The organism is Microbacterium capsulatum (genome assembly GCF_030865425.1).
GTDB lineage: Bacteria > Actinomycetota > Actinomycetes > Actinomycetales > Microbacteriaceae > Microbacterium > Microbacterium capsulatum.
Genome location: NZ_JAVFCB010000003.1, coordinates 412452 through 467185, shown reverse-complemented (window position 1 = coordinate 467185; position 54734 = coordinate 412452). Strand labels below are relative to the sequence as shown.

Sequence of the window (54734 nt, the reverse complement as noted above, 5' to 3'; positions counted from 1 at the left end):
AACTCCCAGCCGGACCCGGCCTGCGAGTCGATCGTGCCGTAGCGGGCGGCGTAGAACACGCCTGCGAGACCGGCGAGGGCGCCGGAGAGGAGGAAGGCGGTGAGCACCCGACGGGTGACCCGCAAGCCGTAGAGCTGGGCGGCGGCGGGATCGGATCCGATCGCGTAGTACTCGCGGCCTCCGCGGGTGTTGCGGAGGTACCAGGCGGCGGCGGCGAGCACGAGCAGCGCGACGATCGACAGGATTGGGATCGTGAGGAGCTGTCCTGTGCCGAGGGCGAGGAACGCCTTCGGCAGATCCGACGCGTTGACGCGGCTGCTGCCGGCCCACACGACGTCGATGCCGCGGTAGGCGTACAGCGTGCCGAGCGTGATCACCATCGCCGGGACGCGGGCGAACGCGACGAGCGCGCCGTTGATGAGCCCGAGGGCTCCGCCGAGGAGCACCGCCGCGAGGGCGACGGCGGCGATCGGAATCCCGGGGACGTCGCTGAACAGCCGTCCGGTGAGGAAGGCGCTCAGTCCGATGATGGAGCCGACCGACAGGTCGACGTTGCGAGTCACGATGACGATCGCCTGGCCGACCGCGACCAGGACCAGGATCGACGGGGTGAGCAGAAGGTCGCGCCATCCGTCCGGGCTGAAGAGGAAGGCGGGGTTCTTGACGGTGGCGGCGGCTACCACGAGCGCGAGAGCGATGAGGATCCCGAACTCGCGGGCACGGCCGATCGCGCTGACGGTCTTCGTCAGCGACGACGTGCGGATGGCGATGGTGGTCATGAGTGCTGCTCCGAAGAATGTGTGGCGGCGAACATGACGCTCTCCGAGGTGGCGTCGGCCCGGTCGATCTCGGCGGTGATCCGCCCCTCTCGCATGACGAGCACGCGGTCCGCCATCCCGAGCACCTCCGGCAGCTCGGAGGAGATCATCAGGATCCCCATCCCCTGCCCTGCGAGTTCGGAGAGCAGGCGATGCACCTCGGCCTTGGTGCCGACGTCGATGCCGCGCGTGGGCTCATCGATGATCAGGACGGAGGGCTCCGTCGCCAGCCATTTGGCGAGGACGACCTTCTGCTGATTGCCGCCGGAGAGCGTCGCCGCAGCGGTGTCGAGCGCATGCGCTTTGACCTCGAGTCGGGTCGCCCAGACCTGGGCCGCTCTGTTCTCCATGGCCGACGTGAGCAGACCGAACCGGGCGAGACGCTGCCGGATCGCCAGGGTGATGTTGTGGCCGACGCCGGACTCGACCACGAGCCCCTGCTTGCGGCGGTCCTCGGGGACCAGCGCGAGCCCGGAGCGCATCGCCGCCGTCGGGCTGCCACCCGGCACGGGCTTGCCGTGCATCGTGACGGTTCCCGTGCGGTAGGGGTCCACGCCGAACACGGCGCGAGCGACCTCGCTGCGCCCCGCCCCCACGAGTCCGGCGAGGCCGACGATCTCTCCGGCGCGCACGCGGAAGGTGATGTCGTGGAACACGCCGGGGCTGCTGAGCCCCTCGACGGAGAGCACCGTCTCACCGATGGTCGCGTCCTGCTTCGGGAAGAGGTCGGTGACTTCCCGCCCCACCATCTGCCGGACGATAAGGTCGACGTTCGTCTCGGCGATAGGCGTGGTCGCGATGTAGGCGCCGTCGCGCATGACGGTGACGGTGTCGCAGAGGTCGAAGACCTCGTCGAAGCGGTGGGAGATGAAGATGAGAGCACGGCCCTCGTCGCGCAGGCTCCGCGCGATCGCGAAGAGCCGCTCCACCTCGATGCCGGAGAGCGCCGCGGTGGGCTCGTCCATGATGAGGAGGGAAGCATCGAGGGAGACCGCCTTGGCGATCTCGATGACCTGCTGGTCGGCGATCGAGAGTCCTTCGGCCGGGCGATCCGGGTCGATCGTGACGCCCAGTCGCGTGAACAGGCGCTCGACCTCGTGACGCATGGCCCTGCGGTCGATCCGCCCGAGGCGGCCGATCGGCTGGCGTCCCATGAAGATGTTCTCGGTGACGGTCAGATCGGGGAAGAGCGTGGGCTCCTGGTAGATGACGGCGACACCCGCGGCCTTCGACTGCGCGGTCGAGGAGAAGTCCACGCTCTCGCCCTTGAAGCGGAAATCGCCCCCATCGCGCTGGTACAGCCCCGCGACGATCTTCACCAGTGTCGACTTGCCGGCTCCGTTCTCGCCGACGAGCGCGTGAATGGAACCAGGATCCACGGCGATCGTCCCTGATCGGAGCGCGATGACGGCGCCGAAAGCCTTCTGCACGTCTCGCAGCTCGAGCACGGGTGCTGAGCTCATCGATCTCTCCTCTTCATTGAGGGTATGAATCGTTTCAAACCCCTTCGAGACGAAGGTACGGTACGCCCGCCGAGACTGTCAACACCCGTTTGTCGATGGGGCAGAACATTTGTGATTCGTTTCAGACCGAAGGCGTGGCCAGTGGATAGAGTCGGAGCGGGAGGAACGATGTCGGCGAGCGTGAAGGATGTCGCGGAAGCGGCCGGAGTGTCGGTGGGGACGGTCTCGAACGTCCTGAACCGCCCGGATCGCGTCGCGGCGGCCACGGTGGCCCGCGTGCAGGATGCGATCACCCGGCTCGGCTTCGTGCGCAACGATGCGGCGCGGCAGCTGCGTGCCGGACGGAGCAACAGCATCGGCCTCGTGGTGCTGGATGCGCGCAACCCGTTCTTCGCCGACATCGCACAGGGCGCCGAGGAGCGCGCGGCCGAGCACGGACTCACGATCCTCGTCGCGAACAGCGATGAGAAGGTGGACCGGGAACGGGCGCACATCGATCTGTTCGAGCAGCACCGCGTGCATGGCGTCCTGATCACCCCGGTCGCGGAGTCACTGCCCCGACTGCAGCGCCTGCGTGAGCGCGGCATGCCCACGGTCCTCGTGGATCGCGAGTCGCGAGACGGCGGCTTCCCGTCGGTCGCGGTCGACGACGTCAGCGGCGGGCGCATCGCCGCGGAGCACCTCTGCGAGATCGGTCGCCGACGCATCGCGTTCGTGGGCGGGCCGCTCTCGCTGCGTCAGGTGTCCGACCGCTTCGATGGGGCGCAGCGCGCGGTCGCGGGGCGCGACGACGCGACGGTGGAGTTCATCGGCACGGACGCGCTCACGGTCGACGCCGGGCGTGAGGCGGGACGCCGGATCCTCGAGCGCTCGCGGGAAGCACGCCCTGACGCCGTCTTCGCGGCCAACGACCTCCTCGCGCTGGGTCTGCTGCAGGCTCTCGTGATGACCGGTGACGTGCGCGTGCCGGAGGACATGGCGCTGATCGGCTACGACGACATCGACTTCGCGTCTTCCGCGGTCATTCCGCTGAGCTCGGTGCGTCAGCCGGCCGCTCTCATCGGCTCGACGGCCGTCGATCTCCTCATGCGGATCGCCGGCAATCCGCAGACCCCGAATGAGCACGTCGTGTTCCAGCCCGAACTCATCGTGCGAGCATCGACGGGCGGGCCCGTCGGCCCCTGACCGGTCCGCCGGATCGACACCGGACGCTCGATTTCCGGTCACCCGTTCTGCCCGGTATGCTTGATCTTCGCGCCCCCGGTCGGCTGAGAAAGCGGGACGGGCGTGCACTGGCGAGTTGCCCGAGCGGCCAAAGGGAGCTGACTGTAAATCAGCCGCGGAATGCTTCGGGGGTTCGAATCCCTCACTCGCCACCCAAGAAAAGCCCCGGTCGACACTGAAAAGTGTGGCCGGGGCCTTCTTGTTGCCGGAGGTCAAGCAGGCGATTCGACCTCATGTGTGGCCGCCGTGTGGACAGTAGCCCGAGGGACGAGAGCGGCGGCGCCCTCCGCAGCTCGCCTGGAGGCCGATGCGATCAGGTGCGCGTACACGTCCGAGGTGAGCGCCACCGTCGAGTGGCCCAGCCTCTTGGACACGATCGCGATGTCCGTTCCCGACGCGAGCAACAGGGACGCGTGCGTGTGACGCAGACTGTGGATCGACGCGTGCTCGAGCTGCGCCTGATCGCGCAGCGACTCGAACAACCGTGACGCGTAGGCGGGCCGCAGCGGCGTGCCGTTCTCGTAGGTGAACACGTACCCGCTATCGGTCCAAGCCTCACCCCAAGTCTCGCGCTCGGTGGTCTGCTTGATCTGCCAGGCGATGAGAGCGCCGACGGTGGTGTCGTCGAGCTCGATGATTCGTCGGCCGGCCCTGGACTTCGGGGATGTCTCGATCGTCTCTTTCCCCGCCTGCACACGGGTGTGCTTGACAGCGATCTCCCGTTTCGCGAGGTCGACATCCTCCCATCGCAGACCGACGAGCTCCCCTCGGCGCATTCCGCAGAACACCGCGACCGTGAACAGTTCCCCGAGCCGATGCTTAGCGGCGACGTCGAGGAAGTGCCCGATCTGTTCGGGCTCCCACGGCTGGAACTCGTCGCGCTCGACGGTGGGGAGCCGCACACCGTGGGCGGGGTTGTCGTCGATCAGTTGGTCGTTGGCAGCGTCGCGGAATGCGGACTGCAGGACGGCGACGATGCGTCGGACTGTCGTCGCCCCGCGGCCCGCGTCTGTGAGGGCGTCGACGAACTGCGTGACGTGTCCGCGGCGGATCTCCGAGATCTTCATCGACCCGAGCTTCGACGGTCCGATGTCGACTTCGATGTATCGCCGGTACATGCGCACGGTTGTCACTTTGAGGCCGTTGCCGGTGCGTTCGCGTCGAGGTAGCCATGTCGTGAGGTACTCGGCCAGGGTTTCCTTCGAGGGCTCCCGGTAGTTGCCTTGGTCGAGCTGCACGGCAGCCTTGTTGCGGGCGGTCTGCGCGGCCTTCTGCGTCTTGAACCCGCCGATGCGGACACGTTGCCGGGCTCGGCGTAGCTTCCCGTCCGCGCCGGGCTTCATGACGAACCCGGCGCTGATCGAGTAAGACCACGTGCCGTGCTTCGGGTCGGACAGTCGGGGGCATTTGGTCCCCAACTGCCGGCCGTTCTCGTCTCGGCATCCGCACCGGCGGGTGACGTCAGCGCTCATGAGTTCATCACCGCCGCGGTCGCCTCGAGCCCCGGATGGCGTGCGAGCCAGGATCGGATCTCCGCGCGGGCATGCACGAGCGACGCGAGCCATTCGTCGATGTCCCGATCGAAGTGGACCGAGGTGCTCGCCCAGTCCTCGACCGGGTGCAGGAAGAACTCCCACCGCGCCGAGCTGGAGTGCTCGAGCAAGTCGATCCGCAGTGTCATCGGCAGCCGGTCACCGACCGTGATGCTCGTCGAATGCGAACCGTCCTGCACAGGACCGTGACCGCCGCACCAGTCGTGACGGACGCACGGGACGGCGTGGATCGCGGCGGCGCTCATTACCTCACCGCCAGGGTGATGAGTCCGCTCAGCCGCTGAAGCGTTTCCGCAGGATCGGCGCCGAACCCATCAGCGATCTTGCGCAACTCGTCGAGCCGCCAGTGCGAGAACCCGCTCAGCCGGGACCGGAGGAGGGGCTTCGACATGTCGAGCGCGTCGGCTGCTTCGTCGTCGTTCATCTCGCGGTCCGCGATCATCGCCTTGACCTCAAGCGACACCGCGTCGTCCACCATGGTTGCCACCCTCTGCCGACTGGCTTGGCGCTGGATGTCCTCGAGCTCCCTGGATGCGGCGGCGATCGCGCGCCCCAGGTCGACACCGACGCCCGACATCTCACGGAACTCGAGACCGCCAGCGGTGAGACAGGCGACATCGACACCGCTCCCTGTCGCGACGACGTTCAGGAACGGGCCTTCGAAGGCGTTCTCCCACGCGAAGATCTCGCACACGACGTGGGCGGTGATGCGGCCGAACGTGTGCGGGCGTCCCCGGAAGACCACTGCGCACCCGTCGTTCTCGTTCTCCTCGACAGTAGCCACGCATGCCCAGTCAGGCACGTACGGGGGTTCCGTGGGGGCGATGCCGGCGAGCGTGACGTCCGCAGCCCACGCCTGCCAGGCGACCTCATCCGTGAGGCCTTGTGGGCGTGCAAAGTGCTCCGGCCCAGTCTCGTTCACGGTCAATCCTGCTTCCTCGGTAATGGTCTTGGTCTCGCCCACGTTGGCCGCTGCAACGGCTGCGGGGGCATCTTCGTGTGGGGCGGTACTGTCGGTGGCTCCGAACGTCGGCTCGACCTGCACTCCGCCCATGCCTCGCAGTGTCTCCCGGAGCACCTCGACCGCACTCTCCGGCTGGTCAGGCGCGATCGTCGCGACGCGCCCCGACGGCATCAGCCATCGCTCGACGCTCATGCCTGACACCTCACGGTTATCGCGGTCCAGGCCCTTACGGGCATCCTCAGGTGTGACCCCACCTACTGGGGGGTTGAGGCCGTTGAACGGCGTTTCCGTAGCGTCCGGAAGATGCTGGCTCGTGACCTGCGGAGGGGTCGACTGTACGATGGACATTGTCCATTCCTTTCGTGATGGTTTGGTTCTGGACTTTTCCCCCGGTCGTTGGCGCGACCGGGGGAAGCTTTCGTTAGCGGATGAGGGGCGGCTTAGTTCTCCGCGCCTCCGTCACAAGGTGGGCGACGCGCGAATACGACAGATCACGGTTCGTCTTGCCGCCGCCGAGCGCCTCGAACACATCCTTGGTTGGCGTCTTGCTCCCTCGGGCAACCGCCGCGTTGTAACGCGCGGCGATGTCCTTCAGCCTGGCTTCCTTCTCGTCAGCCTTTACGCGACCTCTACGCACAGGTGTCTGAAGAATCCGAGCCTGCCCTTGAGCGCCTGCAGCTGCGAGCGCGGCGAGATCGTCCGGTGTCCCAAACTGGCTGACCGTTGAGATGACTACTTCCTGCTGAGAGAAGTGGATCTCGTAGAGAGCCTTTCGCTTCCACCAGTCCATGGCTGAAGCTGCGGATGTCGGTGCAGCCTTCTTCATCTTCGAGAGCAGGTCATGAACCTCCAGACCTGATGACCAGGCAGCAAAGAGGCCGGGGAACCCCTCGACGATGCTGAACATCAGCGTGCCCGTCTCAGCCTCGGGTGTCGCCACCTGAAGTTCGAACACCTGAGGAGCAAAGCCCGATCCCCAGGGGACTTGGGATGGCGAGTCTTGGCCGGGGATCCCGACGCGCGCGCTGACCGTCCAGCCGGCCGGCGTTCTCATGTCGTTCATCTCTTCGGTCACCTCCTCAGTCTCCCGCATAACCATGCTATTCCGGGGACTCGCTATATAGCATAGTTGAAGCGTCGTGATTCCACAACGACTACGCCACAATCTCTTTATGACCACGCTACAACTCTTGAACGTTCGGCAAATGTGCCGGACCGGGGAAGCTCGGGAGATCCGCATCAAGTCGGGTCTGTCCCTGGCCGAACTGGCTAAGGACGTCCATCGGAACAAGACGACCGTGCACAACTGGGAGACGGGCAAGACCCAGCCCCGTGGCGACGCGGCGATCGTCTACGGAGAGCGGCTCCTGCAGCTCCGCCGGCTTCTTTCCCGGATGGGCTGAGCCATGGACGCGCTGAACAACAAGCCCCCGACACGCACGGCGTTCGGGGATCTACCGTTGACGATCACCGTCCCCCACGCGGGCGAACTGCTCGGCATCGGCCGAGACGCCGCATACGCTGCAGTCGCGAACGGCGAGATCCCGTCCCTGCACCTCGGGCGCCGCATCGTCGTCCCCACCGCGAAGCTCCTCGCCCTCCTGGGGGTCGAGCAGTGAACGCCGGCCGCATGTACGAGCTCATCGCCGACATCGTCAAGGCGAAGGTGCACGACCCGAACGCGGACATCCGGCGTCTGGCCTGGGACGTCATCCAGACGGAGTCATCGGACTCGGGCGCCCGACTCGTCGACATGCTCAACGTCCTCGACACACTCGGAACGTTCTTGGGGCTCCACTACGCGACCGTGTCCGGAGCAGACGCCGATCGACTCGCGGAGACCGTCTGCAATGACCTGAGGTTCCTTGGCATCACCGGAGGTCAGGCGGATCCCTCGTGACTGCCGCGACCGCACTCAACCCCACAGACTACTGCCCGCTCGAGACGCGAGACCTCTGCGCCGCCGTACTCACCGGGGAGCGCGAACCTCACGAACTCCCCGCGTGGCTGTGGGACCTGTGGAGGGACGGGTTCACGGAGGGCGCGGCTCAGACCCGAGCAACGTCGAACCGGGAGATCGCCCGCCTGAACGCCGAAGTCGACTACTGGTACGTGAAGCGTAAGCATTCCCCGGCGAAGATCGCCGCCCTCCGGCTCGAGGCATCCAAGACGGGCCGCCGGATCGACTGGGATCGCGGGGTGGTCGTGTGACCGCCTACCTCGACGACCGCGACTTGCCACCATGGCCCGACGCCGCCGCCCCCGACGTACTTTCCCCGCCACGCCCACCTGCCGAGTACGTCGATGTCGCCGCGGTACTCAACGGCACGCTCACGGCACCCGAAACAGCGTGCGGAGGGGTCCGAGCCGACGGCGTCCACCTCTGCTACCTCGGCGCCGTGAACGTGCTCCTCGGCGCACCCGAAGCAGGCAAGACACTCGCCGCCGGCGCTATGGCCGCCGACGAACTGAACTCGGGCGGCTCGGTCCTGTGGATCGACCTCGACCACAACGGGCCCGCAGCCATCCTCGACCGACTCCGCAGATTCGGCGTCCCTGCAACCACCCTGACCGACCCATCCAGGTTCCGGCTCGCCACCCCCGACGACACCGACGCCATCGCCGCGATCGTCCACGACTGCGCGAACTGGCACCCGACCTTCATCGTCCTCGACAGCATCGGCGAGCTCATGCCGATGTACGGCGCGAACAGCAACGACGCGGACGACTACACCCGCGTCCACCGCACCGTTCTCACAGCCCTCGCCCGGACCGGAGCCGGCGTCCTCACCATCGACCACGAGGCCAAAGGAGTCGACTCCCGCAACTACGGCGCCACCGGATCCGCGGCAAAGAAGCGAACCATCGACGGGGCACTCCTCCGCGTCACCAACGTGGACCCCTTCACGAAGGAACACGGCGGCCGAGCGCAACTCTCCATCGTCAAGGACCGACACGGCGCACTCCGAGCACTCGCAGCAGGCCGAGAGCCCGTCATCGCCTCCTTCGTCGTCACACCCGTCCCCGGCGGGAGCGATTACCGATTCGAAACCCCAACCCCGACCATGCAACCCACCTCAGACCTCGAGATCCTCGCAGCCCTCGTTCCCCCACCTTCCAGCAAGCGCGACGTCCAGGACCGCCTGCACTGGGGCGGAACCCGAGCAGGAACCGCACTCCGCCTCCTCCGACAACGAGACAACGGTCCCGATGGTCCCCCCGGTCCCGGACCGGTCCCGGTCCAAAGGTCCACGAGTGGTCCTACTGGTCCCCACCCCTATAGGGGGGACCAGGACCACGACCAGGACCACCCCACCAAAACCCACCACCCCCAAGACGACAAAAGGACCACCCCATGAGCGCCAAGCGCCGCGAACCCTGGAAGAAGCCGAGCCCTGGAATCCCCGTGCACGCGCGCGAGCTGGCCTCACGTGGGTCACACACGTTCTCTGGCCCCGGAATCTCGCGGCTGAACGGGGCGGATGCTGACACCAGATCAGATGCCCTGGTGTCTGCGGTGGTTGCGCGTTGGGGCGTCGGAGGGCTGATCAACGACCTCGACGAGCTCGGGAAGCGCGAGACGCTGCCGCCCGAAGCATTCGCAGCGGCGCGCGCGTTGAACCGGCTTCTCAGGGCGCTGGGCATCACCGACGGGCGATCGCCATGGGCGGCCCGGGTGTGGAGGGCTGAACCGTGACATCGGATATCGAGTGGGTCCCGACGAACCCTCGCCAGCACGAGCCCTTCCGGCCCGGCAACCAACTGTCCATGCTGCACGGAGCTTGGTCGCCACGGAAGGTCGACCCGCTCGCCGCGCAGTACGTCGACCTGCTCGTCAGCGACCCCGCGAACGCGTACCTCGCGGCACCCGCGTACGCGCCGGCCGTGTGGCGCTGGGCAACGCTCGAGGCACGCCTTCAGTTGCTCGATGAGTGGATTTCGAACATGACGATCGAACAGCAGACGGCCCCCACCAGGCGGGGCGGTTCGTCGCCGCTGGATCTGTGGCGGCAGTTCGAAGCGACAGCGCAGACGGCGCGATCTCGACTCGGACTGGATCCGCTATCGCGGGCCCGTCTCGGTCGAGATGTCGCACAGACGCGACTCGATCTCGCGCAGTTGCTGAGCGCCGACAAGCAGGGTGACGACGATGACGAAGAGTGAGCTCGCGACCCTGCGCGACGACGTGCAGATGTTCGCGACGAAGGTCCTCGGGCGCCCGCTGTGGCCGCACCAGCTCGAGTTCTGCACGTCCCGGGCGCGGTACCGGATGGTCTGCGCCGGCAGGCAGGTGGGGAAGTCCGCGGCGCTCGCGGTGTTGGCGCTGTGGGAAGCGGCACGGCGCCGGGATGTGCACGTGCTGTTCGTGTCGGCGGGGGAGGTTGCGGCGCGGCGGCTGCTGGCGGATTGTGCGGATCTCGCGTCCCGGTCGGAGTTGCTCCGCGGGTCGGTGCTCGATGAGTCGAAGACGCGGCTGCAGTTGTCGAACGGCTCGTGGATCATGTCTGTGCCTGCGTCTGAGAAGCAGATCCGCGGATGGTCGGTTGACCTGCTGATCGTCGATGAGGCCGCGTTCATCACGAACGAGTTGTGGTCGGCGGCGGAGCCTTCGGTGGTGGCTCGCCCGGGGTCGCGGATCGTGCTCACGTCGACGCCGTTCGGGACGGATCACTTCTTCCGGCGGTTGTGGCAGTTGGGGATGTCGGCGCCGGGGGAGACGTACGAGTCGTGGCATTGGCCGTCGTCGGTGTCGCCGTTGATCTCTGAGCAGTCGTTGTCGGATATCCGTGATCATGAGAATCCGATCACGTTTGCGCGGGAGTACTTGGCGGAGTGGGCGGACGCCTCGGGTGCGCTGTTGTCGCCGGAGGAGATCCAGCAGTCGGTGTTGGATTACGAGCTCGTGCCGCCTGAGCTGGTGCATTGGCATGGGCGGGCCCGGTCGGTTCCTGATTGGTGGGGGCGTCCGATCCGGTTCTGGGAGGTGCCGCGGACGGTGGCCGGCTTGGACTGGGGGTCGGCGGTCGACGCGAATGCGCTCGCCGTGGTCGCGTGTCTCGAGGACTACGGCCTCGGGCACCTGGCGCCGGATGGGGTGACGACTGGGGATCACGTGTTCTGGGTGCCGTGGCTGGAAGCGCATCACAAGATGCAGTACGGGACGTTCATTGAGCGGATCGTGAATGTCGCGAAGGGCTATCACCTTGCGGGGGTCGTGTCGGAGACGAACGGGGTGGGCGCGTATCCGACGGAGGAGCTTGCCCGGCAGGTCGATCGTGTGACGGTGAACGGGCTTCTCGGTGGTGGGCAAGGCGATGATGTCCGAACCCTCGTGAATTCGGTGTGGACTGACAATCGGCGGAAGCAGGCGATGTTCGGTCGTCTGAAGGGCATGCTGCAGGCGGGTCGTCTGATCTTGCCGAACCATCCGGAGCTGCTGAAGCAGTTGGCCGCGCTGACGATGGTCGAGACCGCGGCGGGGAATGTGCAGATCAGTGTTCCGGAGTCGCGTGGTCACGATGATTTGGCGATGGCGTTGGGGCAGGCGTTGTCGGGCATTGGCCGGACGACGCGGATGCCTGGCGAGATCTACCGGCTGATGCCTGAGGATGCGAAGGTCGTCACGATGCCTTCGGGGACGCCTGTGGTGATGCCGCCGAGGATGTTGGATCCGGTCCGAGGTGGCCTGTATGGCGATGTGTTCTGGGGTGGGGCGGCCGGCGTGGAGAGCCCAAAGTGGTGACCCGGCAGTTCGACGTTCGCCCGGATGGGGCGATCTTGTCGGATCCGGAGGCGCTGCACCGGGTGCAGCTGTGGCTCACTGAACGATACCGGGATGAGGTTCGGCGGCGGGATGGGTTGGGGTCTCCGGTGCTGATGGATTTTCTCGCCGCGGTGGGCGAGTCGGTGCGTGTCCGCGAAGTGCTTTCGCCCACGAAAGTACCTGATCAGATGCCTGAAAGACTGTGGGTGTCAGTTCAGGAGGCTGCCGGCTTGCTCGGGTGTTCGGAGCAGTGGGTGAGGGCTCTTGCTCGAAGGAACAAGATCCCTCACCGACGCGTCGGCCGCATCCATCTGATCGACGTAACCGACATCAAGGAGTGACCATGGCAGCGAACAAGAGTCCGGCAGCGGAGGCGGTCAGCCCGGCTCAGATCGTCGCGGATGCGGATCGGGAGATCACCGACGCGGAGGACCTCGTGGCGGCTCTCGAGCAGCGCGTCCAGGACGGAGACGAGACCGTCGACGCGGATCAGGTCGAGAAGGCTCGAGGGCTCGCACGGTTCGCGCAGCTGCGGAAAGCGGCCGCGGAGAAGAAGGCCGCGGCGCTCGCGGAGCAGCTCGCTGCCGACGAGTTCGACGCGTTCGTGAAGACGCATCTCGACGGGATCGACGCCGGGATCAGCGACGCGGAGATCACCGGGGAGCTTCAGAACATCGTCGGGATGATTCGCGCGCTGAACGACCGGGTCATGGACCGTAACCGGCACGTGTACGCACTCGCGCGCCGTGGCGACCCAGTCAACACGTTCACGGAGACACCGGCCGCGAAGGCCCTGGTCGGGTACGGGTCGGCGGCACCCGAAGTCGCGCGTTTCACGTTCGGTGACCGCTCGGGGCATGTCATTCCGCTCCGTGTCCTGCTGCAGCGGATCGCCGACGACCTGTCCGTCCGATTCTGACCACCACCACCTGAAAGGCAAGCACCATGACCGTGTACATCGAGAACGAGAAGGGTGGCGTGCACTCCGTCACCGACGAGCACTACAACACGTACCTGACGACGACGACGAACGACGGCGGTACGTTCCCGATCCCCGGGATCACCGTCCTCACTGAGGAGCAGGCGCGGGAGAAGAACCCGCAGCTGTTCGGCGCCTGGGATCCGCAGGTGACGTTCACGCCGGAGGAACTCATCGCGCAGCGGAAGTACCAGAAGGATCTCGCCGAATTCCAGCAGCTCTACGCCTCGAACCACGAGGGCTGAAGCCATGTCGGACATCAACAGCAACGACCAGGTCAACGCGGATCCGTTCGCAACGCGTGATGGCGGGATCGAGGCCGCGTTCCGCAACAACGGGTCGATGACCCCGTTCCGGACGGTCGAGCTGACGCAGCGGGTCGTGACGTATCAGCAGCTCAACAACCACGATTTCTACGAGCTCGTGAAGGGTCCGCTGCTGCTCGGGCAGGTCGACGTGATCGATCAGCGTTGCGATCAGGTCCTCGTCGGCGGGGACGCGGTCGGGTTCGATGACCCGCGGGCCGCGGTCGCTCTCGCGCAGGCCCAGTCGTCCTGGGTTGGGGTGAATCCGGGGGCTCCGGAGATCTACACGACGCTCGGTGTCGACTGGTGGCAGCAGCAGGCGCAGCGGACGGCTGAAGCAGGCTCCTGATGTCTGAGGGCCCCGTTTCCGAAGGGTCGATCGTCGCGTACATCGGTGCGGATGACGACGACTACCAGGAGAAGATGCGGCGTGCTCAGGCCGTCGCGGAAGAGCTCGGCCGGTCCGACCCGACCGTCCATGTCGACGCGAGCGTCGGGGAGGCGCTGACCCGTCTGGACGAGGTCGCGGCGAAGACGAACGAGGTGACCCGCGCGGAGGCACGCCTGGACGCTGCCGCACGCGCGGCAGCGAACGCCGCGTCCACCCAGTACCTTGCTGAGCTGCGCCTGGCGGAGATCCAGGAGAAGGGTGCTAGGAGCGGCTACCAGTTGGCGGCCGCGCAGGAAGCTGTCGCTCGAGCATCCCGGAATGCGGAGGCTGCGGAGCAGCGGCAGGTCGCCGCGGAGATCGCACTCCGTGCCGTGCAGGCCACCCCGCCGGGGGAGACGCCGACAAAGGACGCCGGGAACGGCGGCATGTCTCCTTCCCGCAGTGGTGGCGGGGGTGTCGGCTACTACGGCGGGTGGGCGATCGGCATCGCCGCTGCTCTCCCCGTGCTCGCGGATCTCGCGGGCGCAGCAGCGGCCGACGCGGGCGCGTTCCTCGGACTCGGCGCCGCTGGCATCACCGCGGTTGCGGGCATCAAGGCCGAGATGGCGTCCGGGTCCGAGGAGGGCCGCGTCTACTCTGCGATCGTCGCCCGGCTGCGGGACGACCTGGACTCGCTCGAGCGGACTGCCGCATCCGGTGTGCTGACCGGTGTCGAGGCGTCGATGCAGGCGATCGATGGTCAGATGCCGCAGCTGAACGCCGAGATTGCCGGGTTCGCGTCCGGGCTCGGCACGATCGCCGGGATCACGGTCGACGGAATCGTGACAGGCTTCCAGGTTCTCAACCCGCTTTTCAACACGGCGCAGGCTGGCATCAAGGGACTCGCATTCCAGTGGAATCGGTGGATTCATGACGGCGGTTTGCAGCGGTGGGGTGATGACGTGCAGCGGGTGTTCCCGCTGGTGACGGACACGATCGGCACTCTCGGCGACGCGGTGCTCAAGATCCTCGGGGACCTGCAGCCGCTCGGCACCGTCATGCTCGAGACCGCGGACGGCGCCGCGCATCTGCTGCAGTGGCTTGCCTCCCTGGGGCCGATGTTCCCGCCGCTCGCGCTCGGAGTGGTCGCGGCCGTCGCCGCGTTCCGAAACTTCGACACGATCGCGCCGATCCTCGACAAGGTGACGCAGGGCGTGTTCGACCTCACCGGGAAGCAGGCCGCCGCCGAAGCCCGCACGCTCGCCATGAATGCCGCCCTCGCCGCTGGTGCTTCGGCTGAGGACGCGTACGCCGCCGGCATGAAGGCCGTTGAGGCGGCGTCCGGTCCTGCGGGGTGGGTGATGCTCGCGGCATCTGTGGCCGTCGGGGTGCTCGCCTCCGGGCTCACGGCCGGCGCGGACGCAGCTGGAGCGGCGACGACCGCCCTGCAGGACTACTCCGGCGCGGTCGAGCAGGACAAGGGCGTCGTGGGCGATGCGACTCAGGCGATCCTCGCGAAGAACCTCGTCACGTCCGATGCGATCCAGAAGGCGAAGGAGCTGGGGATCTCCGAGTCTCAGGTGACGGAAGCGATCACCTCTGGAGGGTCGAAGCGGGCGAAGCTCCTCGACGATCTACAGAGCATTGTGAAGGCCCACACGCGGCTGATCGAGTCCGGGCAGGGCATGCGGACGCAGGTGCAGGACGATCAGGCGAAGACCGCGCAGGCCGAGATCGACATCATCAAGTCGCAGAGCGGGGGTATCGAGTCGTCTATCTCCGCGTACCAGCAGCAGGCGTCCGTGGTTGGGCATCTCGCAGATCAGGCTCAGAAGCAGATCACCATGAACGGCGTACTCGGCACGAGTTACGGGCTCACGGCGACACAGATCGCGAAAGCAACATGGGAGCAGCAGGCCCTGGCGGCTCAGACGGCGTGGGCGGCGACCCAGCTGAACCTCGAGAACGCCGCAGCGCAGGCTTTCTCGATCCAGATGGAGTTGATGAACAACAGCGGTCTGAACGTGAGTTTGGCGCAGACGGCGCTCGCGTCGGCGACGATGAACGCGACGAAGTCGTTCAAGCAGAATGGCGCGACGCTGGACTCGAACACGCAGTCCGGGATCGCGAACCGGCAGTCGCTCGACCAGGCCCTGCAGGCCATCGAGCGTGTTTCGGATGCGGTGGTCAAGCAGACCGGGTCTCGGGAGCAGGGGAACAAGGCGCTCGAGGACGGGAAGCAGGCGCTGAAGAACGAGCTGGCCGCGCTCGGTGACCTGACCCCGGCGGTTGCCGCGTACATCGATCAGGTGAAGCAGATCCCGGTGCACATCGACACGAACGTGAGCATGGATGCCTCCGGCGCGTTCGCGACGTTGTCGGCGCTCCGCTCACAGATGGGGAACATCGCGCTTGGCATCGGATCTGCCGGCGGTACGACCGCGTACTCGACCGGTGGCACCGTTTACCGGGCTGGTGGTGGGGGCGTCCCCGCGTACCTCGCGGGTGGTGGTGGCCTGTTTGAGCCGCGGGGGACGGACACGGTCCCGGCGATGCTGACCCCGGGTGAGATGGTCATCCGCCGGAAGTCCGCGGACTATGACCCGCAGTTCATCCGCCGATACAACGACGACCCGGAACGGGCGTTGGCGGGGGTGCGTGCGCAGTCCCCGCAACCCGTCGTGCAGAACTTCCACAACACGAACATCATGCATCCCCAGGCTTCCGCAGCGTCCTTCGCGCAGGAGCTCGGCTGGGTGATGAAGCACCAGCGGTAAGGAGCAGGCGATGCCCGCGATCAACAACCTCGACGGCCCGGATGCGGGGATCGTCGGCGCGATCTCCGAACTGCAACGGGGGGTGAAGGATCTCGCGAACCGGAACCCGTTCACCGGCACGAACCTGAACATGGACGGGTCCGGGCATCTGACGGTGAACGGGCTGCAGTTGCACCCGATCACCGCGTCCGTAGTCCAGGGGTGGGCGCAGGGGTACGCCGTCGCCGTGACGTCGACACAGGTCGTCTCGTACACCGTCACGGTGCCCACCGGGTACACCACGGCGATCGTGAACGTGTCCGGTGAAGCAGAGTTCTTCAACAACACCACGAGTCAGCAGTACGGTCAGGCCGTCACGACCATGACCGTGTCGTCCGGAACGGTCACAGCCCAGGATCCAGGGTTCGACGTGGAGATCCTCGCCGGAGGTACGAACTCGATCACGGCCGTACTCGCGGCGGTCGTCACTGGCATCAACGCAACGGCAGGCGAGACCATCACGATCAGCGGTCGGGTGTTCGCCGGGGCCGCCCTCGCCGCGTCCTCGTTCAACGCGATGGCGCTCACCGGATCCGTCATCTTCCTCGCCTGACGGGTCCGGGGGGTAGGCTCCGCGCGTGGGACTGATCTGGGGGTTGCTCGAGCTGCTCGTCAAGCTGATGGTGCTGACGTCTTGGTTCACGGTGTTGCTTGTCGTCGGCCTCGGCTGGCTGCTCGTTGCTTTGGTGCAGGTGTGCATGCGGCGTCGGGTGTCGCCGTTCCCGCGGGGGTTCTCTCGGACCACGTCGCAGCTTGTTCGATGGTTGCTCTGAGAGGTTACGGATCAACGATCTGAGCTCCTTTGAACCCGAGGTAGTCCGGTAACGCCCGAGCGGTGTCGTTTGGCCGCCCAGCATCATATGCGAGACGCCGGAGGGGCATTTGGCGAGCGACCAACCTTCCCGATTCTCCTGAGCGGGCGGAGAATCGACGGATGGAAGACATTCAGCATGCGGTCAAGATCGTGGACGGGGTGGAGTACAAGTCGACCCATTCCATCGTGATCAATGGACATGGCAGCGGCTACTACGTGTGGGCGAGTGCAGCCGGCCGAGTGATTGAGCTCACCGATGAGGAGGCGGCCCGCTATGGTGTGGTACCTTTTCGCGGTGAAAAGTGCACGCGGGCCCGGCGTACCGTTCGTCCATGAGCACCGAAAGAGCCGTTGAAACCGCGACGATCGGCACGAGCAAACGTCGTCGCGTGAGGGTCTCCATCACGATCAGTGCCGCCGCCTTGGCCGTCTTGATCGTTGCGCTCGTCGTCATCATGATGATGAATCAGCGGCCTTCGTTCCAGACAGTCGCGGACCAATGCGGCGGCACATCCGCGGGTGTCCTCGTGTCCAGCGACGGGATTGTCGTGAACCCGTTGACATCGACCGTTGAGACGCTGACGTGCGTCGTGGACAAGCTTCTGCCGGACCAGACCGATCAGTACACGGTCGCGGTCGCGTCCGATGCGGGCGTTGATGCGACGCTGCACCTGAACGGTTACACCATCAGCGTGGTCGCGATCGTCGGTTCAAGGCCAGCCGTCTCGTTCACCCGCTGAGGCGACGAAAAGGTCCTGCTCCGCCCGACCGGTAGGTCAGGGGAGGGGGCGAGTGTGTGTCCGCTCGTGTGGACACACAGCCGGATTCGCCGTCGGATAGAGCGCGACTGGAACGGATCAGTTCTCGGCATTGTCCGCAGGATCCCAGGCCTGGGCGGATCCTGCCCGACTGGCGCGGACATGCGTCCCTTCTCTGTAAATCAGCCGCGGAATGCTTCGGGGGTTCGAATCCCTCACTCGCCACCCAAGAAAAGCCCCGGTCGACACTGAAAAGTGTGGCCGGGGCCTTCTTGTTTCCAGGCTCAGTCGAGCGCGACCGTGCGGAACCCGGCGTTGCCCATGGACGAGTCCGGGGTGTTCGAGGAGCGGGCGGAGTTGCGGTAGCGGTTGCAGTAGGAGAGATGGCAGAGGTAGCTGCCGCCGCGCAGGATCCGGGCGGACCCGGAGGCAGGGCCGTGAGGCGCCGTCACGTCGCCGCGGCGGTACTCGGCGGGGGAGAACCAGTCCTGGCACCACTCCCAGACGTTGCCGACCGTCTGCCACAGGCCGTAGCCGTTCGGGGCGAACGTGCGCACCGGCGCGGTGGTGAGGAAGCCGTCCTCCAGGGTGTTCTGCCGAGGGAACGCACCCTGCCAGATATTGGCGCGCCAGCCGCCCTCGTCGACCTCGGCGTCGCCCCAGGGGTACTTCGCTCCGTCGATGCCGCCGCGGGAGGCGTACTCCCACTCGGCCTCGGTGGGCAGACGACGGCCGGCCCAGTCGCAGTAGGCGATCGCGTCGTTCCAGCTCACGTGCACGACGGGGTGGTCGTCGAGCCCCTCCAGGTCGCTGAGCGCGCCGCCGGGGTGCCGCCAGTCGGCACCGCGCACGCCGAACCACCACGGAGTGCTGCTGGGCTGCCCCAGGATGTCGGCCTCGGGCGCCGCCAGGGCGAGGTGGAACACCGCCGAGAACCCGAACGTCTCCGCCTCGGTCGCGTAGCCCGTGTCGTCGACGAACCGGGCGAAGTCGGCGTTCGTCACCGTCGTCGCGTCGATCTCGAACGCCTCCAGCGTCACCCGGTGCTGCGGCGTCTCGCCGTCGCCCGGGTTGCGGTCGCCGGAGGAGTCGCCCATCGTGAAGCTCCCCCCGGGGACGCGCGCCTGCGCGATCCGGTGCCGGCCCGCTGCCGGCGTCGAGGGGCCCGTCGCGGACGGCCCGGTGCCGAGGGTCACGAAGGCCGCGCGCGAGGGCGTGCCGCACCCGCATCCGCAGTCTTCGCCCGCCATGGGACCCAGTCTTCCACGCGGGGCGGCGGCCGAGGCCACCCGGATCCGCGGCGGCGTTCCTAGACTGGTCGTCATGCGCGCCCTCACCGAAGACCAGATCCGGGCGTCGTTCCGCAACGCGGAGACCGACGAGATCGAGCAGATCGCGATGCCCCACGACCTGCTCCTCGCCGAGTGGGACTACCTCGACTTCTTCGCCTGGCGGGATCCCGTGGCGACGAAGAACGGCTACATCCTCATCGAACGGGACGGCGAGCCGATCGGCATCGTGCTGCGCGCGGCGGATCCGTCCCGCGCCCGATCCGGCATGTGCAACCTCTGCCACACCATGCAGCCGGGCAACCAGGTCGCCCTGTTCGCCGCACGGCGCGCGGGCGAGGACGGGCGGAAAGGGTCCACGGTGGGCACCTACATCTGCGCCGACCTCTCCTGCCACGAGAGCGTGCGGATCGCGCCGCCGCTCGCGCCGAACGAGATCCGGGCGGAGTGGCACGCGGACCGGCGCCTCGACGGCACCCACCGCCGTGTGCACGCCTTCGTGGACCGGGTGCTCGGCGCGCACTGATTAGGCTGATCGTGAGACCGCCGCGGGCGAGAAGATCGCCGCCGATCCGAGGGAGCGCCATGACCGACCCGCTGCTGTACCGCGTCGACGACGGGCTCGCCCGGATCACCCTGAACCGTCCGCAGCGGATGAACGCCTTCAACGCCGAGCTCGCGTACGCCTGGGCGGACGCGACGGCCCGGGCGACGACCGACAGCACGGTGGGCGCGATCCTCCTCGAGGGGGAGGGGCGCGGCTTCTGCGCGGGCGGCGATGTCGTGGACATGGCGACCAGGATGGCCGGGGCCTCCGACATCGAGCGGCTGGCCAAGGTGATCAACTCCGGGATCGTCGCGCTCACCTCCTCCTCGGTGCCGGTCGTCGCGGCCGCGCACGGGACCACGGCCGGCGGGGGGCTCGGGATCCTTCTCTCGAGCGATTACGCGGTCATCGGGACCGACTCGAAGCTCGGCAGCCGTTACGCCAACATCGGACTCACCCCCGATCTCTCGGTGAGCGCCCAGTTGGAACGCGCGGTCGGCGAGCGGCGCGCGCTGCAGCTCCTGCTCTCGGATCGCCTGCTCCCCGCGCGCGAGGCCGTCGAATGGGGCATCGCCGCGGAGGCCATCGGAGAGGGCGATGCCGACGAGATCGGAACCGCCGTGCGCGCCCGCGCCGAGGAGGTCGCGCGGTTCTGGCTGTCCGGCGCGTTCGGCGCCTACGGCCAGGCGAAGCGCCTGATCCGGTCGCGTCCTGATCGGACGTTCGCGCAGCAGCTGGACGAGGAGGCCCGTACGATCGCGGAGGCCTTCGGCGGGCCGGAGGCGCAGGGGCTGATCGCGGCGTTCGCCGGCCGTTCCGGCGCTCGCTGACGCCGTTTCGGCCTGCACAGGTCGCTCTGGAGGCGAGTTCTCCACGGTTCGCGTACCGCCCCTCGGGCCCGTCCACGTGCGTGCGAAGATGAGACCACACCGGAGGAAGGGGACCCCATGATGAGCGCGACGATGCCCGACAAGTCCAAGCCGAACACTTCTCTGCTCATCCGCGGAGCCATCTGGATCGCCATCGGGGCGCTCATCGCCGCGGCGCTCGTGTGCGTGGTCTGGGTGCTGATCGGCGACCAGCAGGGCCTGATCGGCAGAGCCTTCCTCACGATCGTGCTGCTCGCCGCCTTCGCGGGGATCGCGATCCTCGAGGCCGGTCTCGCGCCGAACCGCGAGGACTGGCTCGCGCTGCTGAGCATGATCTCCTGGATCGTCGCGCTGCTCGTCGGAGCGGTGAAGATCTGGCTGCCCGACGACGACGCGTACTTCAGCGGCGTCGGACGCTTCTTCGAGCTCCTGCTCGTGGTCGGCGTCCTGCAGCTCGCCCTGCTGCACGTGCGACTCTTCCGCAAGGCGGCCCAGCGCCACGTGACCGCGTTCACCCGCACGATCATGTACGCCACGTTCGGGTTCCTCGTGATCCTCGTGGCGATGCTGGTGTTCTTCCTCGCCTTCCCGAACACCTTCCACTACGAGGAGCTGTACTGGCGGATCGTGGTCGCGCTGACGATCCTCGCCGCCGTCGGCACGATGCTCATCCCGCTGCTGAACGCGCTCTTCGCCCCGAAGCGCCAGCCCGTATCCGCGGCTCCTCCGGCCTCCAGCACGCTGGCGGCACCCGCCTGGCCGACGTACGCCGACGGTCTCACGCCGCTGCCGGTGATGCCCGACAACAGCCCGGACTGGGGTGCCTACTACACCGGCGTGCCGACGCCGGGCGCGATGCCGATCGCTGCGCCCGGGCAACCCGACGTGCCGCAGCCCGTGCACGAGCAGCCCGTGCTGCCGCAGCACTCCGGCGGGCACACGATGGGGTCCGAGCAGAGCCTCGGCGCCCCGGCCCCCGCAGCGGAACAGGCTTCCCCCGAGCAGGCCCCGCTCGAGCAGACCCCGCCGGCGCCCGCGTTCCCGCCCGCCCCGCCGGCAGCGCCGCGCTCGTGATGGCACCCGCGGAGCTGCGCGACCTGGCGATCGACATCGCCCGCGAGGCAGGGGAGCTGGCCCGGCGGCGGCGCAGGGAGGGGGTCGCGCTCGCCGCGACCAAGAGCTCGCTCGCCGACATCGTGACCGAGGCCGACCGCGAGGTCGAGACGATGATCCGCGCCCGCCTGGCCGCAGCACGTCCGCAGGACGGCTTCCTCGGCGAGGAGTCCGGCGAGGGCGGCGGGACGACGGGCCTCACCTGGGTGGTCGACCCGATCGACGGCACCGTGAACTACGCCTCGGGCATCCCGCTCTACGCCGTGAGCATCGCGGTGGCCGAGGGCACCGACCCGGAGCGGTGGACCGTGCTGGCCGGTGCCGTGCACTCCCCGGTCGTCGACGAGATGTTCTCGGCGGCCCGCGGCGAGGGCGCCCGGCTGGGCTCCGAGACGCTCCGCGTCACCCAGGACTGGCCTGCGGGTGCGCTGCTGTCCACGGGCTTCGGGTACGACCCGAGCACGCACGCGGGCGACCTCGCGACGGTGGGGCGTGTGATGCCGATCGCGCGGGACCTCCGCCGCGGGGGCAGCGCCGCCACGGACCTCGCCTACGTCGCCGCCGGGCGACTGGACGGCTACTTCGAGCGCGGGCTGCAGCCGTGGGACTACGCCGCCGGGTCTCTGCTCGTGGAGGAGGCCGGCGGGCGGTTCGTGCGCCCGGAGGGCCCCGAGGTCGGGCGTCGGCTGAACCTCGCCGGCAGCGCCCGGCTCGTCGCGGAGCTGGAGCAGAGGATCCTTCACAATCCCTGAGTCGCAGATGACTTCTGCGGCGGGGATCCGGTAGCGTTTACCCGATCGTTATCCGAGGGTCCCCGCCCGCCAGGATGATCGCCCCCGTGCGCCATTTCCCCGATGGCCGAACCCGAGAGATCCCGTCGTGCCCCTCGATACCCTTGTGAGCGCGCCCACACGCCGCTCACTGCGCCGACTGCGCGCCGAGTCGACCGCACCCGACGCTCTCGTGCCCCAAGCCGCGGACATCGCCCCGGAAGCCGCGCACATCGCCGCGACCGTGCCGTCGCCGACCGGGGTCCCCTCCACGGCGGACTTCGAGGCCGCGCTGCAGGCCCTCGCCGCCGCCCCGGTCCGCGTCGAGCGACCTGCCTCCGCCGCCGTGCGCATGCTCCCCGTGCCCCCGCCGTCGGTCGTGCCCGTGCCCCGGCGGATCCGCCGAGGATCGTCGTTCCGTCGCGCCGCCGCGTTCGGCGCCTCGGTCGGGATCATGGGTCTTGCCGGGCTCCTCGCCGTCTCGATGACGCTGCCGGCCCAGGCCGTCGCGGCCGTGCGCGGCGGCAGCTCCTCGAGCATGTCGCTCGTCGTCGGCACCGATACGGGCCAGGGCAAGGCGGCCGCCGGGGAGGGCCGCATCCAGGCGTTCGTCGCGCCGACCGATGTGCAGGCCACCGCGCTGCAGGGCGCGCAGGGCTTCACCGCCGCCTCGCAGCGCGACGTCGCCGCCGAGAGGGGGATCCACTTCTCCAGCTCGCTGTACACGAACGACCCGACCGCGAAGATCCAGTGGCCGTTCATCGTCGGCGTCGCGATGAGCTCGCCCTACGGAATGCGCGACGGCGTCATGCACCAGGGCATCGACCTCGTTCCGGGCGAGGGCGCCCCGATCCAGGCCATCGCCGACGGTGTCGTCCGACTCGCGACCGAGAGCGACGGCGGCTACGGCGTCGGCGTCTACGTCGACCACATCATCGACGGCAAGCCGATCACGAGCCACTACGCACACATGCAGTACGGGTCGCTGCGGGTGAAGACCGGGCAGCCGATCAAGGTCGGCGACATCATCGGACTGACCGGTAACACGGGCCACTCCTTCGGCGCGCACCTGCACTTCGAGCTCTACGTGAACGGGTCCACCATCGACCCGCTGCCGTGGATGCAGGCCAACACCGGGAGGCACTGACCTCGATTTAGTCGGGAGCCGAATCTTTGGTATTCTCGTCTGGTTGCCCACTGAGGGCAGCACGCCCCGATAGCTCAGTGGCAGAGCACTTCCATGGTAAGGAAGGGGTCGTCAGTTCAATCCTGACTCGGGGCTCGCACGCATTCATCACTGGGTGCACTGCGGCAGGGTAGCTCAGCTGGTCAGAGCGCACGACTCATAATCGTGAGGTCGCGGGTTCAAGCCCCGCTCCTGCTACCAAGTAGGTCTTATTAGAACCAATGACTTGAGAATGAAGCGATTCGTTCTCGACATCGAGATCCTCAGCTGAAGCGCCGGGGATCTTTTCGTTTGTCCGGGGCGGGTTGGCCAGATCGCCGTGGATGCGTGCTGCCAGGCCGTGGAGCGCGTCGTTGCCAGCGGTTCGATCGCCGCGAGTATCGATGTCCTTGTCAGTGACGTTTGCGTAGAGGCGGCGGAAGAGCGCCTGGATGAGTTCACGACGCGAGGTCTCTGGAAGGGCGGCATAGAGAGCGCCCGGGTCACGGACGAGCTCGATGGCTGCTCCGGCGCGTTCGGCGCCATGTCGGAGGGTCTCGTTGGTGCGGGCAAGGCGCTCCTCGATAGCGCCCTTCTGGAGCGTGATCTGTTGCAGTTTCTCGCGCAGCTGTGGCACGGGGAGGTCCCCGTCGGCGAGGGCGTCGATGAGTCGCGCTTCTTGATCCGAGAGTCGAGCGAGTTGTGTCTTCAGGGCGTCACGCGTTTGTCGTTCAGTGGCCTGGAGGTCTTCGACGACGTCTGTGATTCCCCGGTTTATGAGTTCGAGGTCCTTCTCAGGGATGCGTTCCGTTCGGATAGACCGCATCACGGCGTCTTCAAGCTCTTCAGCACGAATGCCAGGCATGGGGCACTCGCCCCTCAGCTTGGCTGAGCACGTGAAGTACTCGTAGGTTCCTCCGTTGCCGGTGCTCTGGCTGTAGACGAGTCGGCTCTCGCGTCCCTGTGCGCGACAGGTCTCGCAGTAGACGAGGCCTTTGAGGTAGTGGAAATGCACGCGGTCCCGGTCGCCCTTGCGGTGGCGGCTGGCGAGAATCTCCTTGACCTTGAGGTAGAGCTCCTTAGAGATCAGCGGCTGGTGACGTCCGGGATAGAGCTTGCCTTTGTATCGGATGACACCGGTGTAGTACGGATCACCGAGGATGACACCGAGCGCGTTGGCGGATAGAGGCTTCGGCCGGAACTTGCGTGAGGCGCGGGTCAAGAGGCCCTGGTCTTCAAGAGCTGCAGCGAGTTGCGCGACCGAGTATTCTCCGGTCGCATACTGTTCGAATGCCCAAATGATCAGGGGTGCGCGGACGGGATCAACGGCGATGGTGTTGACCAGTCGGCCGTCGAAGTCCTCGCGCACGTTCAGGTAGCCGAGCTTCGCGCGCCCGACGCTTCCACCGTTCTCGACCTTGTGGGCGAGCTTGACCTTGATGTCTTCGCCACTCATCCGCACTTGCAGTTCGTTCACGACGTCGGTGATGGCCTCCATGGCGTCGCCCATGTAGCCCTCGCCGAACTCCTCCTTGGCGGAGATCAGCTTCACGTCTCGTTCTTCCAGATACCGCTTGGTGATGGCGGCGTCGATGAAGTTGCGGAACACGCGCGACCGCATGTAGATGATGACGTACTTCACTTCCGGATGATCTGTGACGTACTGCATCATCTCCTTGAACACAGGACGCTTCGAGATCGTCTGAGCAGACTGGCCCGGCTCGACGAACTCCGGCCCGATGCTGGCGCCGAGCACCTGGTTCTTCCGCAGGGTCCACTCTCGCTGGGTTGCGATGCTGTTCCCGTCTTCGTCGATGTCGACTGCGGTGTTCATCTGGCGTGTGGTCGAGACACGCAAGTAGCGAACGGCGACTGCTGTTGATATGAGCGGTGGCGTCCCGGAGGCCGCGTCGATCTCCGCGAACAGGTGTTCAAGACCCGCGACAGGCGTCAGTGTCGGGCTGGTTCGTGGCTGGGGTTCGGTTGATATTGGGGGCACGGGCGCTTCTCCTTCGGGTTGGTCCTCCGGATTAACGCTCGTTCCGCCATTGAAGTCCAGCAGTTCTGGCAGTTCCACCGCGTACTCAGCGCTTCGACCCCCGAGCAACTCGGCGATGTAGTTTTCACCTCGCTCGTCATGATCCACGCGGCGCCTCCCTGCTCTCTTCGGTGTGCTCGTCGGCTCGTTGCTGGAGGTCGGCCGCAGCCAGCGCGACGCGTGCCAAACGACGCATTCGAGGCGCCTCCCAACGGTCTTTGGTGACGTCTACCTGTCTCTTCTTTGCGGGGCGACCGCCCATGTTCTGGCGCGCCTCGTCGCGTCTACTTGGCGAAGGCATAGAGCGCACCTTCCCGCTCGACGAGGTCGTAGAGGTCGGCCAGACGCAGAAGGATCGGTGCGAGGTTCCACTCGAGCGCCTCCGCCTCGATGCCGTGGTCGATGCACCAGTCGACGAGTTCCTGTTCCCACTCACCGAATGGGCTGAGCGCCCTTAGTGCTGCTTCCTCGTCGGGGTACATGCCGGCGAACGCCTCGTTGAAGCGCTCCATGATGTTGTCGCAACCGACGCTGACGTCCGGAAGCCCGAGGAACACTTGAAGTGCTTCGTCTTCGGGCAGCCGAAGGTCGGTGAGGAGCTCGATCACACCGTCGACCTTTCCGCTGTCCCAGTCGGCGGGGATGTTGACCAGATAGCGTTCGCCGCCCACGGGCAGGCTGGTGCTTACGAGGAGCTGGTCGAGCTTCGGCGGAAGATGCTCGTTCATGAAGCGGCGCCCGCTGCCGACGTTCTCGCGTTGCACGAGGTAGGTGCCGAGCCAGTCGATCCATTCCTTGGTGATCGGATCCGCTCGGTTGTTCGCATACAGCGCGAGGTACTCGTCTCGCAGGTCGAGGTACGTCCCTTCTCCGGTACGCCCGAAATCGGCGAGGTGTGACTGGCGACCGTAGGCGCGGCCGAGAACGTGAGCGATGCACCGCGCGGTGCCGAGCGTGATTTCGGTGTGCGTAGCCAGTGCTTCGGCGATGCCGTTGGCGACCCGGTCGATGAACCGGCCGCGAGCGACCTCGAGTCGTCGCCAGTCGGGTGCTTCCGTTCCAAGCGCTTCGGGTGCCTCGTAGGTGGGTTCGTGCTCGTTCATGAGCGGCCTCCGGCGCTAAAGAGGACGAACCTGCCGAAGGCATCGATCCAGGCTTCCTGTTCGAACGGCACGCGCAGCTGGTTGAGTTCGTCGAGGCAGGCTTGCTGGTCGAGCTGCCCGGTGGAGGCGAATCGGCCGAGTGCCGTGTCAGGGCCTTGGTGGAGGCTGGCGGCGATGAGCCGCGCGAGCGTCTGTGACCGTGCTTCCGGATCCACGGCGAGGCCGAGCTCGATGAGCTGGCGGGCGCGCTCGGTTTCGTCCGGTGCGGGGATGGTCGTGGTGGTTGATGAGTTCATGAGATTCCTCCTTTCGGATTACGTGGTGTGCGTGCCCGCGTACGGGGCGAGTTGGTCGAGCGCCTGCTCGGCGGGCAGGATCCAGAACAGGGTCGGGTCGAGGGTCCGGTCCGCAGCAATGGCGTCGTGGATCACCACCGCCCGCTTGGTCGTGGGAACGAGCCAGACGACGGCCGGGAACACGCTGCGGGCCGCTTGTTCGATGCCGGTGCGCTCGTATTGCTGGTAGAGGCGGCATTTGCGCAGCACCGCGGGGAGGTGCTCGGTGCCGAGGTCTACTTCGACGAACGAGTACGTCTCGGTGATCCGATCGGCGGTGACGACGAACAGGTCGGGCTTGAGCGTGAGCGCCTGCCCGCCGGGGCCAGTGAAGGGTCGCCAGCAGGCTGTTTCGGGTTGGAGCTCGAGAAGATCGAAGTGGCCGGCTTTCGCGTGTTCGCGGAGCATGGCCGCGACGTCGGCGACGGCCAGCATGTGCGTGGCGAAGGGCCGCCCGGGTTCGAGGTATTGGGTGCGGGAGGTGTCTCCTCGACGGAGCCGCAGGTACCGTTCGCCGGAGTGCCCGAGCTGCCAGATCGTGAGGGCGGAGCCGTGCTCCTGCCCGCCGATGCGTCGTTCGAGTCTCGCGACGGCCTTCAGCGCTTCGAGGCGCGTGAGGATCCGGGTGGTTCCACGAGTGGCCGCGCTGGCGCTGACGGATTCCCCGAACGGTCGAACGGGCAGATGGAGTCGCTGGATCTGCCTCGTTGTCAGGAGCCGAAACCGTTCCAGGTCTTCCAAGATGCGGATGTCCCGCTCGGTGAGGTGAAACCCGAGATCCCTCGTGTGCCGGGCGCTCATGCGAGCCTTCCAGAAGGCTGGCCGTGATCCGCTGCGACGCAGCGGGAGTCCCTTGCTGAAAGCGGTAGAACGCGCCAAGAATCCGGGGGAGTTGGCGGCGGGTGTTCCTGGTGACGCGAACGCCGACCGGAACACCGAAACGAATACTCATTCAGCCACGTCGCGGTGCTCATGCCTGCCTCGCCTTCTGGTGAGACCGCCGCGGCGCCTGCTCTACTGTTGCTGTCTCGCTGGGGGTCTCAATCGCCGGGAGCGCACCGAACTGCTCGCGGCTGGCCTCGCGAATCGCATCGGCATGACCAAGCAACGGTGCGGGCGGCAGGACGGTGGCAGAGCACCAGGTGGTTGGGATGGTCCCGGCGATGAGGCGGGCGTAAATGTGATGCTTCGGCAGGCTTTCGAAGTCCGAGGCCGTCAGCGAGGGGGCGCGCTTTGCCATCGCCTGCGCGTCGTCGGTGTCGAGCGCGAAGCAGATCTTGTTGCCGGCGTTCGCGTCGAGACCGCTGCGCATCCCGGCGGGAAGCTGCTCCCGGTATTGGTGGGCAACGTGCACGCCGACCCCGTAGGAGCGGAAGACGCTCATGGCGTTCTCGATGGACACGGGCAGATGGAGGTAGTTCTGCACCTCGTCGATGAAGATCATCCCGGGACGCTTCATCGGGTCCTTCTCCGCGGCGCGTTCGGTCGTGGCGAGGAACAGTTCGGCGACGATCAGGCTGCCGAGGAGCTTGGATGCCCCTTCCCCGAGGAGCGCGTCGTTCAGCGGTACCAGGACGGTCTTCTTGTCGCGGAAGATGTCGCGCAGTCTGAAGCGTGGCTGCGATTGACCGAGCACCCGGACCAGCGGCTGACGCAGCACGATCTTACGGAGCCGGTTGAGGCTGGGGGCGATCACGGCCGCCCGCTGAGCCGGACGCATGTCGTCGTACTCGGCCCAGAACGCGGCGAGTGTTGGGTCGTCTTGCACCGCGGCGACGACGGGGCGGCGGAAGGCGTCATCTGTGAGTAGGCGCGGCAGATCGATCAGCGTGTAGGGGACGCCTCGTCTCTGCCCCGCCCTGGCGAGAGACAGCAGGGCTCCCTGGATCAGGTACTCGGTCCGAGGTCCGAGGGTGTCGTGGAACACGGCGGCCAGGGCGGCGAGGATGCCGTCAACGACGATGTCCGGGTCACGGTCGCCGACATCCAGCGGATTGAACCCGACCGGCGCGTCCCTATCCGTGGCGTCGAGGACGACGATCCGCCCGGCCGTCTCGAGCGGTGCGGTGTCGAGGATGCGGTCCACCAGCTGCTTCTTCGGTTCGATGACGCAACAAGCGCGACCGGCGGCGATGTCCGAGAGGATGAGGTGTTCCAGCAAGGTGGACTTGCCCGAGCCAGTGGGGCCGAGCGCGACGAGGTGCTGGAGCCGGCTCTTCGGATCGATGCCGATCAGGCGTTCCGAGCCCGGTGCGGTGCCGGTGGCGAAGACCGAGGCCGTCCGGCTGACGATCTCCGGCACCGGCAGCAGCCGCGGATGAAGGCCGGGCACGCCCGGGTAATCTCGCTCGCCGATTGGCCAGCCGAGCAGCGGCACGAGCTCGGCGGCGGACAGATCGAAGGCGGCGCGGCCGGTGCCCGACTGCCAGTGCGAGGAAGTGTCGTGGTTGAGGCTGAGCCGGACCCCGGGCGTTTCCATCAGCTGCAGGGCTCCGAAGACTTCCCAGATCAGGGACGCCGTGCGCTTCTGCGTGTCGGCCGTGACGCCGACGCGGACCGTGGTCGCCAGGGTCGGGCTGGAGGTTCGCTGCTCCATGCGCTTCCGCGCATCCGTCGATGCCGTGCGGGCGCCGTCGAGCATGATCGAGGCGAACTGCTGAAACGGGTCGGACAGTTTCGGCGGTAGCGTGCGGGCAGCGTGAGTCCGTCCGAGCACTACCTGAAGGGCGACGTGTTCTGCGCCCCGCCGGGCGGCGAGCGCCTGGTAGAGGGATGCCACGACCTGCTCCGGATCGGCTTCCAGCGGTACCACCGCCGGGTGGGCGACGACGCGGCTGACAGCGGCCACGTCGGGCCGTGTGGTGGCCGAAAAGGAGGCGCCGGGGAAGTAGCCCCGAAGGAGCCGCTTGAGGCGCTGAACGGCCGTCGGCGCACACCCGAAGATGTACCTGATGCCGTCCTCTTCGGCGTGAAGCTCGAGGATGACGGGGCGGGGAACATCGGTGCTCGTGAGACGCGTCAGCGCGTCGACGATGGTGTGCTGCGTGATCGGGCGGGAGAAGTGGAGCTTGGTGAAGACGAGTTCAGGCATGGTCCCCTCCCTGCTCGGTGCTGTATGGCCCCTCGGATTCGTGGGAGGCGCGAGCTTCGGCTTCGCGGCGCGCCTGCTCGAGGCCGGCCGCGGTGATGATGCGTGCCACCTGCTCCGGACGCAGATCATGGTTGAGTTCCGAGAAGACCCAGGCACGGCGGCCGCTGGTCTTGCGATAGCGACGCGTCGAACGGTGGTTCGTCATGAGGGAACCTCCTTCCTGTCCCCGGCTTTCGGGCGGGGATCAACGGTTCGCACGGCGGACGCGGAAGGACGGTGGGATCGCCAACTTGCAGAGGCCGAATTGGCGCGATGGCGCCTGTTATGAACTCGAACGCAAGCGTTGTCAAGTGCTTTTGACGGCCGTTGTCGAGAAAACAACATCGCAACAGGGGTAAACGTGCTCATGGTTGTCACCACCGACCCCACCAATAGCGGTACACGGCGACCGCGACACACAAGACAGCTGCGATGATGCCGATGATCAGCAGCCAGCCCCAGAACTGCCCGATCAGCCAGACGGTTGCCCAGAGCGCCAGTGCACCACCCAGCAGGTAGAGGCAGAGGCGGAAGAACCGTTCCGCAAGTCCGCGGGGAATCTCGTCGGCCATCAGTCATCACCGTCCCCGTTGTCACGCATCGCGCGCGTGAAGTCGGACGGCACTGGATACCCGAACTCAAGTAGCGAGATGTCGGAGTCAACTTCGTTGCCCCAGGCGTCCCAGCCGGGCTGTTTGTGGCGTGCGAAGAGCTCAAGTCGGCGGACGTTCATCCCGGCGATGTCGTCGATGTAGGCGTACTGCGCATGCGGCTTTTCCGAATGCCGTCCCACTCGGTAGACGAGGAAGTCGGGGACGTTGCGGTTGGCCGCCGTGACCGACCCGCGGGTCGCGACGAGCAGGTCTTCAGTTGCGCGCCGGAGGCCGGTCTTGTGACGACCGAAGCCGAACTTGTTCAACTTGCCCCAAGTGATCCAGTCGCCCTGGGCATAGTCGAAACCCCAGGCTTTGATGATCGCTTCGGCCTCGGTGTGCAGCCCTTTGGTCGTCCAGAAGAACAGCCAGGAGTTGTCGGCGGCTACGGACTTGACCGCGTCAGCCATGCCGAGCAGTTCATCGATCGACATCGTGTCGTAGTGCTTCTCGCCAGACTGTCCGCGCCAGGGCACGTCCGAGAGGATGACGTCGTAGATTCCGCTCGGTTCTTTTCCCGCTGTGGGTGAGGCGCTTGCTTCGTTGATGGTCATGTGAAAGTGCTCCTTCCTCCGGCCCACGAGGCGTGGTTGGTGGGCCATGGCGAGGATTGGTTATGCGCCAGTCGGCGCGGGTGGTCAATATTCCGGTCGCGAGCGTTGTGGCAACTACAGCGACCGCGTGGGTGGCCGTACCCGCCGCGAGAGATGCGACGGGTACGGCCGGACCTCATTCGTCGTCGCAGATGGTGAGCATGAAGCCGTGTCGTAGCAGCACGTAGCGATGCTCCATGAGCTCGTCTTCTGAGCACTGCGCGTAGATAGCGCCGGCGACGAAGACGTGCTGGATCCGCGTCTGCTCGAGGATCCCGAGCAAGATCTCCAGCAGGTCATTCGAATCAACTGCGGCCGGTCCGATCCGGTAGAGCATGCGGTCGGGCGAGCGGTGGTCTCGTTCCATCTGCTCGCGCACGAGGCGCTCCTGCTCTTCCACGGTCTGGCCGCCCAGCTCATCGGGTGCCCGCTGGTCGTGAATGCTCCGAACCCAGAGGAGCCCGCCGACCTGAGCCCTCCTCTTCGTTGGTGATGGTCTTTTTGGCATGTCCCCTCCTTTCACGAGGTCTGGCAGCCCGAACGGCCGCCTATTCAGTTGTTGTTTCCTCACCACGGGGGCGAGGTCTGTCAGCCAAGTCGCGGTTGGATGGGACTGTCCGGCGCGCGGCGCGGCGGTCTGTTGGGCGACCCCGGGGTCGTGCTGATGCCGGCTAATCCGAGCGCGGGGGAACCCCGCCGGAGGCCAGAAAGGACTCCCGGATGAGCGCCCTTCTGGCCTCATGGGACTCCATGCCGAGCGCAGCCGCCAGCTGCAGAATGGTGCGACGCATCTCGTCCTGCTTACGGTCGAGTTCCGCCTCGAGTCGGGCCTGGTGGGCTCGGCGGCCCGGAATGATCAGATTCATCACCCGCTCCTTCCACGTCCAGAGCGTTCCGGTCACAGCCCAGGAGATCTGGCCGTCCATCAGCCCCACCGCCGGATCGCAGCGGCGGCGCCGAGGGTGTAACTGTCGACGATCTCGCGGTAGCGCGCCTCGCCGAGCGGCGCGACAGTGATGAGGTGCTGCTCCAGCGCGGTCAAGGCGCCGACGTGTTCCAGGGCCGTGTTCGTGAGGAGGGCGCGGCCGTCCTCGGCGAGCTTGGCGACAATAGCGCGGGACTGCACCCGCTCGACTTCGCGACGAGTCTGACGCTGCAGCCCCATGGACATCCCGCTCAGCCCAGACGGGCTGAGGGCACTTCCCGTGGCGGGAAGCAGTTCCGAGTTGTTCACAAGATCCCCTTTCGAAGAGATGACCCAGGATTTCTGGGCTGATTCGACGGTAGGAATCGCACGATGCTGGTCGCAGGGACCTGGCTGGATGAACCGTTGGAACGGATTGGAAGTCCCGATCCCGCTCGCACTTGGGCGCTTTCGCGCGGGGTAGCCTGCAGGCATGGCACACCGGCGCTGGCAGGACGAGATCAGTGACCTGTTCGCTGCCCGCGCTGATCCCGCGCTCACGACGGCGAGGTGCCCTCAGCTCACGCTCCTGGCGGCGATGCTGACGGGCTCTGAGGACGTGGACGATACCGCCCTGCGGCAGTTCATCCGCAGTGTCATCGCCTTCCTCGGGGAACTCGACGGCATGTCACGGGATTGGGTGGCGTGTGCTGCCGGCGGGGCTGCGTTCCTGTATGTGGACGGGCTGCCGAGGCGTGCCGACCAGCATCTGATCGCCAAAGGTAATGGCCGCCGCTTCGATGGCGACTTCACATCCAAAAAGGCCCGGGATACCTGGGCCTACCTGACCTACAAGCGCACCCTACTGGATGGCCGTCGCGACTTCTTTAGCTACAAGCCCGGCGCGCTGCGTCGGCACGAGTTCTGCGCGGGCCTGGTCGCCGCCATCGAGCAGGTCGAGGCAGCGCCCGAGGAGTTTCGCCTTGTCTACGACCGGGTTGCGGCAGCCGAGCGAAGCGCGTATGGGATCGAGTTCGAGGACAAGCAGGATGGCACCGCCAGCTCCGGTACTCGGCGTGACCGGTCGACCGCCACGGACGTGAACTACCCAGACGGCAGCATGGTGGGTTACGGGCAGCACTTCGACAAGATCTGGGCCGTTACGAACATCGGGGAGGTGCCCTGGTACGGACGCCGGCTCACGCGCGTCACGCCGCAAGGGCCGACCTTCCCCTCCTCACCAGCCTGGGTCCCGATCCCCGACACCCTTCCCGGGCAGACGGTGTATCTCACCGTGTCATTCATCGCTGGACGAGTGCAGGGGTTCTCGGAAGTGCGGTTCAAGATGACCGACGAACATGGCAACCAATACTTTCCGAGTAAGTACCCGCATGGGTTGACCCTCATCGTCGAGACGGGCCCGATCACGTCGATCGATCGCAAGCTCCCTTGAGTTCCCCGGGAAATCGACAACCGAGGGTGCTTGGCAGGCAAAACGAAAGCCCCTCGTGAGAGGGGCAAGATTCGGTCAGGGATGACACTGCCCCGCTCACCGAGGTGACGGTGCTACGACCACGAACCTCAGGTTCAGCGGGAGCAGTGTCATGCCTCGGCCGGCCGGGGCGGGACGGCTTCTCAGCGCTACTCGTCTGGCCTGAATGTCGTCCGGGCAATCGCTAGCCTGATGTAGAGCGCGTCCTTCTCGGTGGCCTCGCCAACGCGGACGCGGTTGGCGTCGTCCGGGCTGGCGTAAGCGTCGACCAACTCGGACAGTACCTCGTAGGTCATGCGGCGAACGTCTTCGTCGGGGTCACGGAGGAGCTGATCCCACGCAATCTGCTCCGCTTCGTCGATACCCCGGCCGAGCTCGCCACCCATGACCGAGGTCGCCATGGCACGTATCTGCGGATCCGCTGAGGAGGCAAACGTCCTCAGGAGCGTCAATCCGTATTCCGGATTGACCGGGCTGATCTGCCGGTCGACCACACGAAGGATGGTGCCTTCGAGGAGATCGTGCACGTCGTCGCTTCGGTCAGCGAGTGGCGCAAGCGCTACGGCGATACGGGCCAATTCCTCCGGTAGGCAATGCTGGAGGTATTCCAGGTACGGCCGGCCCGCGTAAGGCAGCGATGGCAACTCTTCCGGAACATGTTGCATGGGAGTGTCCTCTCTTCTCGTCTTGGCTGGGGGCGCCACAGGCTCGAGAATGAGTCGAGCGTGGCGCTTCGATCCGGCTACGGAGCAGAGCGCCCAGCTCGACCGCAGGACTCCTGCTCGTTATGTCACGAACGAGCTCGGCTGGCAATGGGCCGCCACCATCGCCGAGCCGCATCCACAGGGGTTGTACCGACGTTGTGGAATCGACATCGTTTGCCGCTATCAGGGCCTGTCGGATGTGTCGGCATGCGCCTCGACAGTGAATCGCGCCTACTACTGCGTCCCCAACCGTCGGTGCCCGGTTGTGGTGAAGGCGGGGCTGGCGATGCAAACTGAACCTGCGAGGCTTCGGGGTGCTATTGCTCGGGTGGTCCAGGATCGGCGGTTAAGGACGTTCTTCTGCAGCAGGCTGAAGAACGGTTCCATCGCGGCGTTGTCGCCGCAGGACGCGACACGGCCCATCGACCCGACCAGCGGGTGCCGGCCCAGCGCGCGCAGGAATCTTCGGCTGCGAAATTGAATTCGCCTTGACTGCCCCGGTCGGAGTGGACGATGCAGCCGGCGACGTTCCCGCGCATCTGCACGGCGTTGTCGAGCGCCGCCGCGGCGAGACGGGCCTTCATGCGGGAGCTGATCGAGTACCCCACGATGCGACCGGAGCAGGCGTCCTTGATCGCGCACAGGTAGAGCTTGCCCTCCGCCGTGTGGTGCTCGGTGATGTCTGTCAACCACGGCTCGTTCGGCTTGTCGGCTGTGAAATCGTGCCGGAGGATGCCGTGCTCGTCGACGACGGCGCGCAGGTCGTCATGGACGGCAGGACCGGGCCGTTTGGACTTGCCGCGCTTAAGCTTATTGAGCTGACGAGGCGCGTGAAACGGGCCACCTGGCACCTAAAGGAAGAGCACAAACCGAGCGATCGGTTGGAGGTAGCGATCCGCAAGCCTGGCCGGGCGAGCCGGCGACGCGGTCGGCTCGAATCATGTCCGTCTCATCGACGTGTCTGCAGTTTACCCTAGCTTTGTGTCCACCAGCCAAACGATTGGCCACCGTAACTAATTGTATGGAAATAAACACGGGATGTGTAATTGCTTCCATCTGCTGTCTTAACTGTCAAATCCCGATATTTGACTCCGTTTGGAAGCGTTGCAACCTCTGTTGCGCCTACCAACTCGGGTGTAGAGATGATATTCTGATAGGCCACCGCTCCACCTGTCATCCCTTCGGGATCGCTTGTAACCACCTTGTTCATATTTTGCCACTGCACAGACTGATTGCCACTTTCGAGAGCGGCCAGTACGGCTTTTTGACGATCACTACCGTTCAATGCAAGGGGTAGTCTTTCACCGTAAGCGGTAACTGTCAAGATCTCCTGAGGTGTATTCCTATCAGAGATGACTGTCGGTAGAATATCGTTCTTATCCTGTGATACACGATATGCATCAGCAGCAAAATCACGAATATTATCCATGCCACCAAAGAGCCCGAAAAGGTAACTGAGGCGGGTGTCAGGAGATTCTTGGGCGAATTGATCAATTGATATGCCCTGGAGTGGCTTCAGAGTATCCGGTAGCACGCCTAACTTTGGAACGGTATCGGCTGTCCGTGTCGGTGCCGGTTGCGCCGATGTCGGAGCTGTGGATGGGTGCGCTTGCGGCGTCGATGCGTTTGCGGCCACCGAGGGCTGGGATGCGCATCCCGCGAGCCCTGCGACACCGAACGCGAACGCCACGACTACCGCGGGCACCCGCAAAGTGGAACTACGACGCACAGATTCCCCAGCCTTCCGACCTTCGATGCCGATACTGGTTGAACAGTAGCAGTGACTTGGGCTCGCCTGCGGAGCTGCACGCGGGCCGTCGCTTGGGATGTCGGCGACGGTCCAGTCGCCTGATTTCGGCGGTTGTGGCTAAACGCAGTCCGAATACAACCGCGGAGACGGTGCGCTCCGGGCCGTTCATCAAGTGAACCTTGCACTGGCTCCGCGTGCACAGTGGCCAGTCGCTGCTGCACTACGCGGATAGCGATAAGGCGACGCGACGGCATAGTCGTTAGCCAAGGTCGTGGTGCGATCTGATCGACGCCTCAATTCCCGCGCTGGCCCGCCTACCGGCCAGCAATCATGGTGAGCCGAGGAGGCGATGGGAGCAATTTCTCCACTGATACATCGAGTGCCTCAGCGACGGCAAGCACGGTCGCGAGCCGCGGGTTGACCGGCTGCCCCTGAGCGGTGCCGCGTTCGTAGGTCTGGTACGCGTACAGCGAGATGCCGGCGCGCTCCGCGACTTGCTCCTGTGTGAGATTCGCCGCGTGCCGATGACGCTGAAGGTTCAGCGCGAGTTCGCGGGCGAATCTCGCCCACTCTGCCGTTGTCGCTGGACCTTCTCGCACTCAATCGAGCCTGAGACCAAGAAGACTTGGTGAGAATCTAGAAAAATTGGTAAAACGGAGGTCAAGTCAACGGCTACTGATCTCGAATCCAATTGCCGTCGTGGTCGACGCGGAGCCCGTAGTCGATGAGGTCTTGTCGGACGAGGAGAACGTCTCGCGCGTCGCGCAGTTCCTTGAGGAGGGCGTCGCTGCCGGCGACGTGGAGAGCGAGTAGCCGCACAATCAAACGGCCGACTCTGGCCACGATCGCTGATTCTGTGATGTCCGGGTAGGCGCCGCGATCCGGGTGCTTGATGGTGTTGTAGCTGTTGGCGACCGCGCGTGCCAGCCCGATGGTGCCGTCAATGCGGTCTCCCCAATCGAGACCCAGGAGATCGAGGCATCGGTACACATAGGTCGCGGTAGTCGTCCTCTTCCCAGAATAGGTTTCGTCTTCTCCCGAGCGGAATCCGATGTGCTGGCCTGCTGCTTCCATGGCCATGTTGGTCGAGTTGACGACATCTTCGATGAAGGGCTCGGCCCGCCCGAAGATTGCCGCAGCGGGCAGGATGAAGCGGCTCCAAGCGTCGTAGTTGTCGGACCAAGCGGCGAGGGCATCGGGGCCGAGTTGGCCAAGGAAGGCTATGGGGAGCCCGAGCTCACCTTGGGTCGGAATCGGACGTTCCCGTTCGCGCACCGTTGCCGTGCTGATGAGTTCAAGGGTGGGCACGTACGGTCTCGCGGTGCCGATGTCGACAGCAAAACTCCCGTCGCGAACTTCGTGACGGCGGAAGGAGATAGGCCTCCCGTAGAGGAGCCTCAAGAGGGTTGCCAGCTTCCGCTGTTCGACGAAGTGATCCGCGAACGGGCGAGGCCCGTCGTCAAACGTGCTCTCGACCACGACATTGTCGGACACCGAGGTGTGCCGCTCATATCCGTCCTGACCGGAAACAGTCTGCCAGCTGGAACGCAGCGTGAGCGTGGCGTCTCCTTGGCGCCAGGACAACGCATTGGGGCTTCGCAGCGTGACCGTCATCTGCTGTGTGCGGCCTTCGCCGTCAGCATCGGCCTGTCGTTCCTCTGACTGAAGTCCTGTCCACAAGTTGAGCCCGTCGAGTCGACTCGCGACGCGCTCGAGGGCAAGAGGAACGTTCACGGGAACGGTCCGTGGTCCGAGGACCGTGGCACGTGGCGCGAGTCGCCCGATGCCCGATCCCGTTCCCATGCTCATGGCGCGGCCAGCGAACTGCAGGTCGAAAAGACTGACATCCCCGCCAGAGGTCTGCAGAACGAGGTTCGCCGGCGGCGTGTGCGCTCCGAACCAGGTAGCGACGTGCGCGAACTCCGCCGCAGCGTCGTGGTAGGGAACCTCAAGGACGATGCCTTCTTCGCGTGTCATCTTGAGCACCGCCGCGACGTACGGCTGCTCGTCGACGCCATCGACGAGCAGCCCTGCAAGGCTGTCCCCGAAATCCAATTGATCCACGGCCATGACATGACCCTATGGCTCTGAAGTCAGTGGTGTCAGGGGTGCGTCATCAGCGCCGGGGGAGTCGGCAGAAGTTCGTCGAGTCCGACCTCGAGCGCCTGGGTGATCGCCAGGATCGTCATCAGCGTCGGGTTGACCGCGTTGCCCTTGGCTGTGTAGCCGTTCTCGTAGGTCTGCACGGAGTACAGCGAGATCTGCGCCCGTTCGGCGAGCTCGGCCTGCGTGAGGCCGTGCTGCGTCCGGGCGTCGACCAAGCGGTCGGCGAGCTCGCGGGCGAATACCGCCCACGCCTCCCGTTCCGCCTGCTCCCGCCGCACCGATCCAGCCTGTGACCAAAAAGAATTGGTGTGAACCTAGAAGAATTGGTAATGTCCGGAAAGCGCCGGATGGTCCGGGGAGAGGTTCGCGGGGCCTCTTTACAGAATCGAACAAATATGCTAATGTTTGGGCATCTACCTGGACGAGTCCGGTTGCAGGCGTTCGCCTCCCGGGACCTCAGGCGGGTCATCAGTAACGGCCGCTCGAGCGGCAAGGAATCCTCGCCGTGCACGAGAACGAAACATCACCATTCCGTCAACCTGAACAACCGGTCACCGAGCAGATCCCGCACTCCGGGATCCATCATGGCGAGCGCCCCGTCGAGGAATTTGACAAGACGCCGCTCCCGGACGCCGTGGAGCGCGGCCTGGTGACCCCGACGCCCGATTCCGCGGCTACTCTCGCCCCCGCGCCTGAGCAGCCGAAGAAGCGCAACAAGCTCCTCATCGGCGGCTCGATCGGCCTGGCGGGCGCGGTGATCGCCGCGGGTGCCGTCATTGGCGTCAAGGCGGCGAGTGATACCGGCCACACGCCTCCTGAGAAGGACCCGAAGGCGACGTTTCAAACGCCGGAAGCAACGCCGAGCGAGTCTTCTGTGACCACCCCGGAACACGTCTACACCGTGCAGGAGTTGCTGATTCCCGCCACGCTTACCGGTGAGGACGCCGCGAAGCTGCTCGTTGAGCAGCGGCTCAAGGCATGGACGAATGCCGGCGAGTCCTATCAGCTCTGGAATGATCGGGTCAATTCCGGTGGAAATACCGCCTTGCTGCAGAAGGCTCAAGCAACGGGTCAGACCTTCTCCAACGCTCTCTTCGTTCCCAACTGGCGGCAGATGCAACCGTCGCTGGTCGCCACCTATGACGAGCAAGTCCAGGAGAACGCCGCCGCGCTCGGTGCCTGGCTACGCACCTACAAGAGCGGTAACCCGGCGGACAAGGAGCCGTATGTTCGCAGCATGGCTGTCGACACCATCGCTGTCGTCAGCCAGACGAACGACTCGGTCACCATGACCCTGCACGCTACTGAGCACGACAATGGCGACGGGAACCGGGTCGGTCCACTTGACGCGAAGGGCAACAGGGTCGATGGCAACAAGCTCATCGGTGATCTCGAGTTTGAGAAGGTGGATGGCGCCTGGAAGATCTCGCACCTGAACTGGCACAACGCCCAGCAGTAGCGCCTGGGGGAGGAGGGGCCGGGGCTTCTCAAAGCAACCTGCCTGTGCTTAAATAAGCCCAGGTTATGAGGCAAAAACGAATAGTGAACGGTTCTCAAAGGCGAGGTTTCCTAGTCCTAGGAAAGGTACAACCCATCGGGTTGTACCTTTCTTTGCTTACGCGCCGCGGAACACTGCTGGTCGCCCTGGTCCTTGCGGTGTTGGCGATCGCGGGCACGCTCGCGGCCGCTCTGCCAACCCGCCCCGCCGCGGCCTTCTCCGCTCCAACCGACAAGGCGAGCTGCGACGCAGCGGGCGGCTCCTGGGCAGCAGGCAGTCAGGGCGCGATTTGTAACGGTGTGTCGCTGGCGTCGTTCATGACACTCGAAGACCAGGTGCGCTCCTACCTCTACTACCGCCAGCTCGGCTCCTGCGTGGTGAGCAGCGACTCCAATCTCGCCGACGGCCTCTGGTTCGCTGGCACCGCCGGCGACCGGATCGCCCGCGACCACGCGGCCAGTGGCAACTGGTTCGGCGTCGGAGGCACCTATGGTGGAGGTGCTCTGAAGGGCGTGGGCGGCATCAAGGTCCAGGACTCCCAGCAGGGCCAGATGGACTGCAACCAGACCGGGCTTGTCACCGGCGCGTTGAGTCTCTGGGACTCCTGGAAACCCGACGAAGCACTCTGCGCTATGGGCATGCGCTCAGCGAGCGACGCCGAATTCAACGCGGGTCGTTGCACCAACGCCCAGGGGGCAACAGACCAGTTCCAGCGCGGCGACACCATGACCAGCAGCTACCAGACCGCGGTCAAGAACCGCGTTTATGGCGGCAAGAGCCCGGCCGTCACGGCCAACCCCGCCTGGACGGATGCGGGCAACTACCTCCTCTACCGAGGCACGCTCCTGGCGGTCTGTGTCCCAACCGCCACCGTGACCAGCAGCGCCCCAGCGGGTTCAACGAATCAGGACTACCACCTGCGGGTGCCCTCCCGGGCCGCGGACGGCAGCATCTCCTGGACGACGGAGTACTACACGAGCAACAACAACCATCCGCACAGCGACGGAGCGAACATCGTCGTCGGACCGTCCCTCGATCCGCTGACCGATGTTCAGAGCAAGACCTGCGGCGACCTGATGAACGCCCTCAACGGCGCCGACGGCAAGAACAACGGCCTGGCCGACAAGTACGCCCAATGGCTATTCGACAACAGGACTCAGCTGGTCGCGCCCACCGCCAAGGATCCGGCGGCGCCGAATCCCGATGCCGTCAAGTCCTCCTGCGCGATCGACAGCATCGGCTGGCTGATCTGTCCGGTCCTGAGTGCGGGCGCCGGCCTCGCGGATGCTGCCTACAAGTTCATCGCCAACGATTTCTTGAAGATCGATACCGGGCTGGTCGGTCCCGACACGATGACGGCCTGGAAGGCGATGCAGGGCATCGCCAACGTCCTGTTCATCCCGGTCTTCCTCTGGATGATCTACCTGCTGATGACCGGCTCTGGGAACACCAACCGGATGGCAGAGTTCCGACGCGTCTTCCTGCGCCTGATCGTGATGGCCATCCTGGCGAACGTGTCCTTCTTCATCTGTCAGATCGCCGTCGACGTGTCCAACATCCTCGGCTTCTCACTGAAGGACACACTCGAGGCGATCGCCAAGACGATCCAGGCCTCGGCCCCCGACACCGTCCACACCGGCGACGACTCGACCAACATCGCAGGCATCGTGACGACCGTCCTCATCGTCGGCTCCGCTGTCTGGATCAACGTGGGTGCCGTCATCGTCGCCGTCGTCGGCGCCCTGATCTCGCTCCTGATCATCTTCTTCCTGCTCGCCATGCGGAAAGCACTCATCGTTCTGCTCGTGGTGGTGGCGCCGATCGCGTTCGTGGCCTACGTCCTGCCGAACACCCAGAAGCTCTTCGACAAGTGGCGAAAGATGTTCACCGACCTGCTGCTCGTCTTCCCCGTCATCGGGCTGGTCTACGGCGCCTGCCTCGTGGCGCACGCCATCCTCTGGAACGTGGCCCAGGGCGCCGGCGACAACAAGACCGTCATGGAGGTCATCGCCTACCTCGCCCTGGTAGTCCCGCTGATCGTTTCCATCCCGCTGCTGAAGAACGCCATCGCCGCCGCGGGGAACATCGGTGGCACGATTCAGGGCATCGGGGCCAAGCTGCGCGGCGGCGTCACCAAGGGAACCCAGAAGGCGTATGACAAGTCGCGACTCGGCCAGTTCAAGCACTACCGGCAAGGCGTCGCCGAACGGCGCCTTGCCTCAATCCAAGCCGGCACCTACAAGGGCAAGGGTGGCAACTTCAACCCGCGAAATTGGGCGTCGAATGCCAACCGCGGCGTGAATGACATCAGCGGCCGCTTCGGGCAACAGCTCGCCACCCGCGGTGCGGCGATTGAAGCCAAGGAGTCCGAGGAGCTCGACAAGAACGCCCTGGCGGCCATCGAGAGCGCCCGTATCGGCGCCAACCCGCTGTCGCAAGCTCATCTGATGCAGCTTGCCATGGGTCAGGACGTCAAGGACGCCAGCGGCCGGGTGATCATCAAGGCCGACGACCACACGCAGCGCATGGCGATTACCAAGGCCATCAAGGCCGCCTCCGTCGGCGAGGCTCACCAGTTGGTCGACGCGTCGCCGCAGATGAGCGCCGGTGCCCGGAAGACGCTCGCCTCGGTGCTGCCGGGCTCGAGTGCTGCCGGTAAGGCCGCCTACCTCGGGGGTAAGACGCTCGGGGAGATCGAACAAGGTACCGCGAACACCCAGCGTGCGATGCTCGCCGCCGTGGCCGGCGGCAAGATCACCGCGGCAGCGCTTGCCGCCGGCGATAAGGATTCCGTCGGCGCACTGGTGGACGCTGTCGGAACGACACCCGAGGGCAGCGTCGAGCGCCAGGCGCTCACGGCTGCGTATGCCGAACTCAATCAACCAGGATCTCGACTGCGGGAAGGCATCGTGTCCGGCGGCGATCACGACCAAGCGCTGCGCCGCATCGCTGGCCTAAGCGGGGCCGCGGCTGGGCAACCGCGGCCAGTGGGGCCAATCGGCAGCGAAGTGATCAATCCGCCAAACGATTTGCAGATACCGCGAAACCGATAACCACACGGCCGGCACGGCCAGGAGACGAAAGGAATGACCAACAAGACCAGCAGCAAGACGACGAAGCAGACCGCGGGGGAGAACCCGCGGATCATCGAGTGGACCTACAGCGAGGGGCCACCTCGACGATCCTGGCGGTGGTATCTGGTGGTCATCGCTATTGGCGCCGGTCTCGCCGGATTGCTCTATGTCGCCTACCCGGGGATCCTTGCTGCGCCTGCCAGCATGGCGCTTTGGGTGTGTGCTGTCCTGGCCGTGGCACTGATGCCGGCGAGCGAATACCGGGCCCAGCTTGACGGCAACCTCCTGACTGTCTGGTTCCGAAAGCGGGTCAAGCCGATCCTCTGGGAGAACCTTTCGGCGTACGCCACCTACGCCGTTGACGAGGTAGACGGGGACGATCTCAATTCGGCACACCTCACTCTGATCCTTCGACGGCGCGACGGTCGCGGCACGGCACAGATCTCCCTCCCCGTCGATGATGAAGACCTGCTCTGGCGCATCATGGAACGCGTCGCGAGCGTCATGCCGCAGGAACCGGATATTGCACCAACCGTCTGGCAACGCCTCGACAAGCTGGCCCAGCGCTGGCTTGGGTGGAGATAGTCGTCCGGTTCGTATGCACATGGTGCGCGTTCCAACACGCTAGTCGCGCTGCCGGCGCCAATAGCACACCCTCCTGGATCGCCGCTATCGCTTACCCAGCGCCGGCCTACTGCTGGACGCAGCGCTCTCTTCGTGAAATGGCTCCTATCGGAGGATTCCGATCACCTCGTTGCTCCAATCGATGAGTTTCCGAGCGTCAGTCTCATCCCAGAGTCCCCGATACGCGACCGCGTATTGCGCCCGGATTTGCTCGAGTTCGGCTTCATACGTCTGGAAATGATCGCCACTAGCCTTGATTTGATCGATGCAGGCAATCTGCACAAGCGAAACGGCATCCATAGCCTCATCCCAGTCCGCTAGACGCAAAGCCTTCTCGGAAGGGCCGAGCTCATAGCCGCGGCGAAGTGCGATAAGTTTCGTGTGCATCGTTACGATCGACGAACGGCACGCATCCGCATGGGCGCGCGCAACATTCTCCTTGTCAATCCGATCGCCGTCATTGTGAGCGAGGTCCGTCGCGTAAATGGCGACGTAGATTGCGATAACTGCAGCGAACAGGCTCAGGGTTTCCGGTCTCACGAGTGTCCATGCAGATTCTCGAAGAATCTTCCAAGCTGACAGTATTCCGGGTGCAACAATTGACTTCCAAAGAAGCCTCAAACCAGTCATAGGCATTGACATTCTATTCCATTTGTTATATAATGCATTCTGATCAGTTGAGTCACGTCCTGGCTGAGAAATCCAATCGCTGCGTGAGTTTCTCAGCCAGGGACCCCTGGCATGTCAAAAGGTGCTTTTGGGAGTCGGAATGTGCGCTGATCGATCGTCAAGAGTTTTTGTCCGGAATGAACAGCAGGAGATCAACCCGGTCATTGTTCTGCTGTCTGCCGTGCTTGGATTGGTCTTTCTCATCTGCTTCGCGATCCCGGAGACGGTGTCCTCGGACTTCCGAGACGTACCGATGCAGGGCATCGGTACGTGGATCGTCGTCGCCTTTGCCACGCTGCTGGCTGCCGCCATGCTCGCTGGCTCCATTGAGGTGATCATAAGCGCGGGCCGACGCGAGTCTGAGGAAGAACGGGAGTCGAATGACTCCGACCGTCATGAAACGTGACGGTAGGGCCCCCAGTGTCTGGGGGCCCTTTTTCTTTTGGACTAGCACGTTCCATCGATGCTCGCGATCAAATCCGACTCGACCGTTACGTCGTCGTGCTGTGCCCAGTTCTTGATCTTCTGCCAGGAGCCGCCGCACGCCGTGGCCGCGTCGCCGATCAAGACGTGAAAGGAGACATCTATCGCTCCGTGCGGCACCAGAGGGTCTGATCGGGCGAGGTGCACGAACAACAGATTCCCAGTGATGCCGTAATCATTTGTCGCGGCACGGATCCAATCTTGTTGATCACCAGAGGGGTCGGAACGACGAATCCAAACATTGTCGACGAACGAAATACCCGAAGGCAATCTTGTCGACATCGTGATCTCTGTCATCGGATCGTCTGTTCGATTCGTGACTCGAGTATCGAGCGTCTCGTCTTTACCTGATTTCGTAGAAAAGGACTGGCCGGAGCCACCGAAAACGGTCGGTTCGACGGAGATTGAAGGTGTTGTTACTGTGAATTGAAATTCGATCGATCCAGCGCAACGGGAGTCTCCAGGAAGTGCTCCATCCTGCGCATCACACCCAACTAGTGCACCCTGGTCGCTGGTAAGGTCTGCCCAGGAGATACGAGTTCCGTTTGCTCGTCCGCCGACATTGAGCTTTGCCGAGCCCTTGGCCGGATCTATTTCTAGCTCTCGGCGTGGGTCGCCCGTAGAGATTCCCATGGATGCCCAGACCTTGTGGGGGACGGTGTTCGCTGCGGAGAGAGTGGCATCCGCCGTCGTTGAGCCCAGCACATAGCCCGGAAATTGTAGGCTTGCGTGGGCATTAATCGTTGACTGCGTCACGTTCGGGGCGATGTCGTTCTGGAACCACAGATATCCAACGTAGGTATGACCTTCCTGCACTACCAGGTCGTGGGTCACGGGTCCCCCCAAGACATCACGGGCATACAGGAAGTACCGTTCATCGTACCCTGTAGGCGTCGGATCGACGATCGAGTTCAATGTCGCCGTGCTCGAAGGGCGACAAAGGGTGTATTGATTTCGCGATGGGCCCCATGATGACACTTTCTGATCGTGAAACGGGGCGGGTGGGCTCAGCGGCGGTGACGGTGGCCTGCGCACTGAGCCCTTCGTCGTTGGTGCCGGTGTCGCGCACGGGTTGGTCGGCGTGGAGGGGACAGTCGGGCCAAGGGTAGATGCGGAGGGTGCTCCGACGAGCGGAAGGTGGATCAGACCCGAGGAGCTCTCTTCTGTACACGCAGACATGCTGAGCGCCATAGTCGCCGCCATCGCGGCACAAAGGAGCGGGCGTGATGTATGGGCGGATATTCGACGGTAGCGGCTCGATTCACGTGGCCTGCGCTTCATGGCGAGATACTAGCCGCCAGGCCCCTGTGCGCCTCCAGTTCGTGCGGATCCCGCCGCACCGTGTCGTTGAAGCCCATGAGATCTATGTCTGCGACGGCCGAGACTTCGGGCACTTCGCCTTTTGCCGAGTCGACCAACTAGCTCATAGATCGCGGCGATCGCGTCGTCGATTGCCTGGTCTCGCTGATTCTCTGCAGCTTTGCCGATGCTTGGCACCAGGCCCGCTTGGAAGGTTCCCGCATGGATTTTCGAGATCAGGGCGCGAGATTTCGCGGCGCGCTCGGCGTCCAAATCTATATCATTTGGCTCTGCGAACACCCTGTCTTGTGTGTACAGCACGGCTTCTTCGCCAAGGAGGTGCACAAGACCGTCCTCGACGACCGTACTCTGGTGCTTTCGTAGATCGGGCGTTTCGCGAAGCACATCAACGACGAACTTCTCTCGTCGTTCGATCGCAAATGGCCCGACGTTCGTGTTGATGGTGGGAAACCCCGCGCGACGCTCGGCCTCAAGCTGTGATGCCAATCGCCGGAAGTGATCTTGGATCACTCGGATGGCCCGGTGACTGGCCGTGGCTGACAACTGCCACCGGATGGTGAGGCCAGTCATCGCCGCGCCTGCAACGGCGCCGGCTATGCCGCCTACGATCGCGGCGATGAGCGCGTTCATGCCCACGAGGGTACTCGCAGCCGATGGATACTCGCTGTCGTGAAAATGACACCATTCCCGACCGGAATATTGACGTCCGGATCGACCCATTCATACTGAACCTCGTTCCTCCTCGGCATGCGGCTCGTAGGAGAACCATCCAGGTTCGCCGGCCGCTCCCGATGAGGAGGCTCACGATGAGTGAGAACACCCCCGCCGAGGTGCCGTCCTCGGCTCTCGGCTCTACGCGAGCGCTTGCCGTTCGCATCACCGACGCGCTGCGTGCGCAGCTGGACGTGATCGCCCAGCTCAACGACCGCTCCGTCACCGAAGAGATCCGGATCGCCCTTGAGGCCTGGGTCGAGACCAGCAAGTCCGACCCGAAGGTGCTCGAGCGTGCCGAGACGGTGCGGGCCGAGATCGAGCGCGACGCCAAGACCAAGCAGAGCGCCATCGAGGCTATCTTCGGTGGCACGACTGGTGCCAAGGCTCCGCGTGGTCGGTCTGGTTCCGCCTGACTGCAGGCGCTTCCCGGTCTGGGGAACGAGAGAGGGCGGCTGTCCCGGGGATGGAGCGCGTTCGCGCGCTCTCCCGGGGCAGCTGCCCAAGAACAACACCCTCGTTGCTGCCCCGCGGCTTGCGAGAGAACCCAGCCGGGTTCTCGGCCGCGACAACAGCAAGGAGGTGGGACTGATGGTGCGAAGCATCGTCATTCCGCATAACGTGGACGACCGCCCGTACCTGGCGGATCTGGCTAATCTCGGCGAGTTCCAAGAGGCGGTTGGTGGCTGGCTCGAGCCCATCGAGGTTGAAGGGCTGGATGTCACGGTCTACGTGAACGAAGCGCTTCAGCGTGAACTGACGCCGGTCAACGCACGTGCGACCGCGCTGCGCTGGTTCTTCAGCAACCGGCCAGATCGCGGGCACTTCATGGTCGGCGATGTGGTGCTCACGGCGCGCGATCACGACGACACGGTCGCCGATCTGTCCGAGGAAGTCGTGTTCGGGCTGATCTACTGCCACCAGTTCGTGGTGATGGTCAGCTCGGACGGCGAGAACTGGTACGAAACGCCGGCCTGCTTTGGCACCGTGTTCGAGGCGGCCCTGTGGGCGCTCGTCATGAGCATGGGAAGCGAACTGAGCGTCACCATCAGAGGCATAGGTCCTGATGAAGATCAGAGCGACAGCACGGTCCAGCAAGGGGATCGGCCATGGCAAGAGGGCTGATTATCCCCGCCGATGTCGAACAGCCTCTCGAGGAGCGTGAGTTCGCGCAGCTCGAGTACTACCAGGCGGCGGTCGGCGGATGGATCGAGTCGGTCGACTTGCCGACGCTCGGGGTCACCCTCTACGTCAACGAGGAGGGGCTAATCCGGCACCTGCCGTTCAACAGCCGCGCCTCGTTCCTGTGGTGGTACCACGTCCCGGAGGCTAGGCAGAAGGCGATGCTCGTCGGTGACGCCGTGCTGGTCGGGATGCCCGACCGCAACGGCGACAGCACCGACCTGCCGACCCGAGCACGGAAACTCCTGCTCACGCCGCACCGCTACCGCCTCGAGGTGCGGACCTTCGGCGATCCGAACTGGTACCGCGACCAGGCGACGTATCCCGACTACTGGGAGGCGATCGTTTGGGCCATGGTGCTGCTAGAGCGGATCCCGACCATGGAAGAAGTCCGCGTCGTCCCCGTCAAGCTGAACCAAGTCAACCAGCGCGACGCCTGACAGCCAGCCGTCGTCTACGACTCACCCTCGCCACGGCGGCGACCGTTCAGCTCCCGAGCTGATGCGGTCGCCGCCTTTTCAACGGTCAAGGCGATCGGTCTGATGGTCTGAACGCTGCGTTAGTAGCGCTCGTCGAGTTACGAGAGCGTGTACGTCGCGGCGAATTCGTCGCGGCGCTGACTTCAAGCGCTGTAATTCAACCCAGGACACTTGAAAGAACATCGCTTCGGAGGAGCCGGGTAACGGCTCACCCTACGAGTGGACTTTCGCTCCGCGGGGCTGGACGGAGATCAGGCGCTTGCGCGCTCGTAGGCGTCGACGATGACAGCCGAAATCCTCCCACGATCGCTTACCGTGTGCCCATTGGCCCGAGCCCATTCGCGGATCGCGTTCAGGTCTCGGCTCGAACGTGCGTTGCGCGTCGATGCGGAAGTTGCCTTCGCGATGCGCCCGATCTTGCGTCCGGCCTGGTCGCGTTCAAGTACGCCAGCACCCGATCGGCGTGCGAATCCTTACCGTTGATGCGGATGCCTTCGGCGCGGAGCATTTCCAGGAAACGTTCCTTGCGAGCGGCCTGCAGGGTGCGCCAGGTCCCGTTCCAATTGCTCTCATCGTCGGCGAGCATGCGCGGTTCCTCGGGCGCGACGCGGGCATCCATCATGCCGAGCAGTAGTGCTCGGCTTTCGTCGTCGGCGGGCACGAAGTTTTCCGACGTCTTCGCATGGTGGCAATCCAAGCAGAGCAGCTGCAGGTTGGCGGGATCGTCGGAGTTCCCGGCGATATGGTCGACCTCAACGCCTGGCTTGCCGCATTGCTGGCAGAGTCCGCCGCCTCGAAGTCGAATCTCCGTCCGGATCCGGGGTGTCAGCCGGCGCCCGAGCGAGCGGTACCCGCCGAGGAGGAGGAAGGCATTCTTCGTCTTAATCGCGAGCTGCACCTCGGGATCCAGGAATCGACCGTCTCGGAAGACGCGACGGACGTAACGGACGTGCGCCGCAATTTCCTGGCACCAGGTCGAGCAGTACAACCCCTGGATATCGATATTGAGCTCGTCCAGGCAGTTTGCACAGTGGTCGTCGAGAAAGTACCGGCTGTGCGGAACTTCGACGACGAACGGTGCCTGCATGACGTCACCCTACCGTGCTCATAGATCTAGGTCCTCTGCCGACCCCACGCAGCGGGCCGCTAGCACTTCCCAGAATCGAAACCGCAGCACAGCCAACACCGTGGCGGCGATCGTAGCGAGGCCCACGATTTCCACCTCCGATCAGGCGAGCGGTTGTCCCGAACCGCGTGCCGTCATCCGCTTCGGACGAGCCGTGACCGAGGCGACGATTGCTGCCTGCGCGACACTTACGCGCCGTGTATGCGACGAACGGCCATCGTGGCAACATTGAATTGCGCTGCCTTGATCCCTCGACCTTCCGCTACTCGTTGCTGCGAGTGTTCGATCCGTCGACGCCCTCCTCCGCGATCGACGCGTCGGAGAGCCACTTCAAAGTGGCACTGGATACTCGGCGCACCGTCTCTATCGAAACTAGGCATACGACGTCGACGCTTCCAAGCACCGGAGGAGTGGGAAGAGCAGCTGGTTCAGTTTCCGAGCATGTGGATTGAGTGATTCTCAACCTGCAGCCGACCTGCAGTCCGCGGAGGGCGGTACTCGCCGAGGTAGCCACGCCGACCGTTGAAGACCTCGACCCGCCAGTTGTTCGGCGCAACCTCGGACAGTTCGCTCCATCGCGCGCAAGTCGCTGTAGGAGCCCAGCCATGGTGCTCCTGTTCACACCTGGGACCACGTGACTAGCGTTTTCTGAGCTACCCCCGCAATCGAGGGGGGACATTTTCGTTTCGATTGCGGGCAGTGCCTGCGACCGCACCAATGCCGAGAGAGGCCCAGGGCGCGGCTGTCAACAGTTGGCGTCTGGCCGGGATCGCACGAAGATCCTGCCGGTCCCGGAGGAATGGACCCGCGTCGATGTCGGTAGATCTATGAGCTCGGTCTGTATCTGTTTTCTTCTGCCTGGATGTTCCCTTTGAGTTTGCTGGTCCGCTACTGTGATGTTCGTTCGGCGATGTTGCCGGGTGAGGAGCGGTTCCGCTGAGGCGGAATGAGGGGGGATGGATGCGCGCGTTTCGTGCGTTTACCGGGGGTTTTGTTGTCGCTGCGCTGATCGTTGGGGGTGCTAGTCCTGCCGCTTCGGCGACCACGAATTATCAAGCGACGGCTTCACGTCAAGCGGCCACGGTCGGGGCGACCGCTTCTGCCTCGGCCCGCGCAGCGGCCACCGGGGAGCCTGTTGTCGTGGACGCGTTGACGACGCCCACGTCGTTGACGAAGGCGTTGCCTGGCGGGGCGATGCAGCTGGAGCTGTCGAGTCGTCCGGTGCGGGTGCAGCAGGGCGGCGGTTGGGTTCCGGTGAACCTGACGCTGCAGCGTGACGGTGACTGGTTCTCGCCGGCCGCGTCAGCGGTGCCCGTGCGCTTCTCGCCGGGCGGGACGAATGTGATTTCGCAGACGCAGACGTCGTCGGGGGAGTGGGTGTCTGAGTCGTGGCCTCTCGGAGCTCTTCCGCAGCCGACGATCGACGGTGATACGGCGACGTACGCGGAGGTCGCACCCGGGGTGGATTTGAAGCTGGTCGCGACCAAGACGGGGATGGCGTCGATCTATGTCGTGAAGTCGGAGGAGGCGGCGAAGAGCAGCGGGTTGGCGAAGCTGCAGGTCGCGGTTGCCGGGGCAGATCTGACCACGCCCGACACGGGGCGTGTGCAGGCGAAGGCCGCGGACGGGTCGTCGCTGATCGCGGCGCAGCCGCTGTGGTGGGACTCGTCGCACGGTGGCACGTTCAAAGAGCCGGGCAGCGAGGCACCGCCGACGCCGGTGACGCACGAGATCGCCCCGGATCTGCTGACGATGGATGTCGGCGCGTCGGTCGCGAAGGCGGAGGTTCCGGCCAAGGCGCCGGTGCAGTATCCGATCTTCGTGGATCCGGACTGGAGCACGGGGATGACGGCGTCGTGGTACACGGACGCGGCGTACCCGGACGCCTCGTATCTGACGGCCGGGGCCTCGGATGTGCTGCGGGTCGGCTCCTACGGTCAGTACGTGTCGGACATGTTCTTCCAGTTCCCGTTGGGAGCCCTGGCGGGAAAGCACATCCTCAGTGCCGGTGTGGGCACGACGCAGCTGTCGGTGGATGCCTGCGGGGTGGGGCCGATCACCAGCCATTTCGTCAGCGTGTTCTCGCCGGGCTACACCTGGAATCAGGAGCAGTATCTGCGCCAGTCCGGTCAGATGTGGTGGTCGTGGGCGATGGGCTCCTGGGTGGGTCCTGACTGCGGGTCCGCGCCGATGTACGTGGGCTGGACGGTGACCGATGCGGTGCAATCGCAGGCCGGGCAGCCGAACATCCACTTCGCCTTCGCGCCCGGCAGCTCGCAGTCGCGCCGGCACTATTCGCGGGATGCGACGCTCGTCGTCAGCTACAACTCCTACCCGGACACGCCCACGAACCCGTCGATCGTGTCGCCGTCGCGGACCTGCGGAACAGCGACCGCGCCAGCGTATGTGGGCGCGTCGAACGTCACCGTGCAGGTCACCCAGACGGACCCGGACCCCGGGAACGTCGATGACAACTTCGACCTGTTCCTGGCCAGCAATCTGAACCAGCGGGTGCAGTGGCAGCATCCGGGGATGGTCGCTCAGGGGCCGCGGACCGTGACCTTCACCGGCCTGTCGGACGGGCAGACGTATGCGTGGCGTGCTCGAGGCAGCGACTGGCTGGACGACGGGATCGGCAGCACCGACTTGTGCTACTTCACCGTCGACACGACCAAGCCCGGGGTCCCGACTGCGACGACCGCGGCGACGTCGTTCACGGTCGGTTCGGGCCTGAACGTGTCCCTGTCTGGCGCCGCGGATGTCGTGGGGTTCGTCTACTGGGTCACTCCGACACAGCTGACCTCGCCAGCCCCGAACGTCCCGGTGGACGGGACGGTGTCGACGGCTTCTGCGCTGCCGGACTGCAACGGCCGGGTCACGGCGAACGTTCGCTGGGCGTGTGGCAACGGGTCCACAGCCGTGACCGTGTCGGTGGCTCCCACCGATGCGCTGTCCACGTTGTGGGTGTCCGCGTACGACAGGGCGGGCAACCAGTCGGCGGCTCGGGGACTCCCGTTGTACACGTCGATCGGCACCCCGGCCGCGGAAGCGAACATCGACGCAGGCCACATGTGGCAGGTCTCGAGCCTGTGGTCGCCCCTGCCGTCCGTCGTGCCTGACAGCAACCCGTGGATCGGAGCGAACGGGATCGATCTGAATCTTCCGTCGGGCGCCTCGGTGAATTCGACCGACACGGTGATCCCCCCGCTTTCCGGCCCGGTGATGAAGACGGGCCCGCTCCCGAACGCGAACGAGTACATCTACGCGTCCACCGCCCCGGTGAATGCGACGAACAGCTTCACGTGGAGCATGTGGATCAAGACCGACTATGTGCCGTCCCAAGGTCAGGATCAGGTCGTGGCCGGACAGTACGCAGCTGCGGGCGGGCGCGGGGAGGTCAAGCTGCTGGCGACCCAGGACAACCACTATGCGTTCTGCATCACTGGCGCCCCGGCCGCGGACGATAACGGCCGCCCGGTGAGCAACTGCGTGAAGGGCGGCTCCCTCGCGATCGGCACCTGGCAGCTGGTGACCGGGATCTGGGACGCCGCCAACCAGCAGCTCCGACTGCTGATCGGCAACTCGACGGTCCCGGTGGCCGTCGCGGGACACGTGCTCGGGTCCGGGGACTGGTCCGCCCAGGGGCAACTCGCACTCGGGCCGTCGCCGGACACGCACCGGTTCTCCGGGTACATCGCGGATCCGGCGTTCCTGCCGGGCGTGATCGATTACTACCAGCTGGCGCGGCTGGCTGATCAGCAGTTGCCGTTCAGCTCCTGAGCGCTGCCCGGTCGATGACATTACGAGGGGGAAATGTGATGAAGCGGGTGTCGATGCGCCGGTCGTGGGCGCTGTCGGTGGTATCGGTTGCGTCGTTGACGGTGGGTCTGGTCGCGGGTTTCCCCGGCGCTGCCGCTGCCGTCATTCCCGACGCGCCCACGGTGTCGACCCCGGTGTTCGGGGATCCGGTACCGGGCTCCTCGCTGGGCGAGGTTGGCAAGATCGGGGGTGGCGACGCTTCGCAGAGCGCCCCGATCCCGGTCCCGGTCGACATCCCCGGCTCCCCGGTCGCCGCGGTCGACACACCATCGACGGGCGCGGAAGGCATGACGACCACCGGTGACGCCGATGCCACTCCGGCGGTCGTCGTCGGCGACTGGAAGGACGTCGGTGACTCCGGGGTGAAGGTCGCTGCGGCCTTGAAGGGGAAGTCCGGGAGCCAGGCCGTCACTGCGCTGAAGAAGCCGTCGACCACGGTGAAGCCTCCGACAGGTCCGAAGCCGAAGGCGACGGAACCACCGACTCCGACACCGTCCCCGCGGACTCCATCACCGTCGCCGTCCCCGACCGACAAGCCGACGCCGGAGCCATCGCCTGCTCCGTCGCCTGAGCCCACGGAGCAATCCGCTCCGGAACCGGCCCCCACGGAGGCGCCATCGCCGACGACGGATACGCCCGCCACCGCCGACACTGTCGAGATCGGCGTGCTCAGCAGTGCCGCCGCGAAGAAGGCCGGCTTCGACGGTGTCGCGATCTCCCTGGCTCGCACCGGTGCCGAGAGCGAGCTGCCGGTCGCGGTGCAGGTTCCCGACAAGCTCCTCTCGGGCCGGTTCGGGGCCAACTACGCCTCGCGGGTCCGCTGGGCTCTCATCGCCGACCCGACCAACGCGAACGGCGCAGCGAAGAAGAGCAAGCCCGTGTCGGTCGCGTCGGCGAAGACGACGGACGCGACCGTGTTGACCCCGACCGTGTCGGCGCAGCCGATGCTTCTTGTCGCGACCGCCTCGTCGTCCTCCGCGGACGGCACCGGCTCGTATGGGGCGACCCCGTTGAAGGGCTCGTCGTCGTGGAACGTGGCCGAGCAGACGGGCGCGTTCACCTGGACGTATGACATGCCGGTGACCTCCCCCGGGGCGGGGCCCGCACCGAAGCTGGGCCTGTCGTACAACTCCCAGTCCGTCGACGGGGAGACCGCGTCGACGAACAACCAGACCTCCGCGGTCGGTGAGGGGTGGGATCTGTCCGCATCCGGGTTCGTGGAGCGCAGCTACGTCCCGTGCGCGAAAGACGACGGCCCGACCGGCGCCGTGACGACCTCCGGCGACCTGTGTTGGAAGTCGGACAACGCGACCGTGTCTTTCGCCGGCCACTCCGGCCCGCTGGTGAAGGACTCCACGTC

At 65.5% G+C, this 54734-nt stretch carries 62 protein-coding genes, 3 tRNA genes and 1 pseudogene (2 of these 66 cut by a window edge); 36 read left to right on the top strand and 30 right to left on the bottom strand.

What is annotated here, in order from left to right; all coding sequences use genetic code 11:
* Together RBR11_RS07645 and RBR11_RS07640 are read right to left on the bottom strand one after the other, a co-directional pair.
* Window positions 1–779: the 5' portion of an ABC transporter permease gene (locus tag RBR11_RS07645; RefSeq protein WP_308488724.1), read on the bottom strand. Its footprint begins 244 nt before the window's first position; the window shows 779 of its 1023 coding nt (coding positions 1–779); its start codon is at window positions 777–779; its stop codon lies off the left edge, out of view.
* Window positions 776–2281 carry a sugar ABC transporter ATP-binding protein gene (locus tag RBR11_RS07640; protein WP_308488723.1) on the bottom strand — a complete coding sequence of 502 codons (1506 nt, stop codon included), beginning with the start codon at window positions 2279–2281 and terminating at the stop codon, window positions 776–778. The genes RBR11_RS07645 and RBR11_RS07640 overlap by 4 nt, the downstream gene beginning before the upstream one ends.
* Window positions 2282–2449: 168 nt before the next feature.
* Here RBR11_RS07640 and RBR11_RS07635 point away from each other — a divergent pair, with 168 nt between their 5' ends.
* Window positions 2450–3466: a LacI family DNA-binding transcriptional regulator gene (locus RBR11_RS07635; protein ID WP_308488722.1), complete on the top strand. Its 1017-nt coding sequence runs from the start codon at window positions 2450–2452 to the stop codon at window positions 3464–3466.
* Between the two features lie 109 nt (window positions 3467–3575).
* Window positions 3576–3657, top strand: a tRNA-Tyr gene (locus tag RBR11_RS07630).
* Window positions 3658–3717: 60 nt separating this feature from the next.
* On the opposite strand, the gene RBR11_RS07625 is transcribed toward RBR11_RS07630, so the two are convergent.
* The 4 genes from RBR11_RS07625 to RBR11_RS07610 form a co-directional block, all read right to left on the bottom strand.
* Window positions 3718–4977 (bottom strand): site-specific integrase, encoded by a 1260-nt coding sequence (locus tag RBR11_RS07625; RefSeq protein WP_308488721.1) that lies wholly within the window; start codon window positions 4975–4977, stop codon window positions 3718–3720.
* Window positions 4974–5303, bottom strand: a complete 330-nt coding sequence (locus RBR11_RS07620; RefSeq protein ID WP_308488720.1) for a hypothetical protein — start codon at window positions 5301–5303, stop codon at window positions 4974–4976. The genes RBR11_RS07625 and RBR11_RS07620 overlap by 4 nt, the downstream gene beginning before the upstream one ends.
* Window positions 5303–6214 carry a hypothetical protein gene (locus RBR11_RS07615; protein ID WP_308488719.1) on the bottom strand — a complete coding sequence of 304 codons (912 nt, stop codon included), beginning with the start codon at window positions 6212–6214 and terminating at the stop codon, window positions 5303–5305. Before RBR11_RS07615 ends, RBR11_RS07620 begins: the two co-directional genes overlap by 1 nt.
* 229 nt (window positions 6215–6443) lie before the next feature.
* Window positions 6444–7097, bottom strand: coding sequence for a hypothetical protein (locus RBR11_RS07610; RefSeq protein WP_308488718.1), 654 nt, complete (start codon window positions 7095–7097; stop codon window positions 6444–6446).
* A 97-nt stretch (window positions 7098–7194) separates the two neighbouring features.
* Between RBR11_RS07610 and RBR11_RS07605 the strand changes: the two genes are divergently transcribed.
* From RBR11_RS07605 to RBR11_RS07525, 17 genes are all read left to right on the top strand, one after another.
* A complete protein-coding gene (locus tag RBR11_RS07605; RefSeq protein WP_308488717.1) occupies window positions 7195–7425 on the top strand; it encodes a helix-turn-helix domain-containing protein in 231 nt (76 codons plus the stop codon).
* A 57-nt stretch (window positions 7426–7482) separates the two neighbouring features.
* Window positions 7483–7641 (top strand): helix-turn-helix domain-containing protein, encoded by a 159-nt coding sequence (locus RBR11_RS07600; protein WP_308488716.1) that lies wholly within the window; start codon window positions 7483–7485, stop codon window positions 7639–7641.
* Window positions 7638–7922, top strand: coding sequence for a hypothetical protein (locus tag RBR11_RS07595; RefSeq protein WP_308488715.1), 285 nt, complete (start codon window positions 7638–7640; stop codon window positions 7920–7922). The genes RBR11_RS07600 and RBR11_RS07595 overlap by 4 nt, the downstream gene beginning before the upstream one ends.
* Window positions 7919–8233, top strand: coding sequence for a hypothetical protein (locus RBR11_RS07590; RefSeq protein WP_308488714.1), 315 nt, complete (start codon window positions 7919–7921; stop codon window positions 8231–8233). Before RBR11_RS07595 ends, RBR11_RS07590 begins: the two co-directional genes overlap by 4 nt.
* Window positions 8230–9381, top strand: a complete 1152-nt coding sequence (locus RBR11_RS07585) for an AAA family ATPase (protein WP_308488713.1) — start codon at window positions 8230–8232, stop codon at window positions 9379–9381. The genes RBR11_RS07590 and RBR11_RS07585 overlap by 4 nt, the downstream gene beginning before the upstream one ends.
* Complete coding sequence (locus RBR11_RS07580; RefSeq protein ID WP_308488712.1) at window positions 9378–9719, top strand: hypothetical protein; 342 nt, start codon at window positions 9378–9380, stop codon at window positions 9717–9719. Before RBR11_RS07585 ends, RBR11_RS07580 begins: the two co-directional genes overlap by 4 nt.
* A 71-nt stretch (window positions 9720–9790) precedes the next feature.
* Entirely contained in the window at window positions 9791–10186 is a 396-nt protein-coding gene (locus RBR11_RS07575; protein ID WP_308488711.1) for a hypothetical protein, read from the top strand.
* The gene (locus RBR11_RS07570) at window positions 10173–11765 is read left to right on the top strand and encodes a terminase large subunit domain-containing protein (RefSeq protein ID WP_308488710.1); all 1593 of its coding nucleotides are present in this window, start codon (window positions 10173–10175) and stop codon (window positions 11763–11765) included. The genes RBR11_RS07575 and RBR11_RS07570 overlap by 14 nt, the downstream gene beginning before the upstream one ends.
* The gene (locus tag RBR11_RS07565) at window positions 11762–12127 is read left to right on the top strand and encodes a helix-turn-helix domain-containing protein (RefSeq protein ID WP_308488709.1); all 366 of its coding nucleotides are present in this window, start codon (window positions 11762–11764) and stop codon (window positions 12125–12127) included. Before RBR11_RS07570 ends, RBR11_RS07565 begins: the two co-directional genes overlap by 4 nt.
* Before the next feature lie 2 nt (window positions 12128–12129).
* On the top strand, window positions 12130–12705 hold the full coding sequence (locus RBR11_RS07560; protein ID WP_308488708.1) for a hypothetical protein: 576 nt from the start codon (window positions 12130–12132) through the stop codon (window positions 12703–12705).
* A gap of 26 nt (window positions 12706–12731) precedes the next feature.
* Window positions 12732–13010 carry a hypothetical protein gene (locus RBR11_RS07555; protein ID WP_308488707.1) on the top strand — a complete coding sequence of 93 codons (279 nt, stop codon included), beginning with the start codon at window positions 12732–12734 and terminating at the stop codon, window positions 13008–13010.
* 4 nt (window positions 13011–13014) lie between these two features.
* On the top strand, window positions 13015–13419 hold the full coding sequence (locus tag RBR11_RS07550) for a hypothetical protein (protein WP_308488706.1): 405 nt from the start codon (window positions 13015–13017) through the stop codon (window positions 13417–13419).
* Window positions 13419–16217 carry a hypothetical protein gene (locus RBR11_RS07545; RefSeq protein ID WP_308488704.1) on the top strand — a complete coding sequence of 933 codons (2799 nt, stop codon included), beginning with the start codon at window positions 13419–13421 and terminating at the stop codon, window positions 16215–16217. The genes RBR11_RS07550 and RBR11_RS07545 overlap by 1 nt, the downstream gene beginning before the upstream one ends.
* A gap of 10 nt (window positions 16218–16227) precedes the next feature.
* Window positions 16228–16809, top strand: a complete 582-nt coding sequence (locus RBR11_RS07540) for a hypothetical protein (RefSeq protein WP_308488703.1) — start codon at window positions 16228–16230, stop codon at window positions 16807–16809.
* A 25-nt stretch (window positions 16810–16834) separates the two neighbouring features.
* Window positions 16835–17029: a hypothetical protein gene (locus RBR11_RS07535; protein WP_308488702.1), complete on the top strand. Its 195-nt coding sequence runs from the start codon at window positions 16835–16837 to the stop codon at window positions 17027–17029.
* A 161-nt stretch (window positions 17030–17190) separates the two neighbouring features.
* Window positions 17191–17406, top strand: coding sequence for a hypothetical protein (locus tag RBR11_RS07530; protein ID WP_308488701.1), 216 nt, complete (start codon window positions 17191–17193; stop codon window positions 17404–17406).
* Complete coding sequence (locus tag RBR11_RS07525; RefSeq protein WP_308488700.1) at window positions 17403–17810, top strand: hypothetical protein; 408 nt, start codon at window positions 17403–17405, stop codon at window positions 17808–17810. Before RBR11_RS07530 ends, RBR11_RS07525 begins: the two co-directional genes overlap by 4 nt.
* A 302-nt stretch (window positions 17811–18112) precedes the next feature.
* Here the strand turns inward: RBR11_RS07525 and RBR11_RS07520 are convergent, their stop codons facing one another.
* Window positions 18113–19024: a formylglycine-generating enzyme family protein gene (locus RBR11_RS07520; RefSeq protein WP_474100270.1), complete on the bottom strand. Its 912-nt coding sequence runs from the start codon at window positions 19022–19024 to the stop codon at window positions 18113–18115.
* Between RBR11_RS07520 and RBR11_RS07515 the strand changes: the two genes are divergently transcribed.
* From RBR11_RS07515 to RBR11_RS07485, 7 genes are all read left to right on the top strand, one after another.
* Window positions 18927–19643 (top strand): FBP domain-containing protein, encoded by a 717-nt coding sequence (locus RBR11_RS07515; RefSeq protein ID WP_308488698.1) that lies wholly within the window; start codon window positions 18927–18929, stop codon window positions 19641–19643. The two genes, RBR11_RS07520 and RBR11_RS07515, sit on opposite strands and share 98 nt — an antisense overlap.
* Before the next feature lie 59 nt (window positions 19644–19702).
* Window positions 19703–20494, top strand: coding sequence for an enoyl-CoA hydratase/isomerase family protein (locus tag RBR11_RS07510; protein ID WP_308488697.1), 792 nt, complete (start codon window positions 19703–19705; stop codon window positions 20492–20494).
* 117 nt (window positions 20495–20611) lie between these two features.
* Window positions 20612–21607, top strand: coding sequence for a hypothetical protein (locus RBR11_RS07505; RefSeq protein WP_308488696.1), 996 nt, complete (start codon window positions 20612–20614; stop codon window positions 21605–21607).
* Window positions 21607–22398 (top strand): inositol monophosphatase family protein, encoded by a 792-nt coding sequence (locus tag RBR11_RS07500; protein WP_308488740.1) that lies wholly within the window; start codon window positions 21607–21609, stop codon window positions 22396–22398. Before RBR11_RS07505 ends, RBR11_RS07500 begins: the two co-directional genes overlap by 1 nt.
* A gap of 145 nt (window positions 22399–22543) precedes the next feature.
* On the top strand, window positions 22544–23563 hold the full coding sequence (locus RBR11_RS07495) for a M23 family metallopeptidase (RefSeq protein WP_308488695.1): 1020 nt from the start codon (window positions 22544–22546) through the stop codon (window positions 23561–23563).
* A 63-nt stretch (window positions 23564–23626) separates the two neighbouring features.
* Window positions 23627–23698, top strand: a tRNA-Thr gene (locus RBR11_RS07490).
* A 28-nt stretch (window positions 23699–23726) separates the two neighbouring features.
* A tRNA-Met gene (locus RBR11_RS07485) sits at window positions 23727–23803 on the top strand.
* Here the strand turns inward: RBR11_RS07485 and RBR11_RS18360 are convergent.
* The 11 genes from RBR11_RS18360 to RBR11_RS07425 all read right to left on the bottom strand — a co-directional run bounded on the left by RBR11_RS18360 (window position 23760) and on the right by RBR11_RS07425 (window position 32604).
* Window positions 23760–25415: a recombinase family protein gene (locus tag RBR11_RS18360; RefSeq protein ID WP_373889779.1), complete on the bottom strand. Its 1656-nt coding sequence runs from the start codon at window positions 25413–25415 to the stop codon at window positions 23760–23762. The genes RBR11_RS07485 and RBR11_RS18360 overlap by 44 nt on opposite strands.
* Window positions 25416–25903: 488 nt before the next feature.
* A complete protein-coding gene (locus tag RBR11_RS07470; protein WP_308488692.1) occupies window positions 25904–26722 on the bottom strand; it encodes a hypothetical protein in 819 nt (272 codons plus the stop codon).
* Window positions 26719–27018, bottom strand: a complete 300-nt coding sequence (locus RBR11_RS07465) for a hypothetical protein (RefSeq protein WP_308488691.1) — start codon at window positions 27016–27018, stop codon at window positions 26719–26721. Before RBR11_RS07465 ends, RBR11_RS07470 begins: the two co-directional genes overlap by 4 nt.
* Before the next feature lie 18 nt (window positions 27019–27036).
* Window positions 27037–27858 carry a replication-relaxation family protein gene (locus tag RBR11_RS07460; RefSeq protein WP_308488690.1) on the bottom strand — a complete coding sequence of 274 codons (822 nt, stop codon included), beginning with the start codon at window positions 27856–27858 and terminating at the stop codon, window positions 27037–27039.
* Window positions 27859–28027: 169 nt separating this feature from the next.
* Window positions 28028–30148: a type IV secretory system conjugative DNA transfer family protein gene (locus RBR11_RS07455; protein WP_308488689.1), complete on the bottom strand. Its 2121-nt coding sequence runs from the start codon at window positions 30146–30148 to the stop codon at window positions 28028–28030.
* Complete coding sequence (locus tag RBR11_RS07450) at window positions 30141–30353, bottom strand: hypothetical protein (protein ID WP_308488688.1); 213 nt, start codon at window positions 30351–30353, stop codon at window positions 30141–30143. The genes RBR11_RS07455 and RBR11_RS07450 overlap by 8 nt, the downstream gene beginning before the upstream one ends.
* Window positions 30354–30561: 208 nt before the next feature.
* Window positions 30562–30759, bottom strand: coding sequence for a hypothetical protein (locus RBR11_RS07445; RefSeq protein ID WP_308488687.1), 198 nt, complete (start codon window positions 30757–30759; stop codon window positions 30562–30564).
* The gene (locus RBR11_RS07440) at window positions 30759–31394 is read right to left on the bottom strand and encodes an MT-A70 family methyltransferase (RefSeq protein WP_308488686.1); all 636 of its coding nucleotides are present in this window, start codon (window positions 31392–31394) and stop codon (window positions 30759–30761) included. The genes RBR11_RS07445 and RBR11_RS07440 overlap by 1 nt, the downstream gene beginning before the upstream one ends.
* A 175-nt stretch (window positions 31395–31569) precedes the next feature.
* On the bottom strand, window positions 31570–31941 hold the full coding sequence (locus tag RBR11_RS07435; RefSeq protein WP_308488685.1) for a hypothetical protein: 372 nt from the start codon (window positions 31939–31941) through the stop codon (window positions 31570–31572).
* A 163-nt stretch (window positions 31942–32104) separates the two neighbouring features.
* Window positions 32105–32359, bottom strand: coding sequence for a hypothetical protein (locus RBR11_RS07430; protein ID WP_308488684.1), 255 nt, complete (start codon window positions 32357–32359; stop codon window positions 32105–32107).
* Window positions 32359–32604 (bottom strand): hypothetical protein, encoded by a 246-nt coding sequence (locus tag RBR11_RS07425; protein WP_308488683.1) that lies wholly within the window; start codon window positions 32602–32604, stop codon window positions 32359–32361. The genes RBR11_RS07430 and RBR11_RS07425 overlap by 1 nt, the downstream gene beginning before the upstream one ends.
* 226 nt (window positions 32605–32830) lie before the next feature.
* Between RBR11_RS07425 and RBR11_RS07420 the strand changes: the two genes are divergently transcribed.
* Entirely contained in the window at window positions 32831–33790 is a 960-nt protein-coding gene (locus RBR11_RS07420) for an NBR1-Ig-like domain-containing protein (RefSeq protein WP_308488682.1), read from the top strand.
* A 188-nt stretch (window positions 33791–33978) separates the two neighbouring features.
* Here the strand turns inward: RBR11_RS07420 and RBR11_RS07415 are convergent, their stop codons facing one another.
* From RBR11_RS07415 to RBR11_RS07395, 6 genes and pseudogenes are all read right to left on the bottom strand, one after another.
* Complete coding sequence (locus RBR11_RS07415; protein WP_308488681.1) at window positions 33979–34494, bottom strand: hypothetical protein; 516 nt, start codon at window positions 34492–34494, stop codon at window positions 33979–33981.
* A 363-nt stretch (window positions 34495–34857) separates the two neighbouring features.
* Window positions 34858–35339 (bottom strand): annotated as a pseudogene (locus RBR11_RS07410) (DDE-type integrase/transposase/recombinase); the annotation flags it as partial.
* 167 nt (window positions 35340–35506) lie between these two features.
* Window positions 35507–36238 carry a hypothetical protein gene (locus tag RBR11_RS07405; protein ID WP_308488680.1) on the bottom strand — a complete coding sequence of 244 codons (732 nt, stop codon included), beginning with the start codon at window positions 36236–36238 and terminating at the stop codon, window positions 35507–35509.
* A gap of 359 nt (window positions 36239–36597) precedes the next feature.
* A complete protein-coding gene (locus tag RBR11_RS18355; RefSeq protein ID WP_373889776.1) occupies window positions 36598–36882 on the bottom strand; it encodes a helix-turn-helix domain-containing protein in 285 nt (94 codons plus the stop codon).
* A 73-nt stretch (window positions 36883–36955) separates the two neighbouring features.
* Complete coding sequence (locus RBR11_RS07400) at window positions 36956–38353, bottom strand: ApeA N-terminal domain 1-containing protein (RefSeq protein WP_308488679.1); 1398 nt, start codon at window positions 38351–38353, stop codon at window positions 36956–36958.
* A gap of 32 nt (window positions 38354–38385) precedes the next feature.
* The gene (locus RBR11_RS07395) at window positions 38386–38667 is read right to left on the bottom strand and encodes a helix-turn-helix domain-containing protein (protein ID WP_308488678.1); all 282 of its coding nucleotides are present in this window, start codon (window positions 38665–38667) and stop codon (window positions 38386–38388) included.
* Between the two features lie 227 nt (window positions 38668–38894).
* Between RBR11_RS07395 and RBR11_RS07390 the strand changes: the two genes are divergently transcribed.
* From RBR11_RS07390 to RBR11_RS07380, 3 genes are all read left to right on the top strand, one after another.
* A complete protein-coding gene (locus RBR11_RS07390) occupies window positions 38895–39848 on the top strand; it encodes a hypothetical protein (protein WP_308488677.1) in 954 nt (317 codons plus the stop codon).
* Window positions 39849–39988: 140 nt separating this feature from the next.
* The gene (locus tag RBR11_RS07385) at window positions 39989–42940 is read left to right on the top strand and encodes a TrbL/VirB6 family protein (protein ID WP_308488676.1); all 2952 of its coding nucleotides are present in this window, start codon (window positions 39989–39991) and stop codon (window positions 42938–42940) included.
* 33 nt (window positions 42941–42973) lie between these two features.
* On the top strand, window positions 42974–43546 hold the full coding sequence (locus tag RBR11_RS07380; RefSeq protein WP_308488675.1) for a hypothetical protein: 573 nt from the start codon (window positions 42974–42976) through the stop codon (window positions 43544–43546).
* A 144-nt stretch (window positions 43547–43690) separates the two neighbouring features.
* Here RBR11_RS07380 and RBR11_RS07375 read toward each other — a convergent pair whose 3' ends face one another.
* Window positions 43691–44125 carry a hypothetical protein gene (locus RBR11_RS07375; RefSeq protein WP_308488674.1) on the bottom strand — a complete coding sequence of 145 codons (435 nt, stop codon included), beginning with the start codon at window positions 44123–44125 and terminating at the stop codon, window positions 43691–43693.
* A 229-nt stretch (window positions 44126–44354) separates the two neighbouring features.
* On the opposite strand from RBR11_RS07375, the gene RBR11_RS07370 reads away from it, so the two are divergent.
* On the top strand, window positions 44355–44660 hold the full coding sequence (locus RBR11_RS07370) for a hypothetical protein (RefSeq protein WP_308488673.1): 306 nt from the start codon (window positions 44355–44357) through the stop codon (window positions 44658–44660).
* Window positions 44661–44701: 41 nt separating this feature from the next.
* On the opposite strand, the gene RBR11_RS07365 is transcribed toward RBR11_RS07370, so the two are convergent.
* Both RBR11_RS07365 and RBR11_RS07360 read right to left on the bottom strand, forming a co-directional pair.
* Window positions 44702–45571, bottom strand: coding sequence for a hypothetical protein (locus RBR11_RS07365; protein ID WP_308488672.1), 870 nt, complete (start codon window positions 45569–45571; stop codon window positions 44702–44704).
* A 456-nt stretch (window positions 45572–46027) separates the two neighbouring features.
* Window positions 46028–46687, bottom strand: a complete 660-nt coding sequence (locus RBR11_RS07360) for a hypothetical protein (protein ID WP_308488671.1) — start codon at window positions 46685–46687, stop codon at window positions 46028–46030.
* A 176-nt stretch (window positions 46688–46863) separates the two neighbouring features.
* On the opposite strand from RBR11_RS07360, the gene RBR11_RS07355 reads away from it, so the two are divergent.
* From RBR11_RS07355 to RBR11_RS07345, 3 genes are all read left to right on the top strand, one after another.
* A complete protein-coding gene (locus RBR11_RS07355; protein ID WP_308488670.1) occupies window positions 46864–47184 on the top strand; it encodes a hypothetical protein in 321 nt (106 codons plus the stop codon).
* Window positions 47185–47359: 175 nt separating this feature from the next.
* A complete protein-coding gene (locus RBR11_RS07350; protein WP_308488669.1) occupies window positions 47360–47893 on the top strand; it encodes a DUF3846 domain-containing protein in 534 nt (177 codons plus the stop codon).
* Entirely contained in the window at window positions 47878–48390 is a 513-nt protein-coding gene (locus RBR11_RS07345) for a DUF3846 domain-containing protein (RefSeq protein ID WP_308488668.1), read from the top strand. Before RBR11_RS07350 ends, RBR11_RS07345 begins: the two co-directional genes overlap by 16 nt.
* 290 nt (window positions 48391–48680) lie before the next feature.
* Here RBR11_RS07345 and RBR11_RS18385 read toward each other — a convergent pair whose 3' ends face one another.
* On the bottom strand, window positions 48681–48776 hold the full coding sequence (locus tag RBR11_RS18385) for an Lsr2 family DNA-binding protein (RefSeq protein WP_419956799.1): 96 nt from the start codon (window positions 48774–48776) through the stop codon (window positions 48681–48683).
* Window positions 48777–48781: 5 nt separating this feature from the next.
* Complete coding sequence (locus RBR11_RS07335; protein WP_308488667.1) at window positions 48782–49516, bottom strand: HNH endonuclease; 735 nt, start codon at window positions 49514–49516, stop codon at window positions 48782–48784.
* 999 nt (window positions 49517–50515) lie between these two features.
* Between RBR11_RS07335 and RBR11_RS07330 the strand changes: the two genes are divergently transcribed.
* On the top strand, window positions 50516–53335 hold the full coding sequence (locus tag RBR11_RS07330) for a LamG-like jellyroll fold domain-containing protein (RefSeq protein ID WP_308488666.1): 2820 nt from the start codon (window positions 50516–50518) through the stop codon (window positions 53333–53335).
* On the opposite strand, the gene RBR11_RS07325 is transcribed toward RBR11_RS07330, so the two are convergent.
* Entirely contained in the window at window positions 53325–54149 is an 825-nt protein-coding gene (locus RBR11_RS07325) for a hypothetical protein (protein ID WP_308488665.1), read from the bottom strand. The genes RBR11_RS07330 and RBR11_RS07325 overlap by 11 nt on opposite strands.
* A 103-nt stretch (window positions 54150–54252) precedes the next feature.
* On the opposite strand from RBR11_RS07325, the gene RBR11_RS07320 reads away from it, so the two are divergent.
* Window positions 54253–54734 carry the 5' portion of an RHS repeat domain-containing protein gene (locus RBR11_RS07320; RefSeq protein ID WP_308488664.1) on the top strand. 5062 nt of this gene lie beyond the right edge of the window, so 482 of the gene's 5544 nt are visible here — the first part of the coding sequence; it begins with the start codon at window positions 54253–54255; its stop codon lies off the right edge, out of view.

Bases quoted from the DNA above. Each gene is read 5' to 3' on its own strand.
- RBR11_RS07640 (WP_308488723.1), bottom strand. From the start codon at position 2,281: ATGAGCTCAGCACCCGTGCTCGAGCTGCGAGACGTGCAGAAGGCTTTC.
- RBR11_RS07635 (WP_308488722.1), top strand. From the start codon at position 2,450: ATGTCGGCGAGCGTGAAGGATGTCGCGGAAGCGGCCGGAGTGTCGGTG.
- RBR11_RS07625 (WP_308488721.1), bottom strand. From the start codon at position 4,977: ATGAGCGCTGACGTCACCCGCCGGTGCGGATGCCGAGACGAGAACGGC.
- RBR11_RS07620 (WP_308488720.1), bottom strand. From the start codon at position 5,303: ATGAGCGCCGCCGCGATCCACGCCGTCCCGTGCGTCCGTCACGACTGG.
- RBR11_RS07615 (WP_308488719.1), bottom strand. From the start codon at position 6,214: ATGAGCGTCGAGCGATGGCTGATGCCGTCGGGGCGCGTCGCGACGATC.
- RBR11_RS07605 (WP_308488717.1), top strand. From the start codon at position 7,195: ATGACCACGCTACAACTCTTGAACGTTCGGCAAATGTGCCGGACCGGG.
- RBR11_RS07580 (WP_308488712.1), top strand. From the start codon at position 9,378: ATGAGCGCCAAGCGCCGCGAACCCTGGAAGAAGCCGAGCCCTGGAATC.
- RBR11_RS07575 (WP_308488711.1), top strand. From the start codon at position 9,791: ATGCTGCACGGAGCTTGGTCGCCACGGAAGGTCGACCCGCTCGCCGCG.
- RBR11_RS07570 (WP_308488710.1), top strand. From the start codon at position 10,173: ATGACGAAGAGTGAGCTCGCGACCCTGCGCGACGACGTGCAGATGTTC.
- RBR11_RS07560 (WP_308488708.1), top strand. From the start codon at position 12,130: ATGGCAGCGAACAAGAGTCCGGCAGCGGAGGCGGTCAGCCCGGCTCAG.
- RBR11_RS07555 (WP_308488707.1), top strand. From the start codon at position 12,732: ATGACCGTGTACATCGAGAACGAGAAGGGTGGCGTGCACTCCGTCACC.
- RBR11_RS07550 (WP_308488706.1), top strand. From the start codon at position 13,015: ATGTCGGACATCAACAGCAACGACCAGGTCAACGCGGATCCGTTCGCA.
- RBR11_RS07545 (WP_308488704.1), top strand. From the start codon at position 13,419: ATGTCTGAGGGCCCCGTTTCCGAAGGGTCGATCGTCGCGTACATCGGT.
- RBR11_RS07540 (WP_308488703.1), top strand. From the start codon at position 16,228: ATGCCCGCGATCAACAACCTCGACGGCCCGGATGCGGGGATCGTCGGC.
- RBR11_RS07530 (WP_308488701.1), top strand. From the start codon at position 17,191: ATGGAAGACATTCAGCATGCGGTCAAGATCGTGGACGGGGTGGAGTAC.
- RBR11_RS07525 (WP_308488700.1), top strand. From the start codon at position 17,403: ATGAGCACCGAAAGAGCCGTTGAAACCGCGACGATCGGCACGAGCAAA.
- RBR11_RS07510 (WP_308488697.1), top strand. From the start codon at position 19,703: ATGACCGACCCGCTGCTGTACCGCGTCGACGACGGGCTCGCCCGGATC.
- RBR11_RS07505 (WP_308488696.1), top strand. From the start codon at position 20,612: ATGATGAGCGCGACGATGCCCGACAAGTCCAAGCCGAACACTTCTCTG.
- RBR11_RS07500 (WP_308488740.1), top strand. From the start codon at position 21,607: ATGGCACCCGCGGAGCTGCGCGACCTGGCGATCGACATCGCCCGCGAG.
- RBR11_RS18360 (WP_373889779.1), bottom strand. From the start codon at position 25,415: ATGAACACCGCAGTCGACATCGACGAAGACGGGAACAGCATCGCAACC.
- RBR11_RS07470 (WP_308488692.1), bottom strand. From the start codon at position 26,722: ATGAACGAGCACGAACCCACCTACGAGGCACCCGAAGCGCTTGGAACG.
- RBR11_RS07465 (WP_308488691.1), bottom strand. From the start codon at position 27,018: ATGAACTCATCAACCACCACGACCATCCCCGCACCGGACGAAACCGAG.
- RBR11_RS07460 (WP_308488690.1), bottom strand. From the start codon at position 27,858: ATGAGCGCCCGGCACACGAGGGATCTCGGGTTTCACCTCACCGAGCGG.
- RBR11_RS07455 (WP_308488689.1), bottom strand. From the start codon at position 30,148: ATGCCTGAACTCGTCTTCACCAAGCTCCACTTCTCCCGCCCGATCACG.
- RBR11_RS07450 (WP_308488688.1), bottom strand. From the start codon at position 30,353: ATGACGAACCACCGTTCGACGCGTCGCTATCGCAAGACCAGCGGCCGC.
- RBR11_RS07445 (WP_308488687.1), bottom strand. From the start codon at position 30,759: ATGGCCGACGAGATTCCCCGCGGACTTGCGGAACGGTTCTTCCGCCTC.
- RBR11_RS07440 (WP_308488686.1), bottom strand. From the start codon at position 31,394: ATGACCATCAACGAAGCAAGCGCCTCACCCACAGCGGGAAAAGAACCG.
- RBR11_RS07435 (WP_308488685.1), bottom strand. From the start codon at position 31,941: ATGCCAAAAAGACCATCACCAACGAAGAGGAGGGCTCAGGTCGGCGGG.
- RBR11_RS07430 (WP_308488684.1), bottom strand. From the start codon at position 32,359: ATGGACGGCCAGATCTCCTGGGCTGTGACCGGAACGCTCTGGACGTGG.
- RBR11_RS07425 (WP_308488683.1), bottom strand. From the start codon at position 32,604: ATGTCCATGGGGCTGCAGCGTCAGACTCGTCGCGAAGTCGAGCGGGTG.
- RBR11_RS07420 (WP_308488682.1), top strand. From the start codon at position 32,831: ATGGCACACCGGCGCTGGCAGGACGAGATCAGTGACCTGTTCGCTGCC.
- RBR11_RS07415 (WP_308488681.1), bottom strand. From the start codon at position 34,494: ATGCAACATGTTCCGGAAGAGTTGCCATCGCTGCCTTACGCGGGCCGG.
- RBR11_RS07400 (WP_308488679.1), bottom strand. From the start codon at position 38,353: ATGGCCGTGGATCAATTGGATTTCGGGGACAGCCTTGCAGGGCTGCTC.
- RBR11_RS07380 (WP_308488675.1), top strand. From the start codon at position 42,974: ATGACCAACAAGACCAGCAGCAAGACGACGAAGCAGACCGCGGGGGAG.
- RBR11_RS07370 (WP_308488673.1), top strand. From the start codon at position 44,355: ATGTGCGCTGATCGATCGTCAAGAGTTTTTGTCCGGAATGAACAGCAG.
- RBR11_RS07360 (WP_308488671.1), bottom strand. From the start codon at position 46,687: ATGAACGCGCTCATCGCCGCGATCGTAGGCGGCATAGCCGGCGCCGTT.
- RBR11_RS07355 (WP_308488670.1), top strand. From the start codon at position 46,864: ATGAGTGAGAACACCCCCGCCGAGGTGCCGTCCTCGGCTCTCGGCTCT.
- RBR11_RS07350 (WP_308488669.1), top strand. From the start codon at position 47,360: ATGGTGCGAAGCATCGTCATTCCGCATAACGTGGACGACCGCCCGTAC.
- RBR11_RS07345 (WP_308488668.1), top strand. From the start codon at position 47,878: ATGGCAAGAGGGCTGATTATCCCCGCCGATGTCGAACAGCCTCTCGAG.
- RBR11_RS07335 (WP_308488667.1), bottom strand. From the start codon at position 49,516: ATGCAGGCACCGTTCGTCGTCGAAGTTCCGCACAGCCGGTACTTTCTC.
- RBR11_RS07330 (WP_308488666.1), top strand. From the start codon at position 50,516: ATGCGCGCGTTTCGTGCGTTTACCGGGGGTTTTGTTGTCGCTGCGCTG.